The organism is Christiangramia sediminicola (genome assembly GCF_031344135.1).
Classification (GTDB): Bacteria; Bacteroidota; Bacteroidia; order Flavobacteriales; family Flavobacteriaceae; genus Christiangramia; species Christiangramia sediminicola.
This window is the reverse complement of sequence record NZ_JAVJIU010000004.1, coordinates 230,687-288,357: the sequence shown is the minus strand read 5'-3', so window position 1 is coordinate 288,357 and position 57,671 is coordinate 230,687. Positions and strand designations below refer to the sequence as shown.

General features: G+C 36.7%; 49 protein-coding genes and 1 tRNA gene (2 of these 50 running past the window's edge). 25 read left to right on the top strand and 25 right to left on the bottom strand.

Translation table 11 applies throughout. From position 1 onward, the window contains the following. The 5 genes in view from mads5 to RE431_RS11785 are tightly spaced (at most 7 nt apart) and all read left to right on the top strand, a layout consistent with a single transcriptional unit that may run on beyond the window. On the top strand, positions 1-1,115 hold the 3' portion of the coding sequence (gene mads5, locus RE431_RS11805; RefSeq protein ID WP_309562187.1) for a methylation-associated defense system restriction endonuclease subunit S MAD5. Its footprint begins 274 nt before the window's first position; only the last 1,115 of its 1,389 coding nucleotides appear in the window; its start codon lies off the left edge, out of view; it ends in the stop codon at positions 1,113-1,115. Continuing rightward, on the top strand, positions 1,103-5,839 hold the full coding sequence (gene mads6 / locus RE431_RS11800) for a methylation-associated defense system protein kinase MAD6 (protein ID WP_309562186.1): 4,737 nt from the start codon (positions 1,103-1,105) through the stop codon (positions 5,837-5,839). Before mads5 ends, mads6 begins: the two co-directional genes overlap by 13 nt. 2 nt (positions 5,840-5,841) lie before the next feature. Beyond that, positions 5,842-7,392 (top strand): methylation-associated defense system protein MAD7, encoded by a 1,551-nt coding sequence (gene mads7, locus RE431_RS11795; RefSeq protein WP_309562185.1) that lies wholly within the window; start codon positions 5,842-5,844, stop codon positions 7,390-7,392. Between the two features lie 7 nt (positions 7,393-7,399). Further along, entirely contained in the window at positions 7,400-12,832 is a 5,433-nt protein-coding gene (gene mads8, locus RE431_RS11790; protein ID WP_309562184.1) for a methylation-associated defense system ATP-binding protein MAD8, read from the top strand. After that, positions 12,832-13,548, top strand: coding sequence for a PP2C family protein-serine/threonine phosphatase (locus RE431_RS11785; protein WP_309562183.1), 717 nt, complete (start codon positions 12,832-12,834; stop codon positions 13,546-13,548). Before mads8 ends, RE431_RS11785 begins: the two co-directional genes overlap by 1 nt. Positions 13,549-13,833: 285 nt before the next feature. On the opposite strand, the gene RE431_RS11780 is transcribed toward RE431_RS11785, so the two are convergent. Together RE431_RS11780 and RE431_RS11775 are read right to left on the bottom strand one after the other, a co-directional pair. Continuing rightward, positions 13,834-15,048, bottom strand: coding sequence for a tyrosine-type recombinase/integrase (locus RE431_RS11780; RefSeq protein WP_309562182.1), 1,215 nt, complete (start codon positions 15,046-15,048; stop codon positions 13,834-13,836). A gap of 240 nt (positions 15,049-15,288) precedes the next feature. Next, entirely contained in the window at positions 15,289-15,744 is a 456-nt protein-coding gene (locus tag RE431_RS11775; protein WP_309562181.1) for a YybH family protein, read from the bottom strand. Positions 15,745-16,112: 368 nt separating this feature from the next. Between RE431_RS11775 and RE431_RS11770 the strand changes: the two genes are divergently transcribed. After that, a complete protein-coding gene (locus RE431_RS11770) occupies positions 16,113-16,370 on the top strand; it encodes a hypothetical protein (protein WP_309562180.1) in 258 nt (85 codons plus the stop codon). On the opposite strand, the gene RE431_RS11765 is transcribed toward RE431_RS11770, so the two are convergent. Then, positions 16,367-16,954 (bottom strand): riboflavin synthase, encoded by a 588-nt coding sequence (locus RE431_RS11765; RefSeq protein WP_309562179.1) that lies wholly within the window; start codon positions 16,952-16,954, stop codon positions 16,367-16,369. The genes RE431_RS11770 and RE431_RS11765 overlap by 4 nt on opposite strands. 61 nt (positions 16,955-17,015) lie before the next feature. Between RE431_RS11765 and pdxA the strand changes: the two genes are divergently transcribed. The 9 genes from pdxA to RE431_RS11720 all read left to right on the top strand — a co-directional run bounded on the left by pdxA (position 17,016) and on the right by RE431_RS11720 (position 24,340). Then, positions 17,016-18,062: a 4-hydroxythreonine-4-phosphate dehydrogenase PdxA gene (gene pdxA / locus RE431_RS11760; RefSeq protein WP_309562178.1), complete on the top strand. Its 1,047-nt coding sequence runs from the start codon at positions 17,016-17,018 to the stop codon at positions 18,060-18,062. Positions 18,063-18,157: 95 nt separating this feature from the next. Then, positions 18,158-18,691, top strand: coding sequence for a YceD family protein (locus tag RE431_RS11755; protein WP_309562177.1), 534 nt, complete (start codon positions 18,158-18,160; stop codon positions 18,689-18,691). A gap of 13 nt (positions 18,692-18,704) precedes the next feature. Next, on the top strand, positions 18,705-18,902 hold the full coding sequence (rpmF, locus tag RE431_RS11750; RefSeq protein ID WP_026932948.1) for a 50S ribosomal protein L32: 198 nt from the start codon (positions 18,705-18,707) through the stop codon (positions 18,900-18,902). Between the two features lie 179 nt (positions 18,903-19,081). Continuing rightward, the gene (locus RE431_RS11745; RefSeq protein WP_309562176.1) at positions 19,082-20,080 is read left to right on the top strand and encodes a beta-ketoacyl-ACP synthase III; all 999 of its coding nucleotides are present in this window, start codon (positions 19,082-19,084) and stop codon (positions 20,078-20,080) included. Between the two features lie 20 nt (positions 20,081-20,100). Further along, positions 20,101-20,607: an acetyl-CoA carboxylase biotin carboxyl carrier protein gene (gene accB / locus RE431_RS11740; RefSeq protein ID WP_309562175.1), complete on the top strand. Its 507-nt coding sequence runs from the start codon at positions 20,101-20,103 to the stop codon at positions 20,605-20,607. Between the two features lie 65 nt (positions 20,608-20,672). After that, positions 20,673-22,022 carry an acetyl-CoA carboxylase biotin carboxylase subunit gene (accC, locus tag RE431_RS11735; RefSeq protein WP_309562174.1) on the top strand — a complete coding sequence of 450 codons (1,350 nt, stop codon included), beginning with the start codon at positions 20,673-20,675 and terminating at the stop codon, positions 22,020-22,022. Between the two features lie 73 nt (positions 22,023-22,095). Further along, the gene (locus RE431_RS11730) at positions 22,096-23,217 is read left to right on the top strand and encodes an NAD(P)/FAD-dependent oxidoreductase (protein WP_309562173.1); all 1,122 of its coding nucleotides are present in this window, start codon (positions 22,096-22,098) and stop codon (positions 23,215-23,217) included. Then, positions 23,214-23,885 carry a monofunctional biosynthetic peptidoglycan transglycosylase gene (mtgA, locus tag RE431_RS11725; protein WP_309562172.1) on the top strand — a complete coding sequence of 224 codons (672 nt, stop codon included), beginning with the start codon at positions 23,214-23,216 and terminating at the stop codon, positions 23,883-23,885. The genes RE431_RS11730 and mtgA overlap by 4 nt, the downstream gene beginning before the upstream one ends. Continuing rightward, the gene (locus RE431_RS11720; RefSeq protein WP_309562171.1) at positions 23,885-24,340 is read left to right on the top strand and encodes a transcription elongation factor; all 456 of its coding nucleotides are present in this window, start codon (positions 23,885-23,887) and stop codon (positions 24,338-24,340) included. Before mtgA ends, RE431_RS11720 begins: the two co-directional genes overlap by 1 nt. Here RE431_RS11720 and RE431_RS11715 read toward each other — a convergent pair. From RE431_RS11715 to RE431_RS11690, 6 genes are all read right to left on the bottom strand, one after another. After that, the gene (locus RE431_RS11715) at positions 24,333-25,301 is read right to left on the bottom strand and encodes an ABC transporter ATP-binding protein (protein WP_309562170.1); all 969 of its coding nucleotides are present in this window, start codon (positions 25,299-25,301) and stop codon (positions 24,333-24,335) included. The two genes, RE431_RS11720 and RE431_RS11715, sit on opposite strands and share 8 nt — an antisense overlap. Positions 25,302-25,384: 83 nt before the next feature. Continuing rightward, a complete protein-coding gene (locus RE431_RS11710; RefSeq protein WP_309562169.1) occupies positions 25,385-27,544 on the bottom strand; it encodes a prolyl oligopeptidase family serine peptidase in 2,160 nt (719 codons plus the stop codon). A 92-nt stretch (positions 27,545-27,636) separates the two neighbouring features. Continuing rightward, the gene (locus RE431_RS11705) at positions 27,637-28,626 is read right to left on the bottom strand and encodes an aspartate-semialdehyde dehydrogenase (protein ID WP_309562168.1); all 990 of its coding nucleotides are present in this window, start codon (positions 28,624-28,626) and stop codon (positions 27,637-27,639) included. A 192-nt stretch (positions 28,627-28,818) separates the two neighbouring features. Beyond that, positions 28,819-29,241, bottom strand: coding sequence for a large conductance mechanosensitive channel protein MscL (gene mscL, locus RE431_RS11700; RefSeq protein WP_309562167.1), 423 nt, complete (start codon positions 29,239-29,241; stop codon positions 28,819-28,821). Positions 29,242-29,306: 65 nt separating this feature from the next. Beyond that, positions 29,307-30,416 carry an alanine racemase gene (gene alr, locus RE431_RS11695; RefSeq protein WP_309562166.1) on the bottom strand — a complete coding sequence of 370 codons (1,110 nt, stop codon included), beginning with the start codon at positions 30,414-30,416 and terminating at the stop codon, positions 29,307-29,309. Further along, positions 30,409-31,056 carry a thymidine kinase gene (locus RE431_RS11690; protein WP_309562165.1) on the bottom strand — a complete coding sequence of 216 codons (648 nt, stop codon included), beginning with the start codon at positions 31,054-31,056 and terminating at the stop codon, positions 30,409-30,411. Before RE431_RS11690 ends, alr begins: the two co-directional genes overlap by 8 nt. A gap of 101 nt (positions 31,057-31,157) precedes the next feature. Between RE431_RS11690 and RE431_RS11685 the strand changes: the two genes are divergently transcribed. The 4 genes from RE431_RS11685 to recJ all read left to right on the top strand — a co-directional run bounded on the left by RE431_RS11685 (position 31,158) and on the right by recJ (position 34,929). Next, on the top strand, positions 31,158-31,913 hold the full coding sequence (locus RE431_RS11685; RefSeq protein WP_309562164.1) for a hypothetical protein: 756 nt from the start codon (positions 31,158-31,160) through the stop codon (positions 31,911-31,913). Between the two features lie 13 nt (positions 31,914-31,926). Next, a complete protein-coding gene (rsmI, locus tag RE431_RS11680) occupies positions 31,927-32,598 on the top strand; it encodes a 16S rRNA (cytidine(1402)-2'-O)-methyltransferase (RefSeq protein WP_309562163.1) in 672 nt (223 codons plus the stop codon). A 5-nt stretch (positions 32,599-32,603) separates the two neighbouring features. Next, a complete protein-coding gene (locus RE431_RS11675) occupies positions 32,604-33,170 on the top strand; it encodes a uracil-DNA glycosylase family protein (protein ID WP_309562162.1) in 567 nt (188 codons plus the stop codon). Between the two features lie 64 nt (positions 33,171-33,234). Continuing rightward, a complete protein-coding gene (recJ, locus tag RE431_RS11670; protein WP_309562161.1) occupies positions 33,235-34,929 on the top strand; it encodes a single-stranded-DNA-specific exonuclease RecJ in 1,695 nt (564 codons plus the stop codon). On the opposite strand, the gene RE431_RS11665 is transcribed toward recJ, so the two are convergent. After that, positions 34,926-35,684 (bottom strand): UDP-2,3-diacylglucosamine diphosphatase, encoded by a 759-nt coding sequence (locus RE431_RS11665; RefSeq protein ID WP_309562160.1) that lies wholly within the window; start codon positions 35,682-35,684, stop codon positions 34,926-34,928. The two genes, recJ and RE431_RS11665, sit on opposite strands and share 4 nt — an antisense overlap. Before the next feature lie 75 nt (positions 35,685-35,759). Beyond that, complete coding sequence (locus RE431_RS11660; RefSeq protein WP_309562159.1) at positions 35,760-36,212, bottom strand: 6-pyruvoyl trahydropterin synthase family protein; 453 nt, start codon at positions 36,210-36,212, stop codon at positions 35,760-35,762. Between the two features lie 100 nt (positions 36,213-36,312). Here RE431_RS11660 and RE431_RS11655 point away from each other — a divergent pair, with 100 nt between their 5' ends. Next, a complete protein-coding gene (locus tag RE431_RS11655) occupies positions 36,313-36,966 on the top strand; it encodes a 2OG-Fe(II) oxygenase (RefSeq protein ID WP_309562158.1) in 654 nt (217 codons plus the stop codon). 110 nt (positions 36,967-37,076) lie between these two features. Here RE431_RS11655 and RE431_RS11650 read toward each other — a convergent pair whose 3' ends face one another. The 5 genes from RE431_RS11650 to RE431_RS11630 form a co-directional block, all read right to left on the bottom strand. After that, complete coding sequence (locus RE431_RS11650) at positions 37,077-37,259, bottom strand: hypothetical protein (RefSeq protein ID WP_309562157.1); 183 nt, start codon at positions 37,257-37,259, stop codon at positions 37,077-37,079. Beyond that, on the bottom strand, positions 37,256-37,420 hold the full coding sequence (locus RE431_RS11645) for a hypothetical protein (protein ID WP_309562156.1): 165 nt from the start codon (positions 37,418-37,420) through the stop codon (positions 37,256-37,258). The genes RE431_RS11650 and RE431_RS11645 overlap by 4 nt, the downstream gene beginning before the upstream one ends. A gap of 2 nt (positions 37,421-37,422) precedes the next feature. Continuing rightward, the gene (locus RE431_RS11640) at positions 37,423-38,190 is read right to left on the bottom strand and encodes an enoyl-CoA hydratase/isomerase family protein (protein ID WP_309562155.1); all 768 of its coding nucleotides are present in this window, start codon (positions 38,188-38,190) and stop codon (positions 37,423-37,425) included. A gap of 63 nt (positions 38,191-38,253) precedes the next feature. Beyond that, positions 38,254-39,582: an MATE family efflux transporter gene (locus RE431_RS11635; RefSeq protein WP_309562154.1), complete on the bottom strand. Its 1,329-nt coding sequence runs from the start codon at positions 39,580-39,582 to the stop codon at positions 38,254-38,256. 39 nt (positions 39,583-39,621) lie between these two features. Next, positions 39,622-40,122 carry a GNAT family N-acetyltransferase gene (locus RE431_RS11630; RefSeq protein ID WP_309562153.1) on the bottom strand — a complete coding sequence of 167 codons (501 nt, stop codon included), beginning with the start codon at positions 40,120-40,122 and terminating at the stop codon, positions 39,622-39,624. Positions 40,123-40,183: 61 nt separating this feature from the next. On the opposite strand from RE431_RS11630, the gene RE431_RS11625 reads away from it, so the two are divergent. After that, positions 40,184-40,257, top strand: a tRNA-Ala gene (locus RE431_RS11625). A 36-nt stretch (positions 40,258-40,293) separates the two neighbouring features. Here the strand turns inward: RE431_RS11625 and RE431_RS11620 are convergent. The 5 genes from RE431_RS11620 to RE431_RS11600 all read right to left on the bottom strand — a co-directional run bounded on the left by RE431_RS11620 (position 40,294) and on the right by RE431_RS11600 (position 50,025). After that, the gene (locus RE431_RS11620) at positions 40,294-41,190 is read right to left on the bottom strand and encodes an alpha/beta hydrolase family protein (RefSeq protein WP_309562152.1); all 897 of its coding nucleotides are present in this window, start codon (positions 41,188-41,190) and stop codon (positions 40,294-40,296) included. Beyond that, on the bottom strand, positions 41,177-43,933 hold the full coding sequence (locus RE431_RS11615; protein ID WP_309562151.1) for a PD-(D/E)XK nuclease family protein: 2,757 nt from the start codon (positions 43,931-43,933) through the stop codon (positions 41,177-41,179). The genes RE431_RS11620 and RE431_RS11615 overlap by 14 nt, the downstream gene beginning before the upstream one ends. Before the next feature lie 64 nt (positions 43,934-43,997). Then, positions 43,998-45,449, bottom strand: coding sequence for an OmpA family protein (locus RE431_RS11610; protein WP_309562150.1), 1,452 nt, complete (start codon positions 45,447-45,449; stop codon positions 43,998-44,000). 185 nt (positions 45,450-45,634) lie between these two features. Next, on the bottom strand, positions 45,635-46,828 hold the full coding sequence (kbl, locus tag RE431_RS11605; protein ID WP_309562149.1) for a glycine C-acetyltransferase: 1,194 nt from the start codon (positions 46,826-46,828) through the stop codon (positions 45,635-45,637). Between the two features lie 86 nt (positions 46,829-46,914). Further along, positions 46,915-50,025: a UvrD-helicase domain-containing protein gene (locus tag RE431_RS11600; RefSeq protein WP_309562148.1), complete on the bottom strand. Its 3,111-nt coding sequence runs from the start codon at positions 50,023-50,025 to the stop codon at positions 46,915-46,917. 176 nt (positions 50,026-50,201) lie between these two features. Between RE431_RS11600 and RE431_RS11595 the strand changes: the two genes are divergently transcribed. Continuing rightward, positions 50,202-50,810, top strand: a complete 609-nt coding sequence (locus RE431_RS11595) for a superoxide dismutase (protein WP_309562147.1) — start codon at positions 50,202-50,204, stop codon at positions 50,808-50,810. A 668-nt stretch (positions 50,811-51,478) separates the two neighbouring features. Here RE431_RS11595 and RE431_RS11590 read toward each other — a convergent pair. The 4 genes from RE431_RS11590 to purN all read right to left on the bottom strand — a co-directional run bounded on the left by RE431_RS11590 (position 51,479) and on the right by purN (position 55,507). After that, complete coding sequence (locus RE431_RS11590; RefSeq protein WP_309562146.1) at positions 51,479-53,377, bottom strand: amidophosphoribosyltransferase; 1,899 nt, start codon at positions 53,375-53,377, stop codon at positions 51,479-51,481. Positions 53,378-53,448: 71 nt separating this feature from the next. Then, positions 53,449-54,372, bottom strand: a complete 924-nt coding sequence (locus RE431_RS11585; RefSeq protein WP_309562145.1) for a PfkB family carbohydrate kinase — start codon at positions 54,370-54,372, stop codon at positions 53,449-53,451. A gap of 74 nt (positions 54,373-54,446) precedes the next feature. Next, entirely contained in the window at positions 54,447-54,911 is a 465-nt protein-coding gene (gene rnhA / locus RE431_RS11580; RefSeq protein WP_309562144.1) for a ribonuclease HI, read from the bottom strand. Next, positions 54,911-55,507, bottom strand: a complete 597-nt coding sequence (gene purN, locus RE431_RS11575) for a phosphoribosylglycinamide formyltransferase (protein WP_309562143.1) — start codon at positions 55,505-55,507, stop codon at positions 54,911-54,913. The genes rnhA and purN overlap by 1 nt, the downstream gene beginning before the upstream one ends. Positions 55,508-55,654: 147 nt before the next feature. Between purN and RE431_RS11570 the strand changes: the two genes are divergently transcribed. The 3 genes in view from RE431_RS11570 to rnc are tightly spaced (at most 13 nt apart) and all read left to right on the top strand, a layout consistent with a single transcriptional unit that may run on beyond the window. Next, on the top strand, positions 55,655-55,891 hold the full coding sequence (locus tag RE431_RS11570; RefSeq protein ID WP_013069791.1) for an acyl carrier protein: 237 nt from the start codon (positions 55,655-55,657) through the stop codon (positions 55,889-55,891). A gap of 13 nt (positions 55,892-55,904) precedes the next feature. Then, positions 55,905-57,158 (top strand): beta-ketoacyl-ACP synthase II, encoded by a 1,254-nt coding sequence (gene fabF / locus RE431_RS11565; protein WP_309562142.1) that lies wholly within the window; start codon positions 55,905-55,907, stop codon positions 57,156-57,158. Positions 57,159-57,161: 3 nt separating this feature from the next. Next, a protein-coding gene (gene rnc / locus RE431_RS11560) for a ribonuclease III (RefSeq protein WP_309562141.1) crosses the window boundary here: on the top strand, positions 57,162-57,671 show its 5' portion. 222 nt of this gene lie beyond the right edge of the window; only the first 510 of its 732 coding nucleotides appear in the window; the start codon lies at positions 57,162-57,164; the stop codon falls past the right edge of the window.

The window sequence follows — 57,671 nt, the reverse complement described above, 5'->3', positions numbered from 1 at the left end:
ATACCAAGCAAAAAGACAAGTTGGCCCTGGAGAAAGGATGGATTTTAATTACTTGTTCCGGAACTTTAGGAAATACAGTATTCACAAATCAAGAGTTCGAGGGAAGGGTGGCAACACACGATTTGATACGAGTAATTCCAAAAAAAAATAATTTATTACCAGGCTACATTTATTCTTATTTGACTTCTAAATATGGAAATGGTTTACTAACTCAATCCAGTTACGGAGGTGTTGTTAAGCACATAGAACCTCACCATATTGAAAAGTTACCAATCCCAATTTTTCCAACAGAACTACAACAGGAAATAGATGAACTTATAAATGAAGTAGCTAATCTAAGAGATGATTCAATTAAATTATTCCGGGAATCAACTTTAATGATTGAAAAGGAAATGGACAAAATTTATGGGAATAGATGTAATGAAAGAAACATAATTAAAGTCTCAAGTATTCTTAATAATTATCAAAAAAGAATTGATTCTCCCGCGTTCATTAATGACGGCATCGTTTACCTAAATAGTCTTTCAAATAAAGGAGCTCTCATAAAATCTCTTAAAGAATTAAAGGTAAAAGTAACTCGACCTGGTATTTTTAAAAGAATAAAGGTCGAAAAAAAATACGGTCTCCCATATATCAAAGGTTCAGAATTGAGTAGGGTTAACCCATTCTCTAAATGTGAATATTTATCTAAATCTAAAACTCCTTTTATAGAAGAACAATCATTGAAAGAAAATCAAATATTACTTACTTGTGCAGGAACTGTAGGGGATACTAAATTAATTTCCAAGGAATATGAGGAAATGAAAGCATTAGGTTCGCAAGATATAATTAGAATTGAAGCTCGAAACTCGGAAATTGATCCGATGTATTTATATGCATATTTGAATGTGCCTATTGTACAAAATTACATTCAATCATTAAAATATGGTTCAGTTATAGAAAGAGTTGAGCCTTTTCATATCGATACAGTTCCAGTTTTTTTACCTGAATCAGAAATAATTCAAACAATATCTGAGAAGATTGAGAAATTTAAAAATTATAGATACTTAGCCTTTCAAAAAGAACAAAAAGCGATCGAATTAGTAGAAAAAGAAATAGAACAATGGCAAAAATAATTAAACCTCCCTATTTTGAATCGGTTGTAAATGCTGGAGAGAAGCGTTTGTTAGATTTTCTAGAAGTCAAGCTTCCCGACACTTATTTTTTGATTCCTAATGTGGAGATTGCTTCCACCAATCCACGTAACAACCGTACCCAGTTTTGGGAATACGATCTCATTGTAGTAGCACCACACGCCATTTATAATATTGAGAACAAAGACTGGAAAGGTCGCATCGAAGGTGCAGATGACTATTGGTATATCAACGATCGGCAAAACCCTAATCCGCTTAAGACCGGACGTCAAAAAACAGCTATATTGGCTTCAAAGTTAAAAAGCGCCAATAAAGACTGGGGAAAAGCCTGGATACAAAACATGCTTACCCTTTCCTACCCTAATTCCTTTGAGCCTATCTTATGGCAAGAGGCAGCAAAATTATCCTTTACACTTTCCAGTAAACTTATAAACTATATTCAGGATCCAGAACAAATAGGTAAATGGGAAGGTGCGATTGGTGATGTTCAAAATGATATCGTACAGTTTTTAATTGGCGAACAAAACAGGAAATCACCTACCGAGAAAAAAGAAATCCAAGGTTATGAGATTATTGAGGTTTTAAAACAGGAATCAGATAATTATGTAGAGTACCTGGTAAAGCCTAAAAATGTCACTTCAAATATTCGCAAACGTGTGAAGGAATATGCCCTACAGGTAGTAGGCTTATCTCCAGATGAATTACGGGAACGAGAGGAAAATATAAAAAATCAATTTAATGCACTTCAAAAAATACGTTCCAACCCGTTTATTCTTCCTGTAGAATTTAAAGTAGATGAAGAGAACCACCTCTTTTATGAGATTACAGATTTAATGGAAGATGATTCCTTGCGTAGTGCCGCGAGAAACAAAACCTTCACCTTTGATGAACGCGTAAATATTGTAAAGAACGTTATGAGTGCTTTACAATCTGCACACAAAGAAAATATTTTTCATAGGGACATTAATCCCGAAAATATCTTTTTAAGTAACGGCTATGCTTATTTAGGGAACTTTGGTAAATCCTATTTTACAGATCATAACGAGAATGGTTATACGGTAATGCCCACTATTAATGAGTCTAGCGCCACACCTTATCATCCCTTAGAATTAATAGCCAAAGATGCTTCCAGAGCTTCAGACATATACTCTTTGGGAGTTTTAATCGCCTGGCTTTTTTCAGGAAAAGAACCCATTAAAGGACCTTTTGAACTCGATAAATTAGGCGGAAAATTACCGGAAGAACGTTTGCCTTCTGCCGAAAATAGCGCATTACCCAAGTGGGTTGATGATGTGTGTTCAAAAACTATTCTTACTGATAGCGACAAGCGTATTGACAGTATTGAAGAGCTTGAAAAAATGATCGATGATGCTATAAAGGTTGAAAACTCTAATAAAGAAGATACTAAGACAAAAAACGCATCATCAACAACCACCCAACAGGACACTTATGATTTAAATGAGGGCGATCGTGTAGATGATTACATTATCATCAAAAAACTCGGACATGGTGGGTATTCACGTGTATTTAAAGCTAAACACGATTTACAGGGAAGGGATTTTGCGCTCAAGCTTTTTCACGAAAGTGTTAGTATTGCTTCTGTTATTGATGAGTACAATGCACTGAATGAGCTTAATCACCCTAATATCGTTAAGTTTATTTGGAATGGACAAACCCGTTATGGGCAATTCTATACCACTACTGAATTTTTGGACGGTGGCAATTTAAGTACTTATACCAGAACAGATGCCAATTTACCGATAAACACTATTTATCAACTTGCTGAGGATATGCTTTCTGCTTTAAGCTATCTTCAAGACCGAGCAAAGCCAATCCTACATCGTGATATTAAACCCCAAAATATTATATGGGATAAGAATGGGCGTTTTGTTTTAATCGATTTTAATGTAGCTTCCCTTACACAGGATAATAAGGATTATGTTGGCACAAACCCTTATTTAGCTCCAGATTTGATCGATGGACAAAGAGTGAATTGGGATCTTTCTGCAGACACTTTTGCTTTAGGAATCACACTTTATGAATTGGTAACAAAAAGATATCCATGGCCACAGGGGCGAATTCCTAAAATGAGTATTGCTCCAGAAGATCCAAAGCTGGGAAATCCACGAATTTCAGAAGAATTTGCTGACTTCTTATTAAAAGCAATTGGAACAAAGCCTGAAACCCGGTTTTCTTCCGCAAAGAAAATGTTGGATCGCTTACGAGAAATTGGAAGCGATAATTTATTGTCCGAAAATAAAGAAGATTCTGAAGGCATAGTAGTAGATCAAAAGGAATATCGCACGGAGGTATATATTATCCAGGGCAGTACTAGAATACGTTTACTAAATGAGATGGCTAATTATGGAGAACTGCGAAAAACCATCCATTCTTCCCTAAATAAATTTAAAGAAAAGATTGAAGGTTATAAATCTTCCATATCGCTTCAAGACAAATTAAAGGTTTTGATTAAAACTGATAATGAGGTTTTGATTAATGAAACATTTTGGGAAGGTGGGGCTAGAAATTTCAATGAAGGAAATATTACCAAGGTGTATAATGCCTTAAGAGAATCATTTGAAGATAACACCAATAAATTAAAGGCACATAAAATCGATGTGGAGGGCATTGATATTGTAGATTATATAAATTCCCTTTACAGCCAATCCAAATCTGGAAATTGGGGAACCCGTGTGAATGATCGCGGTTCGCTATATGACGAAGCTACTTATTCTCCCTCTAAACTGGACAGAAGACTAATTCCGGATATTCTGGATGGCCGTTTTAAGCTCATTATAATTACAGGAAATGCAGGTGATGGTAAAACAGCGTTTATAAGGAAAATAGAAAATGCGAAAAGCGTCAAAAACCTGAACCGCTTTAATCATAAGAACGGTGCAGAATTTGAAATAAATAACATTTCATTTGAAAGTAACTATGACGGTTCGCAGGATGAGGATGATAAAATAAACAATCAAGTACTTGAAAACTTTTTTGAACCTTTTGAAGGGGTTAAAAATTTCAATAACGTAAACAAGGGCAGGATTATCGCCATAAACGAAGGACGATTGGTTGAGTTTTTAAAAACCTCAGAAAAATATCAGTCACTTCATAATATAATCGATCAATATTTTTATAAAGAAGGGCATTTTATTTTACCACAAGGTTTGATGATTATCAATCTTAATTTACGGTCTATAACTGCCAGCGATGATAAAGAATCTAGCCTTTTTAGACAACAAGTAAAGGCACTTACTAAAAAAAGTCTATGGAACAAATGTGAAGGTTGTTCTTTGGCAAATAAGTGTTTTATAAAATATAATGTAGATTCTCTCAATGACCCAGCTTCAGGCAATGAAGTAATTACAAGGATGGAGTGGCTGCTCCGTACTGTAGGTCTCAAAAGGGAATTACATATTACCATGCGTGATCTTAGATCGTTGATCGCATTTATAATTTCCCGTGATCATAGTTGTGAAGAAGTAGATGATGTCTACACAGAACTACAGAGTACACCAGAAAAATATTGGCAATTATATTATTTCAATATTACAAATCCAGATCAAAATGATTCTGGTGACAATGATCGTTTAGTGAAATTGTTAAGAGAGACTGATATAGGGAATGTTTCCATACCTAATTTGGACCGCGATTTGTTTTTTGGCCAGCATGTTAAAAGAAACTATTTGGACTTTTCTGATCGGGAATTTAATTTACTAGAAACCTTTAACAAGAATAAAATATGGGTCCCTGCTCACGAGCAAACGGATGAAGTATTAAAAAGAATTAAAAGCATTCAGAAAACTTTTATTAGACATCAATATTATGAAGGTCTTGTTAGAGATTATAAAGACCGTCTCCCATATCAATCATTACAGAGCTTCCACGAGGCTCTGAGCGTTAATAATGAGAATAGTATTTCAGATGTTGAACTTGAATATGAAACTAATAATGATATAGCGCATGAGACACATTTTAAATTTGATGAAAGTGATCTCTTATTAGAGTCCATTTTTGAGAAAACTTTCTTTTCTCAATTAAAAGAAGTGATTCAGAAAGAAGGAAAAGGTATTAATAATTTACGGCTTAAATTAGAAGGTATAGAGTATTTAGGAAATATAGAATTTAATAAATATAAGGGATGTAGCTGGACAGATTTTAAAAGACATCAAAACACAGCCGTATTAAAACCATTTCTTCATACCCTCTTTAAAAGTATGACCAAAAACTCATTGATTGAATTAAAGATATCCTTATCCAGAGCTATCTCGATGAATGAAGGATGTGATAATGAAGCTATCTGGCAAAAACATTTAGTGCTTAGCTCATCTGAAATAAATGATCCATTCAGTGATTCTTTTAGACTTTTTGATCTTAATGATTTTGAACTCTTTGTTAATCGCACAGATCATTTAGTAAAATACTTAGAATACGAACCAGATAGTTTGGTTTTTAGGCATAAACGTGAAACACATATAGAACTGGTTATTTCCTTGGATTTATTTGAAATGCTTTATTTCATACAACAGGGATATAGTCCTTCACTCAATGATTTACGAGGAAAGTTTGTGGAGCTTACAATATTCAAGAATCTTCTTGAAAACCTAACCTATAATAAGGTGGTGGTCACAAGGGATAATATGGAATTCTACGAAATAAGCAAGAATGCGAATAACCATCTTAATATAGCAGCAATGCAATTATAATTATGGCAATAAAATTAAATAAGGAAGAAAGTGTTTTAAGAAACGAGTTGATTTATGCAGGTGATGCAAAAGCTGTTAATATAGATAATGTATTAGTAAATCTTTTTATGTTACTAAAACATAACGGAATGAGGCCAAGACAACGAAGTCGAGTTAAAAATATAGATCTGGACACATTTCAAAGAGTTTTTGAAAAGCTTGAAAAGGAAGGATTGGTAAGTGGCTTTTCCGAAAATAAAGAAGCTACGGAATTATGGTTGAGAAGTAACCTGGCTAATATGGTTTATAGGGGTAATCTGGACAAAGAAAAAATATCGTCTCTCAGACCAATTCATCTAGAAAGTTATCGTGTTAGAAATGGCCCGCAAACCAGAGACTATAACACGGCAGATCAGGTATATTTAATGCTTGGCGCGAATCCTACTGTAAAGGAAGATCTTAAAAACTTCCTTATGGAAGGATGGGATGACGTAACGAGCAATATCAACATTTCTGATGGTTTGGATGTTGACAGTCTTGGACTTTTGCATATCATAAAAAATTTTAATCCTGGTTTTTTGGATACCAATAGTTCACTTAATCAGATCAAACCTTTATTAGATACCCAAGCAAAATTATATTGTGATGATGTAAGAAGATTATTGGTTTACAAACGTAAAATCCCACGAAATGTAATTGTTGATTACCTAAAAACAATTACCTCATTTCATTTATCCGTTTACGTTCAAAAACTTGTATATCTATTGCCTCAGATGATTGAAAAAGGAACAATATATTGCCCTGATCATTGGAATATAGTTATAGATGCAACAGATAATTATGAAGGTAAAATGGCAAAAATTGCCAGTGATGATGCAGCAAATTTGACTAATAGTGTTTATGATTATGTCAAAGCTACTTTTCAAATAAATGCAGCTCTTAGAAGACTTAAATTAGAAAAGAATGATTCTGCTAACCTTGATAAGGCTCTAAAAGTTCTGTCAGAAAAACCAGAGGGTTTTGAAATTTATTTTGAAACTCAATGGGATAATCTTTACAATTCTCTTGAAGAAGATGACCGAGAGCTCATCAAAGATATGGTCAAATATGAAGATACATACTTTGACAAGTATATTCAATTAATACTTAAAGCTCGTGGTGCTTATCAATATAAATATCATGTTCAGCTTATAGATAATCTTGCTCAAAAGAATACTGAACGGGGTTTTATGTCCCAGGGACGGAGTAAAAAACATCCCAGGCGATTTGTTTTGGGAACCAGGTTATTAGAAACTATTGTTCAAATTCTCGTGCTCGAAGCAGAGGACGATCAGTTTAAAACAAAGACCCTTTCTATTGAAGAGTTGATTGAAAATATAAGAGATCGATATGGGCTTATTATTAATGGGCTCCCAGAAGAACGATTTAAAGATGCTGATCTCAATACCCACTTGGCCTTTAAAGAAAATGTAGAATCTTTTAAAATGAAATTACGTCAAATAGGCTTCTACAACGATTTGAGTGATGCCTATATTTTACAAAGGATACGTCCTCGTTACGAATTAAAAGACTAATAAAAGAATGCAATCAACTGCTATAAATACATATTACAAAAAAATTACGTGTCTTATTACCGAACTCCACCAGCAAGACTTTCAAAATGCATCTGCAGGTCATTGTATGAAAATCACTGGATTGGGTATTAATGAATTGGAATTTTTGTATGATCTTTTAAAAGATGCCTATACTCATTTAGATATTTACATAATATCTGAAGGTAACACTGGAGATAGGTATATATCGGCGACTAAGCTTATCGAATTACGTAATAAGCAAAATAAGCCATTACTTATTCTCATACCGTCTAGTAGCAGAACTGCTGCAGAAGACTCTTATGGAAATGCCACGTTTAAAGAAATTTCTTTAAACGGAATTGAACAAAAATTGGTTCAATCCTTAATTGATGAAATTCCAGATAAAATTGCAGATAATATAATTAATGACGTAATAAATTATCTGAACCCTTCTAACAAAGAAATTATCGATTATTTAATTGCTTTGGAGGAATTGAGCTACGATGAAAAAGAGGTTGGAAACCAACTTCATTGTTTATGCCTAATTCCAGATGAAATCCTTATGGATAAAAAGGAAAAAATAAGATCCCGCCTTAATTTTAATCGTGAAAATGTAGAATTAATTTCTGCTTTTAATAAACCTCTATACGATCGCATCTCAGATTTAAATTTAGAAAATGATTCGGTTCAAAAGGATATTGTAGACTTTTTGAAAAATGAAAAAGATGTTAAGAGTTCTATTGAGATTTGTCAATCAATTCATCAGCAATATAAACATCTAAATTTTAAGAATTGGCCTATTCCAGATTTAGACTTCTCTCATATTAAACTCGTGTTAGATGAGATTAAATCAAGCGACCTAAAAGTAGAAGATGGCACAAATGTTCTTTATGCGGAGCAACAGAAGATTGCAAAGTTAAGAGTGCGTTTTCATACATATCCTAAACCGAAAGATATAAAAGACCTTAAATCTTTCAGGATTATCTTAATGGCGGTTGATGGTAGAAGTGGTGAGGAAATTACTGTTCTTAGAAAAATAAATAATTCAACTTCCAGTAGGCCCTATCGTGATGCGACTCTTGAACTCAATCCTAATATTATTGAAGAAGGATCTTATTTTATTAAAGTTTTGGCTGAAGACGAGCACGGAAATATGCTTAATGCAAATGATGAATTTAAGGATAATAAAATTCAAAAAGCTTGGGAGATTAAAAAAGCAGAAAATGAGGAAATAAAAAAGAGCTCATTTCCATACAAACTTACTTGTGACTCGGAAGATTTTGATTACATAATCGAAGAAGCGATTGAACGTGACGAAGACCAAAGAAAAGACAAGTTGAATAATGTTTTACAGGCTTATTTTAAATATAGAATAAGTGGTTTAAAAAATGATGAAGATTTTGATATACCCGAGCCTTCTGAAACATCCAATGTCTGGATCAACGATGGTAAAGAAAAACATTCTTCCACGTTTCACATCAACTACTCCGATAAGCATAACTACCAGGTAAATGTTTCAACTAAATTACGGCAGATAGAAAACATTTTTCTTAAAAATGCTGATAGAATAGGTTATGTGCGATCAACCTTAAAAGGGAATAAACTGGCCATCGGTTTTGAAAATCTTGAATTTGTAGAAAGCCCGTTAGGCGAAATAGTTCCTAAATCCCTTTTAAAGAAACGCAAGGAAGTTTTTGAATCTATTCTCAATTCAAATGAAAATGGGAACGGGATATTTGAAACTGCGGATATTTTCAATTTAAAAGATCAAATAAAAGAATACATAGATTCTTATACAAAATGGACAACTAAATTAAAAAAACAACTTGCAAACAATAACATAAAACTGGAAGAACAAACCAAGCTTAAAGAATTTTTGGTGGAACTACAGATGATAGATGTAGCTCGCGTAAAGAGCAAACTTCCTGATGGTAATAAAATCGAAGCACTTATTGTTTCTCCTTTACATCCGTTGAGACTAGCTTGGACTTTACAACTGCTTGAGGTTTTTGCAGATTGGGAAAGAAAAACCAAGGAATTTTCTGGACATAAGGAATCTTGGTCTGAGCAATTAGAAGATCTTTTTATTGGACAGCTATCTCCAGAAAATAATCAGCAGGTCCTTTTGGATTCTAACACGTTAAAGCCTTTCAATTATAATGGAGAATTGTCATTTGGCTGGGGTCTTTATCTAAGCACAGTATCTAAAGAGCCAAAAAATGGAATGACTTCTATATCGCGGCAGTTGCAGCATTATTTAAGGCTATTATTCAATATAACTAAAGATAATTATGTAGAAACGGATTTAAGCCTGAAATTAGTTATTCGTCACATAAAGAATTATTTAGCTCAACATCCTTACATAGATAAACTAGTTATCAACCTTTTCAACGCAGGCGATGCAGATGTATTTTCAAATGCATTTGTAGAATTAGAGAAAGAAAAGAATTTTGAAAATATCAATTATGAAGTCCGCATCTTTAAAGGTGATGATAAAATTATCGAACACGGTGAGTCTTTGAAGGCATTAATTAACCCAGAATCAAATATAACTCCAGAAGCCGAGGCCTTTTCTCAACCTTCCCGAAATCGGTTGTTTCCTAAACTTCGCTTCTCCATTAATAATATCAGCGATTTTTTAAAAAAACCTTCAAGCTTTACATCTCACTTAAGTTTTTTAGTAAGCCCCTTTCCTATTACAACAGAATTAATTAAGCCTAATGAAGATGATCGTAATTTTTACTTAAATGGCCTGTTAGCAGATTCCACAATTATAGTAAGTGAAAATGGTTCTCAAATTAAATGGAATAGCTTTATTAGCGGTAATAAACTACCAATTCAATATGACAAAACAGGGGTAAATGGTATCAAGCTTTTTGATAATATCCAAAGCTTTATTAGTGGGGCATTAGTTTCAAAATATACCGAATCTGTTCCTTCCACTCAACTACGCTTAAATGATAAAGACAAGGTATTGTTAACACATTTACACGATTTTTCTGATTGGGTAGTTACATTTGACAAAAATCTCGGACCTCAAATATTTGATCAACCTTCAAAAGATGGTAAAATTCCTTTCCTGTTGGATTATGTGCCGGGGGAAGAAACCCTGGGAATATCATCCTATTTAACCACTCGCCCTACTTCCGAAATATTAGGACTATTGGGACCTCATTTTGAGGAATTTAATTTAGATATCCATAATCAGGAGGATGAACAAAAAATCAAAATTCTATTAGAAGATTTGAGAGCTGTAAGTAGTTCTTTGGTACTTCAATTAAATTCAACCAAAAACAAAGCTTTTGAAGTAATCGGGTCGGCCTTTACCAAACGCGTTTTAGAGAAGAAGGAGATGTTAGAGGAAGCTTTTTTAATTCCAATAGACCTACACCAGAATTTATTTGAAAACCTCCCATCGGGTAGCAGATCCAGAGCTGATAACCTCTTGGTGTCCATGAATCCATCGAAAAAAGAAATATTAATTTCTGTAATCGAAATCAAATGCAGAAAAGCATTGGGAGAAACTGAAAAAGATGCCCTACAATTAAAAATGCTTGATCAAATTGAAAATACAATTGAAGCGATTAGAACTCATTTTGACCCAGAATACAACAATTCTTTTGATCGTCTAGATAGGGAAATCAAAAATAAAGAATTGAAATCCTTATTATCTTTCTATTTAGAAAGAGCCAACAGATATAATTATCTATCTAATAAAGCGTACAATCAGTATCTGGAGTTTATGCAAAACTTAGATTCTGGGTTCACACTTCGGTTTAAACGTCTTGGGTTAATATTTGATTTTGCCGCTACTGATCGGCATAAAAAAGTTGTACTTGACCACGAGTCTGTATTTTTTACTTTCGGAGGGAAACTAATTGATGATATTTTAGATCCAGACTCTGATCTTAACACTAAAAGACTAGAAGAAGGAGATTTAGACAAGGACCTTCACGAAGCTTTTGGGAATAAAAACGAACTCCAACCCTTTATTCAAAAGTTTAAATCTAAAATGGAGCCTAGCTTTGAGGATGTTTCTGAAGTAGAAACGGAGAATAATGTTGAAGCCGAAAAAAACGCTAATAAAACTGAATATAAAATCAACTCTTACCCTCCACATGAGGAAGAGTTGAATAGAGCTGCAGAGGAAGAAAGAGAATCTAACAAGATTGATATATCTGATACTCCTGAAAAATCAAAAGACTCCAATGATAAAATAGGACATATTACTCCCGATTATGATATACTTATTGGCAAAACCTCTGAAAGTTCTCAATTCGGAATTTTAGGTGAAAGTATCGTTCAAAAGAAAATAGCAGTTGATTTAAGTGAGACAAATACTATAAGTTTATTTGGAGTACAGGGCGGGGGAAAAAGTTATACAATTGGAACTATATCTGAAATGGTTTTGAAACAGTTTAATAAGATTAATCAGCTTCCTTCACCACTTGCTGGTGTAATATTTCACTATAGCGAAAGTATGGACTATGAACCGGAATTTACTTCGATGATTTATGATAATGATCAAAAAAGGGAATTGAAAAAACTGAAAGAGAAATATGGCGCAGAACCTAATTCAATAGACGACGTAATTATTTTAACACCAAAGGACAAGATTGATGAAAGGCAGTTAGAATATCCATCTATAGAAGTGAAACCAATAGCTTTTAATTCTAAAGAGCTAAATGTTCAAGATTGGATGTTTATTCTTGGTGCTCTGGGAAATGATTCTACATATATTCGGCAATTAAAGGCCATTATGAAAGAGCATAGGTCAAATATTACGATTGAAGGTCTTGCCCAAAGCGTGGAAGAATCGGAGCTTCTCAGTAACTCTCAAAAAGCCCTAGCAAGACAAAAGCTAAGTTTTGCAAGAGAATACATCGATGACAACTTTATGATGAGGGATATACTCAAACCAGGTCGTCTTATAATTGTCGATCTGAGAGATGAATTTATAGTTAAAGATGAGGCACTAGGTTTATTTGTAATTATGTTGAATATCTTTTCTGCGGTTAAGAAAGTTGAAGGTAAACACTTTAACAAATTTATAGTCTTTGATGAGGCGCATAAGTATATGGATAATAAAGATCTAACAGGGAACATTGTAAGAGCAATTCGAGAAATGCGTCACAAAGGCGTTAGTATAATGATTGCAAGTCAGGATCCTCCGAGTCTGCCAAACGAAATAATAGAATTGAGCTCTATTGTTTTACTACACAAATTCAATAGTCCTCAATGGCTTAAACACATTCAGAAGTCCATTACACAGTTATCGACATTGACTCCGGCAGATATGAGTGCCCTTACTCCGGGAGAAGGTTTCTTGTGGGCTACTAAAGCAACTGAAAAGAGTATATCTGCAAAGCCTTTGAAAATTTCCACTAGGCCAAGAGTAACGAAACACGGAGGTGGTACTATTCAAGCCACTGGCATGTAATGAAATCGACAATTATATCACATATAGGTAAAAGGAAAATCAACCAAGATTTTACTTTGGTCAAGAGCATCAATGCGGATACATTTCTTTATCTTATTGCCGATGGAATGGGTGGTTATGATAATGGTGATGTTGCAGCTTCAATCGTCATCGATAGTGTGTCTACTTTTTTAACTAATACAAAGGAATTAAATGAGAATGCTATTAAGAAAGCTATAAATAAGGCAAATTTAGCTGTTCGTCAATACCAAGAACAACATCATTCAAAATTAGGATCTACATTAGGAGGTATAATTGTCTCCGGAGAAACTGCCAGGGCGTTTTGGGTAGGAGATGTGAAAATTCTGCATTATTCTAAATCCAAACTATCTTTTGAAAGCAAACCACATAATTTAAAAAATGAGCTTTCTGAAGCTGATGATTCAATAGACAACTTAGATTTTTCTAAATATAACCACGTAGTTACCCGTTCCATTCAGGGTGATGTTAAGAAATCTGAACCCTCTTTTCAGAAATTCTTATTAAATAAAGGAGATAAGGTGTTTGTTTGTTCGGATGGTGTGCATAACATCATGGATTCCTTGACATTACAGTATTTACTTAATATAAACGAAACCAGTGGAACTTTATTAGATACTATCGATCAGAGACTCATAGAGGAAGCTAATGATAATGCGAGTTTAATTTTAATTGAAGATTTTTCAATTAGCGGCTGAATGTGTCAATTTTAAATTCAGGCACTATGTGATGAAAGTGATCATTGAAAAGATAATAAATCTCAAAATCCTTTCGGACCTTATTGGTGAAATAAACTATAAATAGTTCCCCTCTGTATTTATTGTTTATCCTTGTCGCTTTAAGGATGGTTCCGGCTATTTGAATTTTATCTTGATATTCCTTCTTCTAAATTTGCCCTTGTGTGGATGTTTGATAAGTTAATTTCTCCACTTGAACTTCTGGGGTATTACTGACAATACTATATTTTTCACTTGAATTTACTATTAGGTTGCTAATAACAATTCACTAGCATCATCCAATACCGTATTGTCCAACTCCTTGAGATAAGCCTGAGTAATGGCGAGATTTTGATGTCCCATAGATTCACTAATCACATCGGTAGCCACCCCTTTCTGCTTTAAGCAATTTGCATAACTATGTCTTGCGACATAGCTTGTTAGTGGTTTGTCAATATTGCAGATCTGGGCAATTTCTTTTAGTTCTTTGTTATAGCGTTGTAATGTCTTGTGCTTTCTGTTTGCAATCTGGGCAGGGGTTAGATTATCGCTTAAGAGGATTGGGAATACATATTTCGTGTCTAAGGATCTTTCCTTATAATAATCCAGAATTTCACGAACAGGCGGAAGAATTTTGATGGTAAAATTTCCTTTGGTCTTGGAACGCGTATAGAAGATACGATCTTCAGTCACATTTTTCCATTCTAACCCAAGCATATCGGCAAAATTCATCCCTCTTGTATAAAAACTGAAAGCAAAATAATTCCTACTTTGTGTTAGATGTGGATATTCATTCAAGTCCATTTTAATAATTTCCATTACTTGCGGAAAACTAAGAGCTTTCTTTAATCCTTTCCCTTTTAGTTTGGATATTTTATAATCCTTAAAGGGATAATCTTCTTCTCTAGCAATATTTCTTTGGATGGCAAAATTATAAATAGCTCTTATTCCTCTCATTTTTATTCCAATACCTCCATCGGTGCCACCTCGCGCTCGGCAGAAAACTTCAAACTTATTTAAAAAAGCGGGAGTAATATCTTTGAAAGTAAGGTGATGGCTTCGATGGTAAAGTTTCACCACGTGCATTACATCTTTATAAACACGGGCGTTTCCAGTTCTCCCGGCAGTATTCATTTCGTCTGTAATTTCACTCCAGAAATTAAAAACGTTATTTTGAATCGGATTTTTCTCTAAACGAAAGCAATTTTCAAAATCATCAAGACTAAAATTATTATTCTCAATCTCTAGATTGGTATAAATTTTAAATGCCTCAGATTTCAATTTGAGGAGTAATCGATTACTTTGAATATAATTTTCAGCATTCTTTCTAAAATCTCCGGTGTTATCATTCCATTCATATGGCATCGCCTTAAAAATGGTAGAAAAGTATTTAGATTTTCTATTTTTGGTAATACGCAAACAAACCGGGTAAGAACCGTCAGATAATTTTTTCTTTCTTAGTACAGTTTTAATAGTTGCCATAAACTCAATATTGGGTACAACATAGGTACAACAAATGGGTACTTAAAGATAAAACAAATCCTACTGAATGAAAATTTAAATTTTATAAAATATTGATAATCAATATATAAGAAGATAAAAGAAGCTAAATGAAAGTTCATTTGTCGCATCTCATAATCAGGTGGTCCTTGGTTCGAGCCCAAGTGGGACCACTTTTAAACAGAAGCCTTGCAGAGATGCAGGGCTTTTTCTTTTTAAAGATTACTCAACCTGATTCCAAGCATCAGCATAGATCTTCCAATCTCCTTCTTCTTTTTTCCAGACGATTAGGTATTTTCCTTTCCATGAAATTTCTGTACCATCATTTCGTTGGGTAGAACCTTCATAATACCCAATATCATAAGCATGATCATTAATAATCTTAATTTCGGTTTGAGTGATCTTATGACTTAAGATCTTTACTTCTTCTGGTAAAATCCACCTTTCTTTAATGGCTTGTTTACCTTTAATTAATTCTGCTCCCGGAGGAAGAATTACAGCATTTTCAGCATAAGACTCCTTGATTCCGTCGTAATCTGCATTCACATATGCTTTGGAGAAAGCTTCGGTATTTTTTAAGATGATATCGATGTCGTTTTTATCACCAATGAATTCCTGAGAAATTAGGTCTAAAGAATTTAGGGAAAGTGCAAAAAACAGTATTAAAAACTTTTTCATGAACCGCTTCGTTTATAGTTGAATTTTAAGGATAATACTTTCAATTAATTTTAAATGAAGTATTTGTAGGAAAATTAATGATTAAATCTTGAATTGAACTTAGTAATTATTTACATTTGAATACTGTGAAGTTACTGGTTATTAGTGAAATAAGTTAAAATTATAGAAAGAAACAATTTGATTTATATTCAGAGAATAAAACTAAACACACTGAAATTTCGTAATTATTGTTAAGAGATTGAATGGTAATGAGCGGCTTTAGGATTTCCTTGAGCAGGTCGATAGTGGAAAATTCTTACCTTAGGCGAAAAATTGTTAATATAAAATTGAAAATTAAGGCGTTCGCCGAAATAACTTACCAAACATCAATGGGGCAGCTTAGATGTATATTACTGGTTTTGGCACTCTTTCTTGGAGTTGCTGGAACTACCTATGCTCAAAAAGAGCCACCTGCCCCAACTGAAAAAAGACATAAGGGTCCGCCTTGTGATCCTGGTAATGGTAATCCAGGAGGTCCATCTGTACCTGTTGGGCTTTGCCTTCCTATAGATGATTATGTCTATATACTAATGGCAGTTGGAGTTATGTATGGCTGCTATAAACTTAGAAATTTCGAAACGGCTTAAGAGAATTCGCTTATTCTCTTCACGTACTTTCCTATTACATCAAATTCAAGATTGACTAAGTCTCCATTTTTAAGATTCTTGAAGGTAGTATGCTCATAAGTATAAGGGATGATAGCAACACTAAATTCGTTCTTTTTAGAATTAACCACGGTAAGACTTACTCCGTTAACAGTGATAGATCCTTTTTCTATAGTGATGTTTCCAATTTCGGGATCATATTCAAAAGTAAATTCCCAGCTTCCATCTTTTTCAGTAAGCCTTTTACAAATAGCGGTTTGATCTACATGTCCCTGCACGATATGACCATCCAGCCTGTCTCCTAATTTCATACCTCTCTCAAGGTTTACTAAAGAACCTTCTTTTAAATTACCAAGATTAGTTTTCTCCAGGGTCTCCTTAACAGCAGTTACTGTATAAATGTTATCCTGAATTGAAACTACCGTAAGACAAACTCCATTATGAGAAACGCTTTGATCAATCTTTAATTCTGGAGTCATTATGGCTTTTACTTTTAAATCGAGATTGCTTCCTGATTTTTTAATGCCTGTAATTTCACCTATTTCTTCAACTATTCCTGTGAACATTGTTTTCTATAATAATGGTTACATTTGTGTGTAAAATTAAAATATTATATCGGGAAAGTTTATGAAACAAAGCGAAATGATCAAATTGGGAATTAGCATTGGAGATTTGAATGGGATAGGAAGTGAAATTGTGCTTAAGACCTTTGACGATTCCAGGATGCTAGATTTTTGCACCCCGATAATCTTTGCATCTTCAAAAATTCTCAATTTTTTAAAGAAACATTATAAGTTATCCATGCATTTTCAGGGGATAGATCATCCTTCTAATGCTATAGACGGAAAAGTGAACGTGGTAAATGTCTGGAAAGAGAATGTGAACATAAACTTCGGGGAAGAGGATACGAAGATTGGTGACTATGCTTTCAGATCTTTGGAGGCTGCAACTAAAGCCCTGAAGAAAGATGAAATAGATGTTCTGGTTACTGCACCTATTAATAAAGCGACCATACAGTCTGATAAATTCAATTTCCCTGGACATACAGATTATCTTGCTAAAGAGCTTGGAGGAGAAAGCCTGATGTTTATGATCACCGATAATCTTAAGATCGGGTTACTTACAGATCATGTAGCATTAAAAGATATTTCTTCGGTGATCACTCCAGAACTTATCGAGAAGAAAATTAAAACAATCCAGGATACTTTAAAAAAGGATTTCAGGGTTCAGAAACCAAGGATCGCTGTATTGGGAATCAATCCGCATAGTGGAGATAATGGTGTGATTGGTAAGGAGGATGAAGAAACTTTAAAACCAACTATCAAGATAATAAGAGATCGTGGAGATCTTGTTTTTGGTCCATATTCGGCTGATAGTTTTTTTGGATCCAAGAATTATAAGAATTTTGATGCAGTTGTAGCTTCCTATCATGATCAGGGTTTAATACCGTTTAAGACTCTTTCCTTCGGAAGAGGAGTTAATTTTACTGCTGGTTTAAATAAGGTGAGAACGTCTCCAGATCATGGAACCGCTTTTGAGATCGCAGGTAAGAATGAAGCGAATATTAATTCTTTTAAAGAAGCCGTTTTTAAAGGGATTGAAATATTTAAAGCACGGGAAGAATACAAGGTTTTGACGGAAAATCCGTTGAAGAAACAAGGCAAGAAGATATAAACAAAAATTTGTTTATAAAAAGTACATAATTGATTAATTTTTATATCTTTGCACCCGCCTTAACGGAAACGTTGGGCACTCAAAACTGAGGAGAGATGAGGAATTTAGCAGAGTTTACAATTCCTTTCAAGGGATTAAAACTTGGGAAACACCAGTTTGAGTATGAGTTAGATAACAGGTTCTTTGAACATTTTGAGTACGAGGAATTCAACAGCGCAGACGTAAAGATCGACCTGTTGTTCGAAAAGAAAAGCACCATGATGGAGCTTACCTTCAGAGCTACGGGAACAGTGAATGTTAACTGTGATCTTACCAATGAGCCTTATGATCAGCCAATCGACAATGAATTGTTTTTGGTGATCAAATTTGGAGATGAATTCAATAATGAAGATGAAGATCTGCTCATATTACCACATGGTGAATATGAAGTGAACATTCAGCAATACGTGTATGAATTGGTAGTACTTTCAGTACCACAAAAAAGAATTCATCCAGGTGTTGAAGACGGAACATTAGAATCTGACGTACTTGACAAGCTAGAAGAGCTTAGTTTGAAAAATCAGAAAAAGAAAAATGAGGATGATATAGATCCTCGCTGGGACAAATTAAAAAATTTACTAAACGAATAATTAACAGGAAGCCATGGCACATCCAAAGAGAAAAATCTCGAAAACTAGAAGAGATAAGAGAAGAACACATTATAAAGCTTCAGCTCCAAAAGTTGCTGTAGATTCTGTAACAGGTGAAGCACACTTGTATCACAGAGCTCACTGGCACGAAGGTAAACTTTACTACCGTGGTCAGGTACTAATTGACAATACTGAAGAAGTAGAGGCTTAGTCTAGGATAAAGAGCTTCAAAAAACACAGAAACTCTCACATGGTGGGAGTTTTTTGTTTTTAGTTGAATAAGTCCTAAAAAGACCTTAATTTGCACGCCGGTTATAATTAAATTTAGTACTTTTCTATGAATGTAGATATCGTTTATAGACCGGTGAAGGGTGAATTAAATCCAATTTTATGAATAAAATCACAGCAGCAATTACGGCTGTAGGTGGCTATGTGCCTGAAGATGTTTTGACCAATGAAATGTTGGAAAAAATGGTGGAAACGACCGATGAGTGGATCACCAGCAGAACAGGGATTAAAGAGAGGCGCATTCTTAAAGACCCAAACAAGGGAACTTCATATTTAGCAATCCAGGCTGCAAAGGAAATACTTCAAAAAACTGACCTGGACCCAAAAGAAATAGATCTTATTATTATGGCAACTGCCACTCCTGATATGCCCGTTGCGGCTACAGGTGTGCATGTAGCATCAGAAATTGGAGCGATAAATGCATTTTCTTACGATTTGCAGGCAGCTTGTTCCAGCTTTCTATATGGGATGTCTACAGGAGCTGCTTATATAGAATCTGGTAGATATAAAAAAGTGCTTGTTATAGGTGCTGATAAGATGTCTTCCATTATCGATTATACAGACCGTACAACTTGTATCATCTTTGGAGATGGAGCAGGCGCTGTTCTTATGGAACCAAATGATGAAGGTTTCGGACTTCAGGATGAAATTCTAAGAAGTGACTCCATTGGTAGAAATTCTTTGAGAATTGAAGCCGGTGGATCATTGATGCCACCATCAGAAAAAACGGTATCAGAAAAACTACACTACGTGAAGCAGGATGGAAAGACTGTCTTCAAATTTGCAGTTTCAAACATGGCCGGAGTTAGTGCACAGATCATGGAAAGAAATGGTCTTACTAACGAAGATGTGAACTGGCTGGTTGCACATCAGGCAAATAAGCGTATCATTGATGCTACTGCAAATAGAATGAACCTTAACGATGAAGATAAAGTGTTAATGAACATTCAGAGGTATGGAAACACTACTTCTGCGACATTACCACTATTATTAAGCGATTACGAAAAACAGTTTAAAAAAGGAGATAACTTAATATTTGCCTCATTTGGAGGTGGCTTCACATGGGGAGCTGCTTACTTGAAATGGGCTTATAACTCATAAAAAAACCAACACCAATTATTATGGATTTAAAGGAAATTCAGAATCTGATAAAATTTGTAGCCAAGTCTGGCGCAAGTGAGGTAAAACTGGAAACAGGAGATGTAAAAATTACCATTAGAACAGGTTCAGACGAAAAGGAAACTACCATAGTACAACAGGTTCCGGTAGGAGGGCAGCAAATGCCACAAATGCCGGCTCAACAGCCACAACAACAGCAGGCTCCTGCAACCCAGGAAAGTGCTCCTCAGAAAGAGGAAGCTAAACCAGCTGCTGATGACGATTCAAAATACATCACTGTAAAGTCACCAATCATTGGTACTTTCTATAGAAAACCATCTCCAGATAAGCCTACTTTTGCGGAAGTTGGGGATACGGTAAAAGAAGGAGATGTACTTTGTATTATCGAAGCGATGAAACTTTTCAACGAGATAGAAAGTGAAGTTTCAGGAAAGATCGTAAAAGTATTGGTAGATGATTCATCTCCGGTAGAATTTGATCAGCCACTATTCTTAGTAGATCCGTCATAAATTACTGCCCGTTTTAACAACTGCAAGCCCTTTCTTGGGCTTCAGAACTTTAAAAGCAACTAGGTATGTTTAAAAAAATATTAATTGCCAACAGAGGGGAAATCGCACTGCGCGTTATTCGCACCTGTAAAGAAATGGGTATTAAAACGGTTGCAGTATATTCTACTGCCGATGCTGAAAGTTTGCATGTAAGATTTGCTGATGAAGCAGTTTGCATCGGACCAGCACCGAGTAACCTTTCTTACCTTAAAATATCGAATATTATCGCTGCAGCGGAAATTACCAATGCAGACGCTATACATCCGGGATACGGATTTCTTTCTGAAAATGCCAAATTTTCAAAGATCTGTGAAGAACATGAAATTAAATTCATCGGTGCTTCTCCAGACATGATTGCGAAAATGGGAGATAAAGCAACTGCAAAAGCTACTATGAGAGCTGCAGGAGTTCCATGTGTTCCAGGATCAGAAGGAATATTAAAAGATTATAAAGAATGCCTTAAACTGGCAAAAGAGATCGGATTTCCAGTGATGCTAAAAGCTACTGCCGGAGGTGGTGGTAAAGGAATGCGCGCTGTCTGGAAAGAAGAAGAACTCGAGCCAGCATGGGAGTCGGCTAGAAAAGAGGCCGACGCATCTTTTGGAAACGATGGGATGTATATGGAAAAGCTAATTGAAGAGCCACGCCATATCGAAATCCAGATCGTTGGAGACAGTAGCGGTAAGGCCTGTCACCTTTCTGAAAGGGACTGTTCAGTTCAACGTCGTCACCAGAAATTAACCGAGGAAACTCCTTCTCCTTTCATGACAGATACGCTTCGTAAGAAAATGGGTGAGGCTGCGGTAAAAGCTGCTGAATTCATTAAATATGAAGGAGCTGGAACTGTTGAATTCCTTGTAGATAAGCACAGAAATTTCTACTTCATGGAAATGAACACACGTATCCAGGTAGAACATCCAATCACTGAACAGGTAATTGATTATGACCTTATTCGTGAGCAAATCCTTGTAGCTTCAGGAGTGCCAATTTCAGGAAAGAATTATTTCCCTCAGTTACATTCTATCGAGTGTAGAATTAATGCAGAGGATCCATATCATGGTTTTAGACCATCACCAGGAAAGATTACCAATCTTCATGCACCTGGAGGTCACGGAGTAAGAATAGATACTCATGTTTATAGCGGATATATCATCCCGCCAAACTACGACTCTATGATCGCGAAATTGATCACTACCGCTCAAACCCGAGAAGAAGCGATCAATAAGATGAAACGTGCACTGGACGAGTTCGTGATAGAGGGTATTAAAACCACGATCCCTTTCCATCGTCAGCTAATGGATCATCCAGATTATGTTGAAGGAAATTACACCACAAAATTCATGGAGGATTTTAAGATGAAACCTCTGGAAGAATAAAATTAAGCCCCGGTTTTTCCGGGGTTTTTTTATATCTATTATTTTGTAATTTCAGCCTTAGAAAAACCAACCTATGAACTTTTCTTTCTGGGAAACCGATTCCTGGTTCACTAATATCGACTATTGTATTATTGGTAGTGGAATAACCGGTCTTAATTGCGCCCTACGATTACGGGAAAATTCTCCAAACGCTAAGATCCTTATTCTCGAGAAAGGAATGTTACCCGAGGGAGCGAGTACCAAGAATGCCGGTTTCGCCTGTTTTGGAAGTATATCAGAAATCTTGGATGATCTAAATACGCATTCTAAAGAGGAAGTCGTAAACCTGGTTAAAAAGCGTACAGAAGGCCTTGATTTGCTTCGGAAGAATCTTGGGGATGATATTATAGATTTTCAGAATTGGGGTGGTTATGAACTATTCACCGAGGCCGACGAGCAGCTCTACGAAGAATGTCTGCAAAGAATTCCTGAAGTAAACGATCTTTTAAAACCGATTTTTGAAGATGATGTTTTCGAGATTTCAGAAAATAACTTTGGTTTCAGAAATATTCAACCGAAGCTAATCTATAATAAATTCGAAGCGCAGATAGATACCGGTAAGATGATGTCAGCTTTGGTAAAAAAAGCCATTGAGAATGACATTAAAATACTGAACGCTACGAAAGTATCAGAATTTCATTCAGATTCTAATTCAGTTTCAATAATTACAGAGAAATTTCAAATCACTGCTAAAAATTTGATCATCGCTACTAACGGCTTCGCTTCCAGGCTTGGAATAGAAGATGTTAAGCCTGCCCGGGCACAAGTGCTGATTACAGAACCTCTGGAAAATATTCCCTTTAAAGGAACTTTTCATTTAGACAAAGGTTATTATTATTTCCGTAATATTGGGAATAGGGTTTTATTTGGTGGCGGAAGAAACCTGGATTTTAAAACAGAGGAAACAGACGAAATTGGTCTTACCGATCTGATCCAGGATAAATTGAAGGAACTTTTGAAAACCTGTGTGCTTCCAGAAACCGATTATAAAATTCAGCAATCCTGGAGCGGGATCATGGGTGTAGGCGAGCAAAAAAAACCAATTATCAAAGAAGTTCAGAAAAACGTTTACTGTGGAGTTCGCCTGGGCGGAATGGGAATCGCCATTGGTAGTCTTGTAGGTAAAGAAATTGCAGATCTAGCATCAAAATCATGATAAAAAAATTTTTCAGATTTATTTTTAAGCTTCTCCTGGGGCTATTTCTATTTAGCATCCTAATCGTGGTGGTTTACAAATGGGTTCCGGTTCCATTTACTCCATTAATGGCAATCAGGTATTTTGAAAATTCGGAGGAGCCCGTTGAACATGAATGGGTGCCTATTGAAAATATCTCGAGACATCTTCAACTTGCAGTAATTTCAAGTGAAGATCAAAACTTCACCAAGCATAGCGGGTTCGATTTTGAGTCAATTCAAAAGGCGATGGAAGATAATCGTTCGGGAAGAAAAGTGCGCGGTGCATCTACCATATCTCAGCAAACTGCCAAGAATGTTTTCTTGTTTCCCAGTAGAACCTGGTTTAGAAAAGGCCTCGAAGCCTATTTTACTTTTTTAATAGAAATCATTTGGAGTAAAGAACGAATTTTAGAGGTTTACCTTAACAGTATTGAAATGGGAAAAGGTGTTTATGGTGCTCAGGCGGCATCGCAGCACTGGTTTAAAAAGGATGCGGCTAATCTTTCAGCTTATGAAGCCGCGGCTATTGCATCAGTACTTCCAAATCCCAGGGAATACAGGGCTAATCCTGCTTCAGACTTTATACAAAGAAGAAAAAACTGGATTGTAAGGCAGATGCAGAATTATGGAAAATTTATTCTTGATTAATGGATCATTCCACGAAAGAAAAATTGATACTTGCCTGCAGGGAATATTTGGAAACTAAAGCTGCAGTGGTTCGAAAGGCGATGAATGGTCTTAAGGAAGATCTCGAAAATGAATCAAAAAGTAGTGCTGGAGATAAATATGAAACCGGTCGTGAAATGATCAATATCGAATGGAATAAGCTCAGTAATCAGCTAAATCAATATGACCAGTTAAGTAAGATCCTGAGTAGGATCGAAGATCAGAAATCAGCTAAAAATGTTGTTTTAGGGAGTTTGGTTATCACTAATTCAGCAAAATTTTTTATTTCCATTCCGGCGGGAGAGATCAAAGTTAGTGACGAACAGTTTTACGCGGTTGGAGTAAAAGCCCCAATTTCACAGCAGTTATTAGGAAAGTCAAAAGGCGAGACCTTTATATTCAACGGAAAAGAATTTCAAATACTTGAAGTTATTTAATTCGCTCATTGATAAGAGAATCTGAAATTTTCAAATTGATCACAGTTCCTTTTTTCAAATCTTCCTGATGATCTATCAGAACTTTTTCTCCATTTAATTCCGCTTCAATAAGGAAACTTTCACCTTTAAAATAAGACTTTTTTACTATCGCCTGTATTTTGGAATTTTCAGTTATCTGGATCTCATGAGGGTATAGTACAACACGTTTTCTGCCTTTCTCATTCTGCAGAATATTCTTCAGCATGATATGATTTACATCTCCGAATAATGAAGCCACATATTTATTCGGCGGATTACGATATAAATCCTCCGGTGATCCATCAGCATATATCCTGGCGTTTTTTAAGACAAAAGTCCTGTCAGCAAAAGAAAGCGCATCCGTACTGTCATGAGTTGCGATGATACAGGTAATCTCTTTTTCCTTTAAGTATGAAAACAGTCGTCTTCTCAGGTTATTTTTTCTGAAATGGTCTATATGGCTAAATGGCTCGTCAAGAAGAAGTATTTCCGGCTCTTTTGCCAATGCCCTGGCCAACGCAATTCGTTGTTGCTGACCACCACTGAGTAATTTTGCTTTTTTATTGGCAAGGTCTCCCATTTCTACCACTTCCAGAAGATCTTTGATCCTTCTCTTCTTTTTAATAGGGTAGAAGTTGCTTAAATGCTTTCCAACATTTTCAGCAGCCGTTAGGGGAAGCATTAGATCGAAATCCTGTGCAAGGTATTTTATAAATGGTTCACCTGGAACCAGGTTAAAATTAGGACCGAGTAATTCTTTTTCATTCCAGAAGATCTTGCCATCGGTATGAAGCAACCCATAAATGAGCTTTAATAAGGTACTTTTCCCGCAACCACTCTGTCCAATAATTGAAATATTCTGGCCTTTCTCAAGGCTGAAATTGATATTTTTAAGTACTGGTTCTTTGTCGTAGGCGAAGCTTACATTCTGGAGTTTAAGCATAGAGATCTAATAGATAGCCGAAAGTTAAAATAAAAAAAGCGCGGAACATAATCCGCGCTTTAAGATATTGCCAATGAATATTATTATCCTTTTACCTTCTTATTAACCTCGCTCGGTAAGGTTTTATAACCCATATTGTAAAGTGTAAATCCGAATATATCTGCATATTCTTCAATGATCATGCTTGTTGGTTTACCTGCACCGTGTCCTGCTTTAGTTTCAATTCTAATAAGAACAGGTTCATTTCCAGCCTGCTTTTCCTGAAGTTCAGCAGCAAATTTAAATGAATGTGCTGGCACTACCCGGTCATCATGATCTCCGGTGGTAACCATAGTTGCAGGATATTCAACACCTTCTTTCACATTGTGAACAGGAGAATAACCATAGAGATATTCAAACATTTCCTTATTGTCTTCAGAAGTTCCATAATCATAGGCCCATCCTGCCCCTGCAGTGAAGGTATGATATCTCAGCATATCCATAACCCCAACTGCCGGTAAAGCAACTTTCATAAGATCTGGACGCTGAGTCATGGTGGCACCTACAAGTAATCCTCCGTTTGACCCACCTCTAATCGCGAGGTAATCGCTTGAAGTATATTTATATTCTATCAGGTATTCTGCAGCAGAAATAAAATCATCAAACACATTCTGTTTTTTCAGCTTAGTTCCTGCATCATGCCATTCCTTTCCGTATTCTCCGCCACCTCGTAGGTTTGGTACTGCATAAACTCCGCCTTGCTCCAGCCAAACACTCATAGCGGTGCTAAAGCCTGGAGTTAGGCTAATATTGAATCCGCCATAACCATAAAGAATGGTTGGATTCTTTCCGTTTAACTCAGTTCCTTTTTTATAGGTGATGATCATAGGAACTTTCGTTCCGTCTTTAGAATCGAAGAAAACCTGTTTGCTTTCAAAGTTTTCAGGGTTAAAATCGATACTTGGTTTGTTATAAACTTCAGAAGTACCCGCTTCGATATCGTACTTATAGATAGTTCCCGGAGTTACATAGTTTGTAAATGAATAATATAGAACCTCTTCATCTTCTTTAGCACCAAATCCTCCTGCTGAACCAATTCCAGGAAGTTCAACATCACGAACCAGCTTTCCGTTAGAATCGTATTGTTTTACCTGTGATATGGCATCAACCATATATTCAGCAAAGAAATATCCTCCACCGGTTGACGGACTCAATACGTTCTCAGTTTCTGGAATAAAATCCTCCCAGTTGTCTGGCGTTGGATTGGAAGCATCTACACTAACAATTCGTTTATTCGGCGCATCAAGATTGGTAACAATAAAAAGTTTACTTCCATCATTCTTGATCACATAAGAATCTGTATCCTCATTATCAAGAACCGTAACAAGTTCAGGATTTTTCTTCGTAAGATCCATCAGGAATAATTTTCCTCCAGATGTTGAATTTCTTGCAGAAATCGTAAGATAACGGTCATCTTCTGTAACTCCTCCACCAACATATCTGTGTTTCTGATCTGCAGAATCTCCAAAGATCACCTTGTCTTCAGACTGTGCAGTTCCCAGTTTGTGATAATATAATTTATGCTGATCTGTCTTTGCTGAAAGCTCGCTTCCATCTGGCTTATCATAACTTGAGTAAAAGAAACCATCATTTCCTTTCCATGACATTCCGCTGAATTTCACATCCTTGATCGTGTCGCCAAGAATTTCATTGTTTTCAGCATTCATTACGATGATCTTTCTCCAGTCGCTTCCACCTTCAGAAATTGAATAAGCGAAAGTTTTCCCGTCTTTAGAGAAGCTCATACCGCCTAGAGAAGTTGTTCCGTCCTCGCTAAATTTGTTAGGATCAAGAAAGATCTCAGCTTCGCCATCTTCACCTTTTTTGCGATACATCACGCTCTGGTTCTGTAAACCGTCATTTTTGAAGAAATAGATATAATCACCTTCTGTAAAAGGAGCGCTTAATTTTTCATAATCCCATAATTCGGTTAGCCTTTTCTTAAGCTTATCGCGGTAGGGAATATTATCTAAATAATTAAAGGTGACTTTATTTTCAGCCTGAACCCAATTTTCAGTTTCTTCGCTTCGGTCGTCTTCCAGCCAGCGATATGGGTCTTTTACCTTAGTTCCGAAATAATCGGTTACGGTGTCTACTTTTTTAGTTTCTGGATAATTCAAGGCAGTTGTTTCAGTTTTTTTATCATCATCATTACAGGCGCTTAAAAGCCCTGCAGCAATGAACATGGTAATCATTTTTTTCATAGAATTTGTTTCATTAATACATAAAATTAGTATAAAAAAAGCCTGAAAGTTACATTCCTTCAGGCCATTAAGATATTGAATAATTTAAATATTTATATCAACTCCTTCTGTACCAAATATTCAGCGATCTGTACTGCGTTGGTAGCAGCTCCTTTTCTAAGATTATCGGCAACGATCCACATGTTAAGTGTATTTGGCTGCGAATAATCTCTTCTGATCCTTCCCACGAAAACATCATCTTTTCCTTCCGCATATATCGGCATTGGGTACGTATTCACCGCAGGATTATCCTGAACCGTGATACCAGGAAATTCGCTAAGAAGCTTTCTAACTTCTGCTTCATCAAAATTCTGGCTAAACTCGATATTCACAGATTCTGAATGTCCGCCAACTACCGGAATTCTAATTGCGGTGGCGGTAACTTTTACTGAATCATCTCCAAGGATCTTCTTAGTCTCATTGCTGAGCTTCATCTCTTCCTTGGTATAACCGTTCTCCTGAAAAACATCACAGTGAGGTAAGGCATTTCTATGAATAGGATAAGGATACGCCATTTCACCTTTCTCTCCGGAATATTCATTCTCCAGTTGCTGAACGGCTTTTACGCCCGTTCCTGTTATAGATTGATAGGTTGAAACTACCACACGTTTGATATTATATTTATCATGAAGTGGCTTTAAAGCCATTAAAAGCTGAATGGTTGAACAGTTAGGATTAGCAATGATCTTATCTGTTTTGCTTAAAAGATTTGCATTGATCTCTGGTATTACAAGTTTATTTTCAGGATTCATTCTCCAGGCTGAAGAATTATCAATTACCGTAGTTCCAACTTCAGCAAATTTAGGTGCCCAGGTTAAAGAAGTGTCTCCTCCTGCAGAAAAGATGGCGATCTCAGGTTTCATCGCTACTGCATCTTCAAGACCAACTATTTCAAATTCCTTCTCTCCGAATTTTACTTTTTTACCAACAGATCTTTCTGAAGCTACAGGTATCAATTCAGTAAGCGGAAAATTTCTTTCTTCCAGGACTTTTAGCATTACGCTTCCAACCATTCCGGTGGCTCCAACAACAGCTACTTTCATATTAAAGGCTACTTTTTTAAAATTTTGATTGCAAAGGTATTAGTTGCATATAAACCTAATGAGTTTAGAACTAAAAAATTATTCTTAGTGTAAAAATTTATACGCATTTACAGATTTTGTTAAAAAAAGACCCCCGATTTTTGCCGGGGGTTTATGATTAAAATAAGTAGTGTAGCGGTAAGCGTACTTCTTTTATGGGTTTTGTTTTCTTAGTTCGTCTCTAATTTCAGTAAGTAAAACCTCCTCCTTAGTTGGTCCTGCAGGTGCTGCAGCCTCTTCTTTTTTCTTGGTTTTTTCATAAGCTCTTAAAAATAAGAATATGAACAAGCCTACCAGGATAAAGTACATTATTGCCTGTATTAGATTCCCATATGTGATCACTGCTGCATTGGCTTCCTGTGCTGCTTCAAGACTGGCATAAGTCTCACCATCCAGAGAGATAAATTTCTGTGTGAAATCTACTCCACCGGTCAACAAACCAATGATAGGCATAAATACATCTGCAACAACAGAGGAAATCACTTTATTAAATGCTGCTCCAATGATCACCGCAGTGGCAAGGGCAACAATATCCTTCTTTAAAAGGAATGCTTTAAAATCTGAAAAAAAGCTCATAGACAAGTATTAGTAGTTAGTCGAGCCTAATTTATATAAAAAATTTGAATTTGGTAATTGTACGTCTATTCAGGTATGATCTTGCGTGTAACTCGACGTTGGATACCAGTGATCAATTCATAGGAAATAGTTCCTCCTGCTTCCGCAAATTTTACCGGATGCTGAGGTCCGCCAAAAACGATAACCTCGTCACCTTCTTCGCAATCTATGCCGGTAACATCTATCATGATAATATCCATGCACACATTTCCTACAATTGGGGCATACTCTCCATTTACAAATACTCCAGCTTTTTGTTTACCGTAGATTCGGTTAATACCATCGGCATGGCCAACAGGAAGCGTCGCTATTCTTGAAGGTTTTTCCACCTTAAAACTACGGTTATAACCAACGGTCGCTCCCTTGTCTAATTTCCTGATCTGGGATATGATCGTTTTTAACTTTCCAACAGGTTTCAAGTATGGATCTACCGTTTCATCGTTTCCGTATCCATAAAGCCCGATTCCGGTTCTCACCATGCTGAATGCAGCTTTAGTATAATTAATAACTCCCGAGGTATTGCAAATATGCAACAGTGGTTCGTGTTCAAGATCTTTGATAAGCTCCCAGCTCATTTTCCTGAAAAGATCTATCTGTCCCACGGTAAAATCTCTTTCCTGCCAGTCTTCACTAGCAGCAAGATGAGAAAATACAGAGGCGATCTTTAAAGTAGGAGTTGTAGAAATCAGTTCTTTTACCGTTTCAATTTCCGGCTGATCAAATCCAAGCCTGTTTAAGCCTGTATTCAGTTTAATATGAACCGGGTAATTCTTCTGTTTCAGCTTTTCAGCGGTGGCAATAAATGATCTTAATATTTTTTCACTGTACAGGTTTGGTTCCAGACAATGTTCTATGATCTCTTCAAAATGGGTGAATTGTGGATGAAGTACAAGAATTGGTTTCGTGATCCCATTTTCTCTTAATCTAATTCCTTCTTCAACATAAGCAACCGCAAAATAATCGGTACCCAGTTCTTCCAGTTTTTTGGCTATAGCTACAGAATCGCTTCCGTAGGCATGAGCTTTAACCACAGAAAGGAATTTTACATCCTTGTCTATTTTAGATCTTAAATAGCGGTAATTATGAGCCAGGTTTCCAAGATTGATCTCTAGAACAGTTTCTTTGGCTTCAGGCATTTTCTTCTTTGGGTTTTTGATTCAACTCTTCGGCATCGTTCACATCCAGTTTCTTAACCCTTTCTCGTAGCATAGCTTTATAGTATGCACCACGGCTTAGCGGTTCATATTCTTCATTTTCACCAAGAAATACAAGGTCGTCATTGATCGCTTTACGGTAGCTGAACTGGGCTAGATTTCCGGTTCTGGTGCAAACCGCATGTACTTTCGTAACATATTCGGCCGTAGCCATTAAATTGGGCATTGGTCCAAAGGGATTTCCTTTAAAGTCCATATCCAGTCCTGCTACGATCACTCTAACTCCCTGGTTAGCCAGGTCATTACAAACAGTCACGATCTCATCATCAAAGAATTGTGCTTCATCAATTCCCACAACGTCACACCCATCTGCCAGAATTCTGATATTCGAGGCGGAAGGTACCGGTGTTGAACGTATTTCATTGGAGTCATGAGACACCACCATTTCTTCGTCATAACGGGTGTCTATAGCAGGTTTGAAGATCTCTACATTCTGTTTGGCGAATTTGGCGCGCTTGAGTCTACGTATAAGTTCTTCCGTTTTTCCGGAAAACATAGAGCCGCAAATAACCTCAATCCAGCCAAATTGCTCTTCGTGATTTACTGTATTTTCGAGAAACATTTTGTATTTTTCAAATCGAAACGGGGAAATACCTCTTTCGCATAAAGGTGGAACAAATTTATTAAAAATACAACCCTGTCTAAGGGTGAATCATTAAAGTTATGAAAAAGAAAATCGAAGCAGATCTTGTTCGAATTGCTGAAAAGATTCTCAATGAGAAAGGTACATTGGATGCAGGACAACTAAAGGAAATGGCGAAGGATCTTTATGAAAAACTTACTGTATTAGCTTTCACTGAAAAACATCTCACTGTAGAAGATACAACGTCTAAACCTGTTCAGGCTGAAAAACCTCAACCACAGGCACCAAAGACACCTTCTCACGATGAGTTCTATCCTGATGGGACAGAATATAACGAAGACTACGAGGCGATCACAGAGCCTAATACTGAAAAAATAAAGGATATCGTAGCCCAGATGCCGCCAGAAACTGAAAAGGTGGATCATATGATGAGTAACATCAATGCGGCACCTCAGAAACCAAAACCGGCGCAGCCTAAACAGGAAAATCAGGATAAATCTGATTACAGAAATATTGGGGTAGATTATGATAATCTTCCAGATTTTGAACCGGTTAACCATGTTGAAAAGAATAATAAGCCAAGATCCCTGAACGATCGTTTAAAGAAAGGAATCAATATTGGGTTAAATGAACGTCTTGCTTATATCAAAAACTTATTTGATGGTAATACAGCAGACTATAATCGTGTACTTTCTCAATTAAATACTTTTACCAGCCTTGAAGAAGCTACAAAATTCATTGAATTGGTAGTAAAACCAGATTACAACCACTGGGAAGGAAAAGAGAACTACGAAGAGCGTTTTATGGCGCATATCGAAAATAAATTCAGCAATTAGGATATTCTGATTTATGGGAAAATTGTTTCTGGTTCCAACACCAATTGGAAACCTGGAGGATATTACTTTTAGAGCCATTAGAGTTCTAAAGGAGGCTGATCTTATTCTTGCTGAAGACACCCGAAATAGTGGAAAACTATTGAAGCATTTTGAGATTCAGACGCAGATGTTCAGTCACCATATGCATAATGAACATAAAACTGTAGACAGTATCGTATCCAGGATCAAAGCCGGTGAAACTGTGGCTTTAATTAGTGACGCTGGTACCCCGGCCATTTCAGACCCAGGATTCTTACTTACTCGCGCCTGTGTGGAAGCAGGCGTTGAAGTTGACTGTCTTCCAGGAGCCACCGCTTTTGTTCCAGCTTTAGTGAATAGTGGACTTCCCAATGATAAATTTGTATTTGAAGGCTTTTTACCGGTGAAAAAAGGAAGACAAACCAGGTTAAAATTACTTGCTGAAGAAACCAGAACTATGGTGTTCTATGAATCACCACATAAGCTTATAAAAACTCTAGGCCATTTTTCAGAATATTTCGGAGAGGACAGAAGAGTTTCTGTTTCCAGAGAGATCACTAAAATGCACGAAGAAACTATACGAGGCACCGCTGCTGAGGTTCTTCAACATTATACCGATAATCCGCCGAAAGGTGAGATCGTGGTAATTGTAGAAGGGAAATCCTAATCTTTTTGGAAGATCTTATCAGGGAAATACGGCAATGTAAACTTTGTAAAGAGCATCTTCCATTAGGAGCAAATCCCATTATAGAAGCTAATCGAAATTCAAAAATTGTTTTAATAAGTCAGGCGCCCGGAAGAGTGGTGCACGAATCTGGTATTGCGTGGAAAGATCAAAGCGGAAAAAAACTTCGCGAATGGTTGGGTGTAAATGATGATACCTTTTACAATACCGATAATTTCGCGATTCTTCCAATGGGCTTTTGCTATCCGGGAAAAGCTAAAACAGGAGATTTGCCACCCAGGAAGGAATGTGCTCCCTTATGGCATGAATCAGTTTGGGATCAACTGGAGAATGTTCGGTTAAAGATCATTATTGGTTCATATTCGGCAAATTATTACCTCGGAAAAAAAGAAAATCTAACTCAGAAAGTAAAGAATTTTGAAAAGTTCCTGCCTGAATTCTGGACCTTGCCACATCCATCTCCGGTGAACAGGTTCTGGAGAATGAAAAATCCTTGGTTCGAGAACGAAATCGTACCAAAATTACAGGAAAAAATTCAGAAAATATTAAGCTGAAAAATTCAATTCTGGTAACTTGATTTTTGCTAATTTCGGCTTCAATCCTATTTACATTTTACCTATGCGCTGGACTTTAAAACCCAAACCTGATCCTATTACCGTCAATTCTCTGGCAGACAGGTTAGGTGTGGGAATTCCGGTAGCAAGGCTTCTTGTTCAAAGAGGAATTTCCAGTTTTGAGGAAGCAAAAAAGTTTTTCAGACCAGAACTCAAAGATCTTCATGATCCTTTTCTAATGAAGGATATGGGTAAAGCAGTTGAGCGAATTGAACTGGCTATTAAGAATGGAGAAAATATCATGGTCTATGGCGATTATGATGTAGATGGTACAACTAGTGTAGCCTTAATGTCTTCATTTCTGAAGTTTCGCTATCCTAATGTCACTACTTATATTCCAGATCGTTATGAAGAAGGTTATGGTATATCGTATCAAGGAATAGATTATGCAGAAGATAACGATATCCATTTGATAATTGCTCTGGATTGCGGTATCAAGGCAATCGAAAAAGTAGCTTATGCGAAGGAAAAAGGGATAGATTTTGTGATCTGTGATCACCACCGTCCTGGTTCTGAAATTCCTGATGCGGTAGCGGTTCTGGATCCTAAAAGATCAGACTGTTCATATCCTTATGATGAACTTTGCGGGTGCGGTGTAGGTTTTAAATTAATTCAGGCTATCACGAAGAAGAATAATGAACCTGAAGAAACCTTGCTGCCATATCTGGATCTTGTAGCTACAGCAATTGGTGCCGATATTGTGCCCATAACTGGCGAAAACAGAATACTTGCTTATCACGGTCTGCACGTAATAAACGTTGCTCCGCGAAAAGGGATCAGCAGTTTACTTGGAGATCGTAAAAATGTTAGTATTACTGATGTTGTATTTATAGTGGCGCCTCGAATAAATGCGGCTGGTAGGATGAAACATGGTTTACATGCAGTAAATCTATTAACCGAAGAAGATGCGGAAATTTCTGCGCAATATGCTGAAGAGATCGAGGCTTATAATACCGACAGGAGAAGTGCCGATAAATCTATAACCGAAGAAGCCAGACAGCAAATCATTCAGAAAAATGAAGAAGAGCGATTAACAACGGTCGTATATGACGAGAACTGGCATAAAGGAGTAATAGGGATCGTAGCCAGTCGCTTGACTGAAACCTGGTACAGACCAACGCTCGTTTTTACAAAAAGCGGGGAAAAGCTGGCTGCTTCCGCAAGATCTGTAAAAGGCTTTGATGTCTACGAGGCATTAGAATCTTGTAAAGAATATATTGAACAATTTGGTGGTCATAAATACGCCGCCGGTTTAACTCTAATGGAATCGGAGTACTTGAATTTCAAGGCTAAGTTCGAGGAAGTAGTTTCAGAAACTATAGACAGAACTTTGCTAACCCCCGAAATTAATATTGATGCTGAGCTTCAGTTGCAGGATATCACCCCTAAATTTTACAGGATCCTGAAGCAATTTGCTCCATTTGGTCCTGGAAATATGTCTCCCGTTTTTATAAGTCGTGGATTAACTGATACTGGTTTCGGAAAATGTGTGGGCGAAGATAAAACTCACCTAAAATGCCAGGTAAGGCAGGATAAGAACGGACCTGCATTTGATGTTATCGGATTCAATCTAGGCCCAAAACTGGAACTTATAGAACAGGGAAAAAAGTTCGATGCTGTCTATAGTCTTGATGAGAATACCTGGAATGGAAATACAAAGATCCAGTTAAAGCTGAAGGATATCCGGGAGAGTATCTAGGACTTCAGTTTCTTTAAACTCAAATTTTCACCGTCAAATTCTGCATAGGTATAATGCGCTATCCAGTCTCCAGTATTAATATAAGTTGACTTCCCATTTAGATCAATTTCTAAAGGCAGGTGCCTATGGCCAAAAAGAAAATAGTCATAATGTTTTGACTCCAACTTTCTTCGGCAATACTGAATAAGCCACTCTTTGTCCTCCCCAAGAAACTCCATGTCTTCTTCTCCTGAAATTGCTTTATTCTTAACCGAAAAGTATTGAGCTAATGGTACACCAAGATCAGGATGTAACCATCTGTAAAGCCATTTTGAAAGCGGATTGGTAAAAACCTTTTTCATTCGCTTATAGCCTTGGTCTCCGGGACCTAAACCATCACCGTGGCCAATAAGAAAGTTCTTTCCGTTGAATTCAAATTCTTTAGGTTGGTGATAAACGGGAATGTTGAGTTCTTTTTCAAAATAATTGTTCATCCACAGGTCGTGATTGCCAACAAAGAAATAGACAGGTATTCCACTATCCTTGATCTCAGCCAATTTGCCAAGTGTTCTTACAAAGCCTTTAGGAACCACATGTTTATACTCAAACCAAAAATCGAATAGATCACCAAGCAGGAATATCGCAGCAGCATCTTCTTTGATCTCATCCAGCCATTTCACGAAAACAGCCTCTCGCTTCCGGCTTTCTTCCATGGTTGGAGCGCCAAGATGATTATCACTTGAAAAGTAGAGCTTTTTACCTTGAGGGATATTCATAAATGCTTAGTTGGAAGTAAATATATGGAAAACTGACTTTTCACAATGGTTAACAAAAAAGTGTAGCTCGTTATTTTACTTATTATCGCTGGCATACCACTCAGCAAAAGAAGTTTCGGTTTCCTGAAGTTTTAAAGAATGAAGATTAATATGTGAAGGCAAATGTTTCTTGATCTTTTCAGCAAAATCTATGACCATATTTTCACTGGTAGGCTGGTAATCTACTAAGATCACATGATGTCCGCGATCTTTCAGCTCCTTAGCCAGTTCAACATGTGGAGTGTTTTTATTGAACACCGTCGCATGATCAAAATGGTCTACGATCTCAGACTTTACGATCTTTTTCAGATCTCCAAAATCTATCACCATCCCAAATTTCACATTTTCATTATTTGTAATAGGTTCTCCAATTACGGTAACACTTAGCTTATAGCTATGACCATGTACATTGCGGCATTTTCCGTCGTATCCATAAAGTGCGTGACCGGTTTCAAATGAAAATTGTTTGGTGATTCTAATGTTGCTCATTTCAGCCTATTTTGGTACAAAGATAATTGAATTTTTATGCCTGAATTTTTAACATTTTTGAATTTACTTTCCGAACTATATTTGCGAAATTTTCCATGCTATGCAAAATACAGATCAGGAACTTTTTGAGCAGATAGATTTTAGAGAGAACCCTTTATTTGAAAGGATCATCGAGGATCTATTGGAAAAAAAATATAGTGTCGTTGACAGTTTTTTTGAGCCTGATGAGGTAGAGGTTCTCCGTAACCATCTATTGCAGAAATATGAAGAAGATAATTTCAAAAAAGCTGCGATTGGAAATAAAACAAGCGAGATCATAGAGCGATCTATTCGTGGTGATTTTATTCTCTGGATAAACGAAGCTGAGGCAGGTATTGCTGAAAATATCTATTTCAAAAAGATCAATGCCATGGTGGAATACCTGAACAGAACTTGTTTTATGGGGATTCTAACTAAGGAATTTCATTATGCTTTATATCCTGAAGGTACTTTTTACAAACGTCACTTAGATACTTTTCAGAATGATGGAAGAAGAAAGTTATCTATGGTGTGCTACCTGAATAATGAAGATTGGAAGCCGGAAAATGGAGGAGAGCTAGCGATCTATCTTGATGAGAATGGCGAGGAAAAACAAATTGATATCTATCCCTTTCCCGGGCGCGTGGTAATTTTTGAAAGCCAGGAACTGGAACACGAAGTGAAGCCAGTTAAAGTACCAAGATTGAGTATTACCGGCTGGTTAAAGACGAGATAATTATTTACGGAATCTTTTATATATAAAAAGTCCAATCAGGATCAAGGCTAATATTAGCCAGAATCCCATTCCGCTTAAAAAACTAAAAAATTCCCGGGTATCCTGATCCATCAATTCTTATGTTTTCGTGAGTTTCTAACGTTCCATCGGTGACGCGCAAAAAAGAATAAAGCTAATAAAACAATGATAGCAAGCAAGTACCAGAAATTCTCGGTTACGAATTCCTGAATTGTCCAGCCCCACTCCTGCACTTCACTAGGATCTTTATCTTTAGGTAAATGCTCCTGCATCATGGTTTAGAATTAAAAGTTTTTCTCATGATAACCACCACAATTATTCCTATGAGCAAACCAAGGATCAGAAAAATATTCTCGCCAAGAAACTGGCCTACCTGATATCCTTTTTCATAAGCCGAATCTTTTACAAGATCCTGTATAAGAGAAATGGGTTTCATTACTATTTTTTAAATTTAGCCAAAGCCTTCTTAGTAAAGTCTGAAAGTACTAATTCTCCGGAAATTGCAGCTCTTTCATCAAGAAGTTCAGTCCAGTGATCAGTATCCTTCCACAATGTCTTTTTCATTTCTAATAAAGCCTGCGGATTATATGAAGCCAGCTTTTCAGTAAAATACGCTACTTCATTATCAAGATCTTTCAAATCTTCAAAAACCTTTGCATACAAACCTTTTTCTTTCGCCCAATAAGCATTTTTCCATTCGTGTGCAGCCAGAGTCATTTCTGCCAGACCATCAACTCCTATTTTTCTTTCGACTGCCGGAGCAATTACAAAAGGACCAATTCCTATGCTTAATTCTGATAGTTTTATCGCTGCTGCTTCTGTGGCCATGGCATAATCGCAAGCTGCAACCAGACCAACTCCACCACCAACAGTTTTCCCCTGAACGCGTCCAAAGATCAGCTTCTTACATTTTCTCATGGCGTTGATCACCTTTGCAAAACCGGAGAAGAATTGTTTACCGGTTTCAAGATCTTCAATCTCTATTAGTTCGTCAAAAGAAGCTCCGGCACAAAATGCCTTTTCACCCTCAGACTTTAATAATATGACATTTACAGAATCATCTTCAGATAATTTATTGATCTCTTTTTCCAGTCGGTCTAAAAGCACCGATGGAAATGAATTACTGGCAGGATGGCCAAATTCAAGGCTTGCAATCTTATTTTCTATGTGTGTATATAAACTTCCGTTCTCGCGGCTGGTAGTCATAAATAATCAGTTTTCCCCAAAGTTAATCATATTGAAGTAAAGCGATGGCTAACTTAACAGAATCTAAACTTCCTTTTGAAGATATTTTCTACGGAAATAAACCACAAGGGTGCTACTTCTAATAAGCATCCACACGAAGAAGGCGATCCAGATACCGTACAATTTCAGTCCGAAATAATCTGAAATCAGAAGGGCAGGAGTGAAGCCCAGAAAGGTTGCAACAAGCAATACATTTCTTAAATATTTTGCTTCACCTAGACCTTTAAAGATCCCGTCGAACATAAAGGCGATCGCATTCACGGGTTGCATGAGTAAAACAATCCAGAAAACAGATGAGAAAAGTGCAAGTACGCTGGCCTCCTTATTAAAAAGCAAACCTATTTGATCATAGAACAAAGCGCAAAGTCCCATCAGGATTAATGCGATCAAAACGGCATATTTACTGATCTTTTTACTAAGCTCCCATAAATTCTTATAATCCATGGCTCCAAGTAATTTTCCTCCAATTGCGTTGCCTGCATTCGCATATCCATCTATAAAAAAGCTGAAGAACAGCCAGATATTCATCAAAATACTTTGGGCGGCTATATAATTCTTACCATAATCTGTAGCATAGGCATTCGCCAGGTAAATAGCGAAATTCAATGCTGCAGTTCGTATGAATAAATTTGCAGCCATTAATAACAAGCCTTTCATTCGCGGATTTATATTCAGACTTAATTTTAAATGAAAAGATGTTTTCCTGAAAAAGAACCAGAAAGCCATAATAAGCATGGTCGCCTGGGCAGCTAGACTGGCGTATGCCGCACCTTTTAAGTGCATAGGAGGAATTAAGCCATCTACCCCGTAAACCAGCAGATAATCCAGCGCAATGTTCACAGCGGCTCCGGTAAGACTACACTTCATTGCCCATAATGTATTTTGTAATCCTCTAAAAACCCCGAAAATTGCGAAAGTAACCAGGGTTAAAGGATATCCCAGCGCCCTTATCTGGTAGTAATCTTCAGAATATTGGAGGATCAAACCATCTGCATTGTAAGCACTGAAAATACTTTCAGCAAAAAATGCGGTTAAACCATATATCAGAAGACTGAATAGAAAATTGAAAAATATTGCTTGTGGGATCAATGTCTTGACGGCATGTAGCCTGTTGGCTCCTAAATGTTGCGAAACAATGGCCGAGATTGCAGTTTTGGTTTGAGCTACAATCCAGATTATAGCAGAAAGAAAAGAACCAACAATTCCAGCTGCTGCAAGAGCTTCTATTGAATTCTTGTCTACATTACCAATTACCGCGATATCCGTAAGAGAGATCAGTGGTTCGGCAATTCCGGCGATTATTGCCGGAATAGCAATCTTATTAATGTTTTTAAAACTTACTGAATTCTCCAAAGCTTACTTTACTGAAAAGCAAATATAGAACGCGCCCGATTAAATTAGCAATTCATAGCAATAAAATGGTGATTTGCTCTGCTTTGGAAAGTAGATGTTCCCTAATCTTTGATAACCCCTTGCTTCGTAAAATTTCTGGTTTCTAAGGTTCTCGCTGAAGGTGTCCAATCTTACCGATTCAAATTGATTTTTACGGGCATAGTTTTCAGCAAAAGCCATTAATTTCTGAGCGTATCCTTCTCCCCAAACTGAAGGATGAGTAGCCAGCCGATGTATATAGATGTTATTTTCTGAATTGCTTAACCATTTGATGGGAATATATTCCTCATCCATTTCTTCTGTAATCACGATAATTCCAATGATCTTATTGTTATTTTCAAACACGATTAATTCTTCCTTTTCGATGTCATTCTGAAGTTTTTCAAGAGAAGGATAATTTTCGTTCCATTGATAAATTTTCTTCTCGATCATTGCTTGAGCACAAGCTTCGGTTAGCTTCTTTATCTCCGGAAGTTCAGTAATGATGGCCTTTCTAATCATTTTCAGGTCAAAAAATAAACATTTCTATATTTAGTAAAAATTACTACATTTGCCCATAGCCGGGGGATTAGCTCAGCTGGCTAGAGCGTTTGGCTGGCAGCCAAAAGGTCATCGGTTCGACTCCGATATTCTCCACAAAAAAACCACTGTTTTTCAGTGGTTTTTTTATTTCTAGTCGTCATTGGAATCTCCGTATTCATCCCAGAGAACCTTTGAGTCGGTTTTAAGGAAATCTATACTTTTATTTACCACATGCTTAAATTCTTTTGGTAATTCCTCTTCATCCCAGGGATGCTTTGTTCCGAAAACATGATCGGCATTTTCTACCAGCAATAATTTAGGCGCAGGACTCCATTCAAAAAGATTTCCGGCTTCTCCAATAGAAACACTCGTATCGCTGCTACCGTGAGCTATTAAATGAGGAATCTCAAGCTTTTTAGCCGCTTTCTTAATGTTAAGTCGCTCTTTATTTTCCTTGAAATTTTTATAGAACTGGTAGTGATGAGGTAATTGCTGACCTGTTCTCGTATTCACAATATACTGAACACCTTTTTTCTCCCAGGCTTCCAGCTTCTTTCCTTCCGGAAAACGGGAAGCAAAATCTGAAACTGATGCAAGAGTAATTAGTTTTGTGATCCTTTTATCTTCTGCAGCTTTTAGAACTACAATTCCTCCACCACGAGAATGACCAATAAGATTAATGTTATCTGGTTTTATTTGCTTGGAGAATTTAAAATCTGGCAAGAGGATCCAGTCTAAAACTTTTTGAAGATCATCAAGTTCTATAATGTAATTGTTATCCCCAAAAGCCTCAATATCCATGAATTTGGTTAAATTTTCAGGATCTGTACCGTTATGGCTGAAGTTGAATTTCACAAAAAAGAATCCTTCTTCTGCGATCTTTTCACCCATCTTATCCCAGGCTCCCCAATCTTTAAAGCCCTTATATCCGTGGCAAAAAATCACAATTGGCTTTGGTTTCCCATCATCCTTGAAAATAAGGTCTGCTACAATTGGCTTATTATGCTTGCCGTCAATGACAATATTCTTCTCTTTAGAAACTTCCATATTTCTTTTTAATTTCCTTTTCTACAAATGGGACCTCCGGATCGCAGATCTCCAATATTAAATTCTTCAATTCGCTCTGGAACATTTCTAAAGTTTCCTCGGTTATCAAAGAGTCTTTCTGTTTTGTTCCTACTGTTTTCTTTTCAAATTTTAAAAATCCTGACTTCAGATTCTTAAATGAAACGATTCCTGCTTCCGCGGGGAATTTAAGGTCTTTCTCCAGCGCAATCAAGGAAGCATAAGTTAAAACCTGAAAACTTTTGGAGTAATTGTCATAATCTTTTGTTATTTCACTCCAGTCTGAAACATTCAAATGTCTGGTTTCAACTTTCCCTGTTTTATAGTCAATGATCCTTGGTAAACCATTCGATAACTCAAAACGATCTACCTTGCCGCGAAGATAAATTGAAAAAGGCAATTTATCTATGGGAAGCTCTACTTTCAGATCTTTTTCTATCTGAACAATTTTGATCTCTTCACCAGCTTTAATTCGTTTTAATTCGAATTTGAGAAAATTATGCAGGTAGCGTTTGGCAACTTCAAAAATGAGCAGGTTTTTACCTTTCTCAAGCGGCACTTTACTATAGGTTGTAGAGAATTCCTTCGCGATCTCTGCATCGCCTTTTTTGGAAAACTCCTGAATCACATCTTCAGTAATTAATTTCCCTTCATAAGGCTTATAAAGATTTTCAAGCGCGTTGTGTACGACGGTACCCAAAGTATTGAATGCGACAGTTTCCTCTACTTCATCCTGATCTCGGACGCCTAGAATATACTGGTGATAAAAATCAAGTGGATTGCGAACATAGGTGGTAAGTGCTGAAGGTGAAAAACCAGAAACAGCTAAAGACCTGATGCGATCCATCATTTCAGGAGTTTTTTGAATTTCCTTTAAACTTTTATTCACCTTTGGAACTTCCGGGCTTATAAGTATTTTTCTTAGATTATGTCCTGGTTCTTGCTCAATTTCAAGTTGGGTAATAAACCTGCTTTTTTCTCCTGAATTTAATCCGTCGGCTTCTGTATTATAAAGAAGGAACACCTTTTTGGCTCGCTGTAATAACCTGTAGAAGTGATAAGTGTAAACTGCATCCTTTTCCCTGTAGGTCGGTAATTTATATTCCTGCTTAAGATCATATGGAATAAATGAGTTATCTGATTTTCCCGCAGGCAGCACACCTTCATTCAGAGATGTAATAATAACTGTTTCAAAATCCAGTGCACGTGATTCCAGCATTCCCATAAGCTGTAGTCCCTGGAAAGGTCTTCCCTGAAAATCCAAAGTTTCAGTACCTACCATTTCACGGTAAAAACCGTACAGAGATTTTATAGTTTTAAGATGAGGATATTTTTGATTCAGGTTGCTTAGTTTGTTAAACAGAACATGAAAATGGTAAAGAAATTCGAGTCCAATCGTATCTTCTTCAGATTTTAGGAATGATTTTAATTGCTGGATGATCAATTGAACATCCTCTATAAATTTAGAAACTGAATCTTTTTTAGGCTGAAAGCAGGCAGATATTAATTCCCGGTTTTCTTCCGGAAGAGAAGCAATGATGGTTTCCGGCTCCATATAAACCAGATTTTCAGAATTGATCTTAATGATAAGTTTTTCCGCAGCTTCCTTGAGTATGGGATTGAATGCAGGATGATTAATTATGGAAATAATATCCTTATAATAAAATGAATCTGGTTGATTGAAATGGACCTGAAACAAAGTTTCAAATAAAGAATTAATCGGAGCGTTCTTAACCGGAAACCCCATGGTTATGTTCAGTTCAGAAATCTCATCTGGCAATGAGTTAAGTACAGGTAATAATAATTCTTCTTCTCCCAGAACTATCGCAGTATTTTCCAATTCCTGCGGATCTAGTTTAGTGAGGATCTCTCCAAGGTATTTCGTCTGACCAATATTCTTTGGAACTCCTATCAATTCTATATCCTTTTTCTTACTGAAATTGGATGTGAATTCATTAGCATGATTTTCCTGATAATAGGGCCAGTTCTTTAGGTAATCCCGAATGAAAATCGAGGAACCATGATCTTGGTCTTCGTAAAGCTTTTTATCAATATCCCAGTAGACCTCCGCCTGCCCTGCTTCAAGCATTTCCTGGATGATGAGCTGTTCTGATGCATTCAAAGCGTTGAACCCAATAAAGACGTGTTTGGTGGAATTTGAAGATATGTAATCTTTTATGTTTTCAGCAGCCTGCCTGTAGATAAGTCCCTGATATCCCTGATTTTTAGAAAGTAATTTAGCTGAAAGCGCCTCGTAAAACTCAGGAAGACTTTTCCAGAATTGAAGATATCTCTTAATCAGGTCGGTTTTTTCATCTTTTAAATACCAATGATTGATATCCTGAATTCCAGAGAGATAATTAAAAAATGGTCTGTGATCAATTAGATATCGGTCAATCTCATTAAAATCGTGTATAAGGCTCTGCGCCCAGGTAATAAAGGTTTCAAAATCTTCCCGATTTTCTTCATGGGTCAGATCTTTATAAACTTCATAGAATTCGAACAGACTTATAGTGTTGTCTATAGATTCCAGATCGGAGATCACTTCAGTGAACTCTTCAATGCTGTAAATATTAGGAGAAAACATATTCTTATCTGAAATGTTTCCAAGTTCTTTAAGAAGATAAGAACCAGCCCTTTTACTGGGAAGAATAAAACTAATTTCAGATAATGGAGTGGCAGAGTTATTAAGCTTCTGCAGAACTTCGCGTATAAATGATTCCATACGCCTAAAATAAAAAAACGCCCCGCAATGCGGAGCGTTTTTTAAGATGTTTTAAAAGGGAATACTAGTTTTCTTCCTCTTCCATACCTTCATCTTCCATTTCTTCTTCACCAGACTTATCTTTCATCTCTTTATCTTTATCTAAAGAAATTTCAACACGTCTGTTATCTTGTCTTCCTTTTGCAGTGCTGTTAGTTGCAATTGGTTGAGTTTCACCATAACCTTCAGAAGTCAATCTGTTAGCAGGTACTCCATTTTCCTGTAAGAAAGATTTAACTGAAGCAGCACGCTCTTTTGAAAGCTTCATGTTATAAGCATCACTACCAGTGCTATCTGTATGTCCTTCAATGTGGAAGATAGTTTGTGGATACTCATTCATGATCTCAACGATTGAATTAAGAGCATCTTCAGATTCAGTTCTGATAGAAGCTTTGTTCAAGTCGAAAAGTACAGTTTTAGAATATTCGTTTAGTTCAGAAATTACCTCTGCAGTTGGTTCTGGACATCCGTTAGATGCAGCAGGACCAGCTTCTTCTGGACACTCATCATCTTTGTCAAGGATTCCGTCACCGTCAGTATCAGGCCATGGGCATCCGTCGTTTTCAGCAGGACCAGCTTCTTCTGGACACTCATCTTCATCGTCTCTTACACCATCACCGTCAGCATCTGGACAACCGTTCATTTCAGCAAGACCAGCAACTTCAGGACACTCATCATCAGGATCAGCTACACCGTCACCATCAGAATCAGGACATCCATCAAATTCAGCAAGACCAGCTTCGTTAGGACACTTATCCTGACGATCTTCGATCCCGTCACCGTCAGTATCAGGACAACCGTTAAATTCTTCTAAACCTGGTTGCTCTGGGCACTCATCATCTTTATCGTAGATTCCGTCACCGTCAGTATCAGTTCCTCCAAATACGAACTTAATACCAGCTGCATGTTGGAAATGAGAAGCAGTTTCAGTTTCAAATACGTGCTTGTACTTAGATTCTAAGGTAAGAGCTACGTTATCTGAAAACCAGAAGTTTAAACCAACTTTACCGTTTAATGTAGCAGCATCAAGATTTGAAATATCTTCACCATCCTGATCACCAATCCAAGTATAACCACCACCAATACCAACAACAGGATCAATCCATCCGTCGTTTAGCATTGCTCTAAGGCTATAATCTAATCCAAGATCAACAGCATAGTAAGAAAGATCAGAAACTCCTCTGTCTCCGTATTTGTCAATCTGGTTGATAGTACCAGTCAATTCACCTACAAGACCAGCTCCTAAAAATCTAGATACAGATAGTTTAGATACTGCAGGTAAAATGTTCCAATGATCTCCAGTATTAAAATACTCGTCGAACATTCCACCAAGAGGTGCGTCTTCACCCGTTGGGTAGAAGTCAACTGCATTGGTTCCAATACCAATTGCCCATGGGTTGTCAGCATCCTGTGCCTTAACCGAAGTAAAGCCAAATATCAGTAATGTGGCCAGTACAATTTTGCTAAGATGTTTCATATTTAATAGTTTAGTTTTAAGTGTTAATTGTAAGCAAAAGTATATGCTTAATGCATATTAACAAAAGTAAAAATAATAAAGTTTTCTTAATTACAGCGCGTTTCCAAGCGATTTATAGCCTTTTTAATACCTGACTATCAATTGTTATGATAATTAATTATCAAGTTTTTAAGGTCTAAAATTCTTTAAATTACCTTTAATTCTTTACCTACTTTCTTAAATGCGTTAATTGCCTTGTCTAAATGTTCTTTATCATGAGCTGCAGATAGTTGCACTCTAATCCTAGCTTTTCCTTTTGGAACAACCGGATAAAAGAATCCAATTACATAGATACCTTCTTCAAGTAATTTATCGGCCATATCTTGCGATAATTTAGCATCGTGTAGCATTACCGGTACGATTGCAGCCTCTCCATCAATAATCTCAAAACCGGCCTCCTTAATTCCTTTTTTGAAATATGCTGTATTCTCTTTTAGCTTTTTACGCAGGCTGTCATCTGTTTTCAGCATATCAAATACTTTAATCGATGCTCCAACGATCGCAGGTGCTAAAGAGTTAGAGAAAAGATAAGGTCTTGATCTTTGTCTTAAAATTTCTATGATCTCTTTTTTTGCTGTTGTGTATCCACCCATAGCACCACCTAGTGCTTTTCCTAAAGTTCCGGTGATGATATCTACACGATCCAGCACTCCTTTCTCTTCCAGGGTTCCAATTCCCTGTTCACCAATGAATCCAGTAGCATGACATTCATCAATCATAACTAGTGCATCATATTTATCTGCCAGGTCACAAATCTTATCTAATGGTGCAACCAATCCGTCCATTGAGAATACTCCATCTGTAACTATAATTTTGAATCTCGCTCCATTATCATTGGCATCTTTCAACTGTTTTTCAAGATCTTCCATGTTGCCGTTTTCATAACGGTATCTGGCAGCTTTACATAATCTTACCCCATCAATAATAGATGCGTGGTTAAGAGAATCTGAAATGATCGCATCCTCTTTAGTAAGTAATGGTTCAAAAATTCCTCCGTTAGCATCAAAACAAGCGGCGTAAAGAATAGTATCTTCTGTTCCGTAGAAGTCGGCAATTCTTTGTTCCAGTTCTTTGTGAATATCCTGGGTTCCACAAATAAATCTAACACTGGACATTCCAAAGCCATGAGTATCCATTGTATCTTTTGCAGCCTGGACCACTTCTGGATGAGAAGACAATCCTAGATAGTTGTTCGCGCAGAAGTTGATCACTTCCTGCCCGGTTGATATCTTGATCACTGCATCCTGTGCTCCAGTAATGATCCTCTCTCTTTTATACAGTCCGTCATTCTTGATCTCTTCAATTTCCTTTTCTAAATGTTCCTTTATCTTTCCGTACATAATCGGTTATTTTTTGATCTGATTAGTTTTATTCTTAAAAATTCCGGGAATCTGGTTCCCTATCAATTCACAAATTTAAATTTCTTTTACACATTCTTTATAATTATAGGATCATTGGTGTAAACCAACAAACATTTATCAATTTCATATCCCATAGCGTTCAATGCAGACGCATAACTGGAGATCTGTCTTGTATGTGTATCTACAAATCCTCCGGTCTTATAATCAATGATTGTTGCCTTGTTACCTTCTAAGTTAATTCGGTCCGGCCTTAATCGCAGACCGTCGGTAGTAAGGATCTCTTTCTCATTAATATTGTTAGATTCACTTGAATAGAATTCTTTTAATTCTGGATGACTAATTATACCAGAAATCAATTCTGTGATCTCATCCTTAGATTTTTCAGTAATCATACCTGAATTTATAGCCCATTGAATTGCTTTTTCCATATCCTGGATCTTATTTATCCTGGCAAGTATCTCATGAGCTATCTCTCCTTTCTCAATAGCTTCCTGCTGTCTGGAATCCCATAGTGATCCAGACCTTGTAACTATATGAACTGCTTTATTCTGTGTGGAAGAAGAATAGAAACGCTCATTAGAAACACTATTGCTCGGAGTCTTTTTGGATTCAAGAATTCTATCAGAGTCGCCAAATTCGTATTTCAGGCTACCATTCCATTTACCGGAGGATCTTAAATATTCTGAAAGCAGATCTGAAATATTTGGAGAGCGCTTTGGTTTCTCATGGTAATTGGAGAGAATGTATAATTGCTGAGCGGCTCTTGTGCAAGCCACATATAATATATTTAAGGTATCAAGTTCGTTTTTATTGATCAGATCATTGTATGATTCTGCCGCACTGTCATTCCAGTTGAGCATTTTTTGAGAAGCACTCACATAAGCTACTGGAATATTTTCATCAATTATATCAAGCCATAAATTATCATTGCGGGTATCTTGAAGTTCTGAATTTGCAAACGGATAAATAACCACTGGAAATTCCAATCCTTTGGATTTATGGATTGTCATGATCTGCACGGCATTATCGGTTTCAGGAACCACTATGCTAAGCTTATCTTTTTTCTGCTCCCATTTTTCAAGGAAATCATTCAGACTATTAGAGCTTTTCTGGGCGGTTTCAAAAACAAAGTCGAGAAAGAACTGTATATAAGCATCAGAAGTTTCTACCAGGTTGAACGTTCTAATTATGTATTCTACTGCTTCATATAAGGAAAGCCTTTTAAGTTCCTCCATTTTAAATTCCACATTCTGGTCCTTTAGCCATTCGAAAAATTCTGAACCATTCTTTGCCAGATTCTGAACTAAAATACTGTGAGCATCTTCTGATCTTAAGAAGGATTCAGCTAAATAATCGAAAATTAAAAGTTTCAGTTTATCGTCTTCCGTATTCATGGAATATGAGAGAAGATTAACTATGAATTGCACTTTTGGCGATTGAGAAAGCAATAAAGTTTCTGAAGAGATGACTGGAACAGAATTCTCACTCAAAAATTCTGCAATGGCAACACCTTCACTTCTTTTCCTGGTAAGAATACAGATATCCTTCCTATTCATTCCTTTAGAATCTAACTTCTGGATGATATCTAAAATCTTTTCAGGATAGACCTCCATCTCCTCTTCGCGATTCGCAGCTTCAACAAAGCTGATATTCACATAGCCAAAATCACCCTTTTTGGGAGTTTGCCTTGAAGCTTTAAAGAGTTCAGAATATTCAGGATAGCTAAGAATTGAAGCAGCATACTGAAAAAAGCTATTATTGAAGTTCACTACTTCTGAACCGCTCCTATAATTATCTGGAAGATTTACCACCTGTTGTTCTAATTGAAACGGTCTTTCCGCAAGATTGCTCAGATCTATCAGTTGTTCTGCACGACCTCCTCGCCAGCGATAAATACTCTGCTTGGCATCACCAACGATAGTAAGACTGGAACTGGTTTCTGTCCCTGAAAGATTGTGACTAATCAATGGAATTAGGTTTTCCCATTGCATATTTGAGGTATCCTGAAACTCATCTACGAAATAATGCTGGTAGCGTTCGCCCAGTCTCTCATAAATAAAAGGAGCGGGCTGATCTTTTACCTGATCACTAATTTTCGGATTGAATTCAGAAATTAAAACCAGGTTCCTTTCTTTTTTAATTGCTTCTACTTCCCGATTAATCTCATTCAAAAGCGAAAGCTGAATTAGATTTTTCTTTATTTCACCTAAAAACTCAATCTTAAAAAAGGCCTGTTTGGAAGCATTGAAAATTTCAACGATCTGGTCCTGATTAGAATCTAGCGCGATTTTCGCATCCTCACTGGCTTTTTTGGGATACAGAGGTTGATCTGCAATTTTCTCTGCCCACTTAGCAGTAAAGTTTACAGAAAGATTTCCCGTTTGTAATTTTCTGAAATGTTTTGTCACATACTGCCCGCTAAAACTGCTTTCTTCAATTCCATGATTATCTAAAAGTTCAAAGAAAGAATCAGCCGATAATTTTAAGGTTTCTTCAGCAAGTTTAATATCGGCACGCAGTTTTTTACCAAATTTCTCAAAGTCTTCCAGGGTTTTATCTTTCAGAACCTGAATGGGTTTCTGATGATTTTCATTAATCAGAAGTTTTGAAATACTAAATAGGTCTCGGCTTATATCCCAGCTTTTATCATCATCTGTCTTGGATAAAGTATAATTCACCAGTACTCTGGTAAGTTTTTTATCTGTACCAGCCCTGTTTATAAGCCTGTCTACCGCTTCCATCAAAACTTCATCTGCGCTAAGTTCTACTTCAAAATTCATCGGAATTCCGAGATCTCTCGCAAATGTTCTTAGAACACGATGGGTAAAACCGTCTATAGTAGATATTTCAAAGGCAGCATAATTATGAATTATACTTTTGAGAATATCAGTAGATCTTTGGCGTATGATCTCTTTGGTTAATCCTGTTTCTTCAGTTACGGCTTTAAGCAGGGGATTTTCTTCCGTTGTGATATCCTGCTTCGAAAATTCAGCCAGACTTTCGATGATACGTGATTTCATTTCTCCAACAGCTTTGTTGGTGAAAGTGATCGCGAGAATGTTTTTATATCTGTCTCGTTTTGGAGAATTGAAGAGGATGATCAGATATTCCTTTACCAGAGTAAAGGTTTTTCCTGAACCTGCCGAAGCATTATAGATATTAAAAGTATTTTTCAAATAGGAGATTATTATTGAATTGGCATTAGATGCTAAAACTTTAAATTTAAAATAAAAACTAGTTTTTAAGGGCAGGTGCTTTTAAGTATTTTATAACACTAAAAAATTTCCATTAAATGCCTTAATGGCTAAATTTGGGTGAGTTTAAGTACTAATCACTAAAAAATCAGATAATTATGTCTTTTGAATTACCAAAATTAAAATATGCCTTTGATGCATTAGAACCACATATAGATGCAAAGACAATGGAGATCCACCATGGGAAACATCATGCTGGATATACTAGTAAATTAAATGCCGCTATCGAAGGAACTGATATGGACGGAAAAAATATCGAGAACATTCTTAAGAATCTTGATATGTCTAATAAAGCAGTTCGTAATAATGGTGGGGGATTTTATAACCACAGTCTTTTCTGGGAAGTTATGTCTCCAGATGGAGGAGGAAAGCCTGAAGGAGAATTAGCAAGCGCTATAGATTCTGCATACGGTTCATTTGAAGCTTTTAAAGAAGAATTTTCTAAGGCTGCAGCTGGACAATTTGGATCTGGATGGGCTTGGCTATGTGTTCATGGTGGAGGTAAAGTAGAAGTTTGTTCTACTCCAAACCAGGATAACCCACTTATGCCAGAAGTAGGATGTGGAGGAACTCCAATTTTAGGTCTTGATGTATGGGAGCATGCATATTATTTAAATTATCAGAACAAACGTCCTGATTATATTGATGCATTCTTTAATGTGATCGACTGGAAAGAAGTATCAAGTCGTTATGCGAAGGCAAAATAATAATGGCTTTTAAATGAATAAGAAAGGTCGCTTTTAGCGGCCTTTTTTTATGGACAAGCTTGAGTTAATTCCATAAAAAAAGGCGGAATAAATTCCACCTTTTTTTGCCCCAAATCTACCATGAACTTAACCTACTTATGCTATGGTATTGTAAATATAAATCGAATAATCATTACAATTTAAGTTTTTAGACGAACTACTCAAAAATTAGTTAAAATACTGTTTTTCAGTTTTTTGTGTTCTTTTTGGAAGATTTATGCATTTAATTTTAAAATCGAAATTGAGTTGATTCCATAAAAAAAGGCGGAATTAAAATTCCACCTTTTTTTGCCCCAAATCTACCATGAACTTAACCTACTTATGCTATGGTATTCTAAAGATAATAAGAAAGCTTCTTGAAAAAATATATTTTAGACGAAATACCTGGAAAATAGTTAAGAGGTTGAAAATCAAAAAAATGGAGTGATTTTAGCGATATTTTTCTACAGATAAGGGATTTTGAAAATGAGTAGAAATAAAAAAAGGCGGAATTAATTCCACCTTTTTTTGCCCCAAATCTACCATGAACTTAACCTACTTATGTTATGGCAATACTAATGTAGATAGAATTGTCCTACGCACAAAGAATTTTAGATTAAGTGCAATTATATTAGTTGAAAGGTAGATTTTTAATAAGCTCTATCTTTTTTACCCTCGAAAAAGTTCATAAATGCTCTATTAACGACTCTATTTCCTCCTGCGGTTGGATAATCACCCGTAAAGTACCAGTCGCCAAGATTTTTAGGGCATGCCTTGTGAAGGTTTTCTACCGTCTGGTAGATCACTTTTACATCGGCATTTACATCTTTATCACAGAGTAATTCTGAAATTTTATCAGAAATTTCCTCGTTAGTGAAGGGTTCATAAATCTCTTTTACAAAGTTCTGAACTTCTTTATCGTCAAGATCTACCTGCACTTTACATTTGTCATAAACCTTCTCTACAAGGTCATATTTATTATTATCCTTCAATAGCTCCAATGCGGCTCTAAATGCTACCAAATCTTCCAGCCTGGCCATATCTATCCCATAACAATCAGGATATCTAATCTGAGGTGCAGATGAAACTACCACAATCTTCTTAGGTTTAAGTCTATCCATCATTTTAATGATACTCTTTTTTAGAGTCGTACCTCTAACAATACTGTCATCAATGATAACAAGATTGTCTTCTGGTTTAACCACACCGTAGGTCACGTCGTAAACGTGTGCAACAAGATCGTCACGGCTACTGTCTTCGGTAATAAATGTTCTAAGCTTTACATCTTTAATCGCGATCTTTTCAGTTCTCAACCGATGAGAAAGAATTTCCTGAAGCCTGGCATCAGTAAGCGTTTCTTTCTCTTCCAGGATAGCCTCATTCTTCTGTTTGTTCAATTCGTCCTGTGCAGCTTCAACCATTCCATAAAAAGAAGTCTCCGCAGTATTCGGTATAAATGAAAAAACGGTTTTTAGAGTATCATGATCAATAGACTTTAAAACATCGGGCATGAGTAATCGACCTAACATTTTGCGTTCTTCATAGATCTCTGCATCGCTACCTCTTGAGAAGTAAATACGTTCAAAAGAACATGCTTTTCTTTCTAACGGCTCTATGATCTCCTGTATGGAAACCTGCCCGTTTTTCTTAGTGATTATAGCATTTCCTGGAGGTAACTCATGTACATCATCAAAATCTACGTTGAAAACAGTTTGTATCACCGGTCTTTCTGAAGCTACCACAACAACTTCATCATCTTTGTAATAGTATGCAGGTCTTATCCCGGCAGGATCTCGAAGAACGAATGAATCTCCATGGCCAATTAATCCAGCCATGGCATAACCACCATCCCAATTTTTAGAAGATTTCTTCAGGATCTTGGCAACATTTAATTGTTCCGCGATCACAGGTGATGCTTCAACTTTTGAATAACCTTCTTTCTTAAGCTTCTTGTATAATTTACGTACTTCTGAATCTAGGAAATGTCCGATCTTTTCCATTACCGTAACAGTATCGGCTCTTTCTTTAGGATGTTGACCTAATTCAACAAGATTATTGAAAAGCTTGTTTACGTTAGTCATATTGAAGTTACCAGCAACAATCAGGTTACGATGCATCCAGTTATTCTGTCTTAGAAAAGGATGAACACTTTCGATGCTGTTCTTGCCAAATGTTCCGTATCTAACATGTCCCAAGAAAACTTCTCCCAGATATGGAATATGCCTTTTCTGAAGTTCGGTATCATCAGCTAGTTCAGGATTCGCTTTGATCTCGTCATTAATCCTCTGATTGATCTGTGCAAAAATATCCTGTATAGGTTGTGCCTGATTTGACCGAACACGGCTTATATATCTTTCCCCGGGAATAGTATTTAATTTGATGCTTGCAAAACCGGCACCGTCCTGGCCACGGTTATGCTGCTTTTCCATCATCAGGTACATTTTATTTACACCATAAAATGCTGTCCCATATTTTTTCTTGTAATAGTCAAGAGGTTTTAAAAGCCTTATATGTGCAATTCCGCATTCGTGTTTTAAAGCATCACTCATATCTTAGTTTCCTTTTTGGAATTTAGTTGTGTTTGTCACAAAAAAAGCCCTGAAATTACAGGGCGTTATATTTAATCAAGTTGTGTTTCAAATTGTGTTAGTTTCTTGAACTCGTCAAGTCTCTTACTCATTTCATCGCCCGTAAGCGACTGCATCCGCTCTGTTCCGAATTTCTCTACACAGAAGGAGGCAAGATTCGAGCCATAAATAATGGCGCTTTTCATATTTTCAAAAGAAACATCACCAGTTCTGGCAAGGTATCCTATAAATCCACCGGCGAATGTATCTCCAGCTCCTGTGGGATCAAAAACTTCTTCTAACGGAAGTGCTGGTGCAAAGAAGATCTGGTCTTTATGGAAAAGTAAAGCTCCATGCTCTCCTTTTTTAATTACTACATATTTTGGACCCATCTCTTCGATCTTGCGGGCTGCTTTTACGAGAGAATATTCTCCTGAAAGCTGTCTTGCTTCTTCATCATTGATCGTAATTACATCAACTTTCTCGATCACTTTCATTAGATCGTCAAGACTATTATCCATCCAGAAGTTCATAGTGTCTAATACTACCAATTTCGGATTTTCCACCTGCTCTAATACACTTAGCTGAACTAAAGGATGAAGGTTTCCTAACATCACAAATTCTGCATCCTTATGAGATTCAGGAACCACCGGATTGAAGTCGGCTAATACATTTAGCTGTGTATCCAGGGTGTCTCTTGTATTAAGATCGTTGTGATATTTACCACTCCAGAAGAAAGTTTTTCCGCCTTTTACAACTTCTACACCTTCAATATCAATGCTGTTATTCTTTAATAAGTTAAGATATTCTTCAGGAAAATCTTCTCCTACTACAGATACAACAGCACTGTTAATATCAAAATTAGCAGCTGAAAGACCTATATAAGTGGCTGCACCACCAAGGATCTTATCGGTTTTTCCAAATGGTGTTTCAATAGCATCGAACGCAACGGTTCCAACAATAAGTAATTTACTCATAACGGGTTTTAAAATGACGCTGCAAATATACAGTTTGTTTTTCAAGGTATAAACCTCAAATCCCAGACTAAATGTTAAGCTTTGTATCCTTTATCTTCAGGTAGATCTTTTCGTTTTGACGCGGCAACTGCCAATGCATCACATCGTTCATTTTGAGGATGATCATTATGACCCTTTATCCATTGAAATTGAACCTGGTGTTTTCTGAATTGTTTCATGAACTCTATCCAGAGATCTGTATTCTTACGTTTCACATAGTTTTTCTTCTCCCATCCAAAAACCCAGCCTTTATTCACTGCGTCTGCAACATACTTGGAATCTGTAAAAACCTTTACAGGTGTACCATGATTTTTCAATTTTTTTAAGGCATCGATTACTGCCAGAAGTTCCATTCTATTATTGGTGGTGAGTTTGAAACCCTTTGAAAATTCTTTTTGATAGGGTCTTCCAACCCATTCCATCACGATTCCGTAACCTCCGGGTCCGGGATTTCCTCTTGCTGCACCGTCGGTATAAATATGAACTTTTGGAGTCTGCACTAATTGTCTTTTTCTAGTAATTGCTGAATAACTTCAGGGAAATGTTTGTATTCTAATTCGTGGATCTTCCCCGCAAGGCTTTCAGCATTGTCGGTATTTGCTATTTGGGTTGTGGCTTGAAAAATTGTGTTTCCTTCATCATACTTTTCATTAACATAATGAATAGTGATCCCGGTTTCAGTTTCTTTATTTTCAATTACAGACTCATGTACTTTTGAGCCATACATGCCTTTTCCTCCATATTTTGGAAGCAATGCCGGATGAATATTAATGATCTTTTCTGGGAATTCCTGAATGATATTAGATGGGAAAAGCCATAGGAAACCAGCGAGAACTATTAGATCTGGTTCCATATCTTTTAAGATATTCAAAACATCGTTTGTATGATACAAAGCTTCCCGGTCAAATAATAAGGCTTTTACATTAAGATCGTGGGCGCGCTTTAAAGCACCTGCATTTCTTTTGTTGGAAAGAACTGCAACAACCTCTGATTTATTAGAATTTTGGAAGAATTTGATGATATTTTCGGCATTGGTGCCAGAACCTGAAGCAAATATTACAATCTTTTTTTTGTTTCTACTTTCTTTCTCACTCAAAATAAGGCTGTTAACATTTATTAGGATGTAAAATTAATTGCTTTCAATGAATTTTATGTAAATTACCATCACATTTTTAGAGGAAAAATCGGTTTTAAAATAAAGTTTTTTATTTTTGCCACCTAATCAAAATTAAAATAAAAAATTATGTCAGACATTGCATCAAGAGTAAAAGCTATTATCGTTGACAAATTGGGAGTTGACGAGAATGAAGTTGTAAACGAAGCCAGCTTCACCAACGACTTGGGTGCTGATTCACTAGACACAGTAGAATTGATCATGGAATTTGAGAAGGAATTTGATATCCAGATACCAGACGATCAGGCAGAGAACATTGCTACTGTAGGTCAGGCAATTTCATATATCGAAGACGCTAAAAAATAAATCAACACACCATATGGAGTTAAAGCGAGTAGTAGTTACAGGCCTTGGTGCCTTAACCCCAATTGGTAACAATTTAGAGGAATATTGGGAAGGACTTAAGAACGGTAAAAGTGGTAGCGCGCCTATCACTTATTTTGATACCGAAAAGTTCAAGACTAAATTCGCTTGCGAACTCAAAAACTTCAATCCTCTCGATCATTTTGATCGCAAGGAAGCAAGAAAGCTTGATAGGTTTGCTCAGTATGCAATGGTATCTGCAGATGAAGCTATTCAGGATTCAGGAATTGACCTTGATACGGTAGACAAATTTCGCGTAGGCGTAATTTGGGGAGCCGGGATAGGTGGTCTTGAAACTTTCCAGAATGAAGTTATCAATTATGCGGAGGGAGATGGCTCTCCACGATTCAATCCTTTCTTTATTCCGAAGATGATCGCAGATATTGCCCCAGGTAATATTTCGATCAAACACGGATTTATGGGAGCAAATTACACCACAGTTTCAGCTTGTGCATCTTCAGCAAACGCGATGATAGATGCCCTGAACAATATTCGTTTAGGCTACAGTGATGTGATTGTTTCAGGAGGATCTGAAGCAGCAGTAGCAATAGCAGGAATGGGCGGATTTAACGCAATGCATGCCCTTTCTACAAGAAATGAAAGTCCTGAAACAGCATCAAGACCTTTTGATGCGACTAGAGATGGATTTGTACTTGGTGAAGGTGCCGGAGCGCTTATATTAGAAGAATATGAGCATGCGAAAGCCAGAGGAGCCAAGATCTATGCTGAGGTACTGGGCGGAGGATTATCTTCAGATGCTTACCATATGACTGCCCCACATCCGGAAGGAGATGGAGTAGTTGCAGTAATGAAGAATTGTCTTAAAAATGCCGGATTACAGCCGGAAGATGTTGATGCGATCAATACGCATGGTACTTCTACACCGCTTGGAGATGTTGCTGAACTAAAAGCAATTTCCAAAGTGTTTGGTGACCACGCTAAAACGATGAATATCAACTCTACCAAGTCTATGACCGGACATTTACTGGGAGCAGCTGGAGCTATAGAAGCTATTGCAGCAATCCTTTCCATGAAACATGGAATTGTTCCTCCTACAATAAACCATGAAAATATCGATGAAAACATTGATCCTGAATTGAACCTGACCTTGAACAAGGCTCAGAAGAGAGATGTGAAAATCGTTATGAGTAATACATTCGGTTTTGGAGGTCACAATGCTTGTGTTGTATTTAAAAAACTTGACGAATAAACAATGAGCGTTATTCGTAACATATTAAATTCCCGTTCTTCTCAAGGCGGGAATTTTTTTAATACCCTAACTCAAATTCTAGGGTTTAAACCTAAAGCACTCACTCACTACAAAAAAGCTTTCACTCACCGTTCTTTGAATAGAAAGGACGAAGAAGGTAATGCGATCAATTTTGAACGTATGGAATTCCTGGGTGATGCCATGTTAAGTGCCGTCGTAGCTTCTCATCTTTTTAAAGCCGTTCCGGGAGGAAATGAAGGTTATTTAACCAAGATGAGGTCTAAAGTGGTAAGTAGAAAACACCTTAATGAATTGGGTAAAGATCTGGGACTCATCAAACATGTTCAGACCAATATTCCAAAAGATCAGTTCGGGGTTAATATACATGGTAACCTTTTTGAAGCTCTGGTTGGGGCAATTTATCTGGACAGGGGTTATAAATATTGCAAGCGATTCATTTATGAAAGAGTGATAGATCCTTATGTAGATATTGAGCAACTGGAAGGAAAAGTG

Excerpts from the sequence above, each read along its gene's own strand:
- RE431_RS11775 (WP_309562181.1), bottom strand. The coding sequence starts at position 15,744 with ATGAAAAAGTTTTTAATACTGTTTTTTGCACTTTCCCTAAATTCTTTA.
- RE431_RS11655 (WP_309562158.1), top strand. The coding sequence starts at position 36,313 with ATGCAAAATACAGATCAGGAACTTTTTGAGCAGATAGATTTTAGAGAG.
- RE431_RS11765 (WP_309562179.1), bottom strand. The coding sequence starts at position 16,954 with ATGTTCACAGGAATAGTTGAAGAAATAGGTGAAATTACAGGCATTAAA.
- RE431_RS11660 (WP_309562159.1), bottom strand. The coding sequence starts at position 36,212 with ATGAGCAACATTAGAATCACCAAACAATTTTCATTTGAAACCGGTCAC.
- RE431_RS11770 (WP_309562180.1), top strand. The coding sequence starts at position 16,113 with ATGGGGCAGCTTAGATGTATATTACTGGTTTTGGCACTCTTTCTTGGA.
- RE431_RS11585 (WP_309562145.1), bottom strand. The coding sequence starts at position 54,372 with ATGAGTAAATTACTTATTGTTGGAACCGTTGCGTTCGATGCTATTGAA.
- mscL (WP_309562167.1), bottom strand. The coding sequence starts at position 29,241 with ATGAGCTTTTTTTCAGATTTTAAAGCATTCCTTTTAAAGAAGGATATT.
- rsmI (WP_309562163.1), top strand. The coding sequence starts at position 31,927 with ATGGGAAAATTGTTTCTGGTTCCAACACCAATTGGAAACCTGGAGGAT.
- rpmF (WP_026932948.1), top strand. The coding sequence starts at position 18,705 with ATGGCACATCCAAAGAGAAAAATCTCGAAAACTAGAAGAGATAAGAGA.
- fabF (WP_309562142.1), top strand. The coding sequence starts at position 55,905 with ATGGAGTTAAAGCGAGTAGTAGTTACAGGCCTTGGTGCCTTAACCCCA.
- RE431_RS11595 (WP_309562147.1), top strand. The coding sequence starts at position 50,202 with ATGTCTTTTGAATTACCAAAATTAAAATATGCCTTTGATGCATTAGAA.
- RE431_RS11570 (WP_013069791.1), top strand. The coding sequence starts at position 55,655 with ATGTCAGACATTGCATCAAGAGTAAAAGCTATTATCGTTGACAAATTG.
- RE431_RS11685 (WP_309562164.1), top strand. The coding sequence starts at position 31,158 with ATGAAAAAGAAAATCGAAGCAGATCTTGTTCGAATTGCTGAAAAGATT.
- RE431_RS11615 (WP_309562151.1), bottom strand. The coding sequence starts at position 43,933 with ATGGAATCATTTATACGCGAAGTTCTGCAGAAGCTTAATAACTCTGCC.
- accB (WP_309562175.1), top strand. The coding sequence starts at position 20,101 with ATGGATTTAAAGGAAATTCAGAATCTGATAAAATTTGTAGCCAAGTCT.
- RE431_RS11690 (WP_309562165.1), bottom strand. The coding sequence starts at position 31,056 with ATGTTTCTCGAAAATACAGTAAATCACGAAGAGCAATTTGGCTGGATT.
- RE431_RS11780 (WP_309562182.1), bottom strand. The coding sequence starts at position 15,048 with ATGGCAACTATTAAAACTGTACTAAGAAAGAAAAAATTATCTGACGGT.
- RE431_RS11665 (WP_309562160.1), bottom strand. The coding sequence starts at position 35,684 with ATGAATATCCCTCAAGGTAAAAAGCTCTACTTTTCAAGTGATAATCAT.
- recJ (WP_309562161.1), top strand. The coding sequence starts at position 33,235 with ATGCGCTGGACTTTAAAACCCAAACCTGATCCTATTACCGTCAATTCT.
- RE431_RS11715 (WP_309562170.1), bottom strand. The coding sequence starts at position 25,301 with ATGCTTAAACTCCAGAATGTAAGCTTCGCCTACGACAAAGAACCAGTA.
- RE431_RS11745 (WP_309562176.1), top strand. The coding sequence starts at position 19,082 with ATGAATAAAATCACAGCAGCAATTACGGCTGTAGGTGGCTATGTGCCT.
- alr (WP_309562166.1), bottom strand. The coding sequence starts at position 30,416 with ATGCCTGAAGCCAAAGAAACTGTTCTAGAGATCAATCTTGGAAACCTG.
- RE431_RS11620 (WP_309562152.1), bottom strand. The coding sequence starts at position 41,190 with ATGGAAGTTTCTAAAGAGAAGAATATTGTCATTGACGGCAAGCATAAT.
- RE431_RS11590 (WP_309562146.1), bottom strand. The coding sequence starts at position 53,377 with ATGAGTGATGCTTTAAAACACGAATGCGGAATTGCACATATAAGGCTT.
- RE431_RS11645 (WP_309562156.1), bottom strand. The coding sequence starts at position 37,420 with ATGAAACCCATTTCTCTTATACAGGATCTTGTAAAAGATTCGGCTTAT.
- RE431_RS11610 (WP_309562150.1), bottom strand. The coding sequence starts at position 45,449 with ATGAAACATCTTAGCAAAATTGTACTGGCCACATTACTGATATTTGGC.
- kbl (WP_309562149.1), bottom strand. The coding sequence starts at position 46,828 with ATGTACGGAAAGATAAAGGAACATTTAGAAAAGGAAATTGAAGAGATC.
- pdxA (WP_309562178.1), top strand. The coding sequence starts at position 17,016 with ATGAAACAAAGCGAAATGATCAAATTGGGAATTAGCATTGGAGATTTG.
- accC (WP_309562174.1), top strand. The coding sequence starts at position 20,673 with ATGTTTAAAAAAATATTAATTGCCAACAGAGGGGAAATCGCACTGCGC.
- RE431_RS11705 (WP_309562168.1), bottom strand. The coding sequence starts at position 28,626 with ATGAAAGTAGCTGTTGTTGGAGCCACCGGAATGGTTGGAAGCGTAATG.
- RE431_RS11640 (WP_309562155.1), bottom strand. The coding sequence starts at position 38,190 with ATGACTACCAGCCGCGAGAACGGAAGTTTATATACACACATAGAAAAT.
- RE431_RS11650 (WP_309562157.1), bottom strand. The coding sequence starts at position 37,259 with ATGATGCAGGAGCATTTACCTAAAGATAAAGATCCTAGTGAAGTGCAG.
- RE431_RS11785 (WP_309562183.1), top strand. The coding sequence starts at position 12,832 with ATGAAATCGACAATTATATCACATATAGGTAAAAGGAAAATCAACCAA.
- mads8 (WP_309562184.1), top strand. The coding sequence starts at position 7,400 with ATGCAATCAACTGCTATAAATACATATTACAAAAAAATTACGTGTCTT.
- RE431_RS11630 (WP_309562153.1), bottom strand. The coding sequence starts at position 40,122 with ATGATTAGAAAGGCCATCATTACTGAACTTCCGGAGATAAAGAAGCTA.
- mtgA (WP_309562172.1), top strand. The coding sequence starts at position 23,214 with ATGATAAAAAAATTTTTCAGATTTATTTTTAAGCTTCTCCTGGGGCTA.
- RE431_RS11730 (WP_309562173.1), top strand. The coding sequence starts at position 22,096 with ATGAACTTTTCTTTCTGGGAAACCGATTCCTGGTTCACTAATATCGAC.
- mads6 (WP_309562186.1), top strand. The coding sequence starts at position 1,103 with ATGGCAAAAATAATTAAACCTCCCTATTTTGAATCGGTTGTAAATGCT.
- mads7 (WP_309562185.1), top strand. The coding sequence starts at position 5,842 with ATGGCAATAAAATTAAATAAGGAAGAAAGTGTTTTAAGAAACGAGTTG.
- RE431_RS11710 (WP_309562169.1), bottom strand. The coding sequence starts at position 27,544 with ATGAAAAAAATGATTACCATGTTCATTGCTGCAGGGCTTTTAAGCGCC.
- RE431_RS11755 (WP_309562177.1), top strand. The coding sequence starts at position 18,158 with ATGAGGAATTTAGCAGAGTTTACAATTCCTTTCAAGGGATTAAAACTT.
- RE431_RS11720 (WP_309562171.1), top strand. The coding sequence starts at position 23,885 with ATGGATCATTCCACGAAAGAAAAATTGATACTTGCCTGCAGGGAATAT.